This is a genomic window from Belliella baltica DSM 15883 (genome assembly GCF_000265405.1).
GTDB classification, from domain to species: domain Bacteria; phylum Bacteroidota; class Bacteroidia; order Cytophagales; family Cyclobacteriaceae; genus Belliella; species Belliella baltica.
This window is the reverse complement of sequence record NC_018010.1, coordinates 1,266,271-1,323,941: the sequence shown is the minus strand read 5'-3', so window position 1 is coordinate 1,323,941 and position 57,671 is coordinate 1,266,271. Positions and strand designations below refer to the sequence as shown.

Genomic DNA, 57,671 nt, shown 5'->3' with positions numbered 1-57,671 from the left:
TATCTTTAATGATCGGAAATGATGTATTCAAATCTGCTATTGCAGTCGCTCCCGTTACTACTTGGAGATATTATGACACGATCTATACTGAGCGATATTTACAAACTCCGCAACTTAATGCTGCCGGATATGATGATAACAGTCCTATAACGCATGTGAATAAACTGAAGGGCAACTTACTGCTGATCCACGGAACAGGTGATGATAATGTTCATTTTCAAAATGCAGTTGATTTAGTTGATGCGTTGATCAAGGCAGATAAGCAGTTTGATTCTTTTTACTACCCAAACAGAAATCATGGCATCTCAGGTGGAAATACGAGTTGGCACCTTTATAATATGATGACTGATTTTATCAAGAATAAATTATAAAAATGATTACCGCAATGACACTAACAAGTAAATCTAACGCTTGAAATTGTGCGGATAAAATTAATAGAATGGCTTTGATTGCATAATATAATTCCGCAATCAAGGCCATTGTTTTTTTAAAAATCTTATCAAATTGCATTTAAAGGATTAAATACCTATCTTTTTTGTTCAAACCCTAAACACCCCACTATGAAAGAAAGATTAAATACATCCATCCAATCTTTAAGTTTGATCCTTGTAGCTGCCGGTTTGGCTTGGGTGGTTTGGTCCGGTGATACGACCATGAAGCAAATGCTCACATATTTAATTATTGTGGTTGCATTTATTGAGATTTTAAGTTTGTATTTGGTCAATAAAATCTACCCTGAGAGTCATACTTCCTTTAAAATGGGGTCGATCGCTTCCCTATTTATTCTTTTGGGAATAAAATCTATGGCTCCTGGTTTTTTTATCCCATTGACGATCGCGGTTTTTGCAGTGAATTTTCTTTATAATTTTTATACAAACAACAAGAGAAGAACAGGCACTTTCAAGAGACGTGCTAGTAAAAAGATGAAGATGCGCTAAGTAGGGCGTGCTGAAAAATGCCATTTGTATAGTTAATTGTATTATTTTGAATGAATAGTCTGTTTATTATGCGTAAGGTTTATCAGCAAGTGCAAGCTTTTGAGTTGAAATAGGGTGTTTTTGATAATGCTAAAAATTTCAATATTAGAAATTTTTAGCCTAGTCTCAGGCATACCATCTTCTGTATTGGACTCATTCGAAGTATAAACATACATCTTCATTCGTCCGCTTTGAACCTGGCATACCTGAGACTTTTTCAGCAAGCCCTAAGTAAATTCTGATAGTGCTGTGATCGGCACATTATTTGATTTTAGGGTATTTAAGAATTTTATACCCATGAAAAAATTAGTACTTATAATTTTATTATCCCTCCCTTTCAATCTTTTTGCACAAGCCAAGCTTGATAAAATGTTGCAAGACCGACAGACCTTACATCAACAATGGCAAAATTCAGAGAGCAAAAAATCAGGTATTTTTGGCAATAGGACAAAGAAAGACATGATCGAAACCAATAATTGGATGGAAAGAATCATCCAAAAAGACAATCAAATCATGGAAGAATTGCGCATGCTCAATGACATTGAAAAGACAGAGATAACCTACGAGAAAAATGATTATAAGTTCATCTCACAAAAGCAGGAAAGAGAAATCGCAACATTGAAAAGAGCCTTGCAGGAAAAAGATTCTGAAATCGTAGAAAAGAATTCTGATAAAAGATCTTATGAATGGACCACGCTTATTTTCTTCCTATCGACACTTACATTTGGCTATCTGTATTGGAAAAAAGTGAAGGGAAATTTTAACAATTAAAAAAATTGCCCACGGTCGAAAATAAATCAACTGTGGGCAATTTGGATTTTGCTTGATTTTTTTTTTGTATTAATAAAATCAGCAGTTTATTTTAACCTGGCAATTGGCGTTTTTCCTCCTTTGGTTTTTTGATCCATACTAATCAATACTTCTGCATCTAAGGGCAAAAACACATCAACTCTCGATCCGAATTTGATAAATCCGAATTCTCCACATTGTTGCAAAGGGGAACCATCTGCGACATACCATTTTATTCTGCGAGCCAATGCTCCGGCAATTTGTCGGACGAGGATTTTTGTTCCCTCGGCATTTTTGATCACCATTGTCGTTCTTTCATTTTCAAAACTCGATTTTGGATGCCAAGCGACTAAATATTTCCCTGGATGATATTTGAAGTACTCTACTATTCCAGCCATTGGTGAGCGGTTTACATGCACATTGAAGGGAGACATAAATATCGAAATCTGCTTTCTTTTCTCCTTCAAATACTCATCTTCAACAGTTTCCTCAATCACAACAACCTTACCATCAGCGGGCGCATATATCATCCCATCATCTTGTCTTACAGGAACAAATGGATTTCTGAAGAATTGTAAAACTATCAGGTAAAATCCTAGGCTGATAATTAAAGCTAAGTTTAAAAGAACTTCCTGTCCTGGGAAATAATAATATAGTGCATAATTCCCTGCTGAAAGAATTATCAGCAACCAAAATAACAAAGACCTTCCCTCTCGATGTATTGACATAATATATGTATTTCTTAATGTAAAAAGGTGTGAAAGTTTGACTCTCACACCTCAAATATAATAAACTTTCTTTTGAAGGTTTTAGAAGCCTCCTCTGAAAGTATAAGTCTTCGCTACTTTATCGATTGCTACAATGTATGCAGCAATTCTCATAGGCACATCATATTTGATAGATGCTTCATAGACATGGTCAAAGGCATCCTTCATGATTCTGTCAGACCTTCGATTGACTCTTTCAGCTGTCCATTTGTAACCTAATCTATTTTGAACCCACTCAAAGTAAGAAACTGTCACACCACCTGCGTTTGCTAAAATATCAGGCACAGCCATAATTCCTTTTTCATTGATGATAGCATCTGCTTTTGCTGAGGTTGGTCCATTCGCACCTTCCACGATTAGCTTCGCTTTGATTCTGTCCACATTGTGTATAGTAATCACATCTTCTACAGCTGCTGGCACCAATACATCTACCTCAAGCTCCAAAAGATCCATCGCATTTGCTAATTTTTCAGCACCTTTGAAGCCTTCTAAAGTCCCGTTGTTTCCATCTCTGTAAGCAATAGCCTCTTGAATATTGATTCCATTTTCATTATGATAAGCTCCTGAGATATCAGAAATTGCTACGATCTTCAAACCCCTTTCTTCTAAAAGAAGGGAAGCCCAAGAACCCACATTTCCAAAACCTTGAACAGCGCAAGTTGCTTGAAAAGGATTGATTTTCAGTTTTTGCATCGCTGCCAAAGCTGAAACCATTACCCCTCTACCAGTCGCTTCAGTTCTTCCAAGAGAACCTCCCAAAACAAGCGGTTTTCCTGTTACTACTGCATTGACAGTCATGCCATGTGCTTTAGAATATTCATCCATCAGCCAAGCCATTTCTCTTGGCCCTGTTCCCATATCTGGGGCCGGGATATCTTTGTCCGGTCCGAATACGTCGATCATTGCGAGTGTGTATGCTCTCATCAATCTTTCGATCTCGCCTTTGGACATTTCTCGTGGATTACACTTTACGCCACCTTTACCACCACCATAAGGGATGTCAACTACCGCACATTTCCATGTCATCCATGCTGCAAGTGCTTTTACTTCATCCAAATGCACATCTGGAGCAAATCGGATTCCTCCTTTGGCAGGGCCAAGGATATTGGAATGAATCACACGAATCCCTTCAAAAACCTGGATTTTTCCATTGTCCATGGTGATTGGTAGGGATACGATAACTTGTTTTGCGGGGTTTTTCAGGACATTGTAAACTTCTTCTGAGAGTCCTAGTTTTTCAGCTGCAAGGTTAAACCTTTCCATCATTGACTCCAAAGGATTTTCTGCATCCTTAATTGGGGCCGGTTCAATGTAAGCCATATTTGGGTTTCTTTAGTTGAGCTTTGAATTATAATACAATATTAAGGAGTATTTTTAATATCAGATAGGCATTTTTAAAAGATTTTCAAAAATGCAGCTATAAATGGTGCCGATAATAACAAACCGTCAAAACGATCCATAAATCCACCATGTCCAGGAAGAATTTTTCCTGAATCTTTGATCTCAATACTTCGCTTAAAAAGTGACTCGATCAAGTCACCATAAGTACCTGCAATGATGATAATCGCAGCGATGCAAAACCATTGCCATTCTTCAAGAGAAACAAAGTATTTACTCAAAATATAGGCAACCGTAAAGGCTAAAAGCACTCCTCCAAGAAATCCTTCCCAAGATTTTTTGGGAGAGACTCTTTCAAAAAGCTTCGTCTTTCCAAACTTTGTTCCAGCAAAATAGGCCCCAGAATCTGAAGCCCAAAGAATAACTAAAGAACCTATGATGATTTCGTAATGAAATGTACCGTCAACAGAAAAGGCTGCCAAATTCAATAGAGAAAAGGGTACAGCAACATAAAAAATCCCTAAAAAGGTAAAAGCAACTCCAGTAAAAGGTTTTTTGTCTGATTTTCTATACAACTTGATGAAGAATACCAAAGCTACCAAAGGAAATATCAGGAAATAATATTTATCCTCAAGATGCTTTAGCTCTATCAGAAAGGTCAAGGTGAAAATGGCTACTCCAAGAAAAGTTCCAAAACTCTTCAGAGGAAGCATGCCGTCCAAGCCTGATAGTTTATAAAACTCCATTTGTGAAAATATAAGAATTGTACCAAAAATGATGAAATAAAGCCATTCGCTATAATAAGAGCCAGCTACAATTGCTGATGCACCAATAAGGCCCGTTATCACCCTTTGCCCAAGGTTACTGTAATTATTGATATTAAATCTTGATCTTAACTTAAAAGGTGACCTCATCTTGGATGATTTTTGTTGCTATTGAAGAATTCTCTTTTTGCACCATGACTTCACAATATCCGTGAATTTTATATGCAGACTCCTTTCTGTCGAGAATCACTGCCCCAATCCCATGAGACTCCAGGACTCCCTTCACAATCTCAGCACGGACGGGTGAAGCATCTTCAAATATCTTAATCCAATTCTCCATTCGTAATTTGAGTTTTATTTTTCTCTTTGAAAATTCTTAATCCTAACAACAATATCAACAAGCCAAGCAGAGCCAAGGGAATTGACACCTCATCCGCTTCTTCGATATCAAAGTTAACTTTACCCAATTTATTCAAATAAACCAAAATTACGGTCACTGTATTGTTGAGTATATGTGCCACAATGGGATAAATTAAGCTGCCTGAATATAGATATAAATATCCGAATATTGCTCCTAAGAGCATTCTTGGAAAGAATCCATAAAACTGAAAATGTATAGCAGAAAAAATAAATGCTGTCAGCCATATCCCGACATGAGCATTGCCTGTGTATGCATGAAGCTTAGGTTGTAGCACTCCTCGAAAGAAAAATTCTTCCCCCAATCCTGCACAAACTCCGATTACTAAAACGCCCATCAAGAATTCTGGAAATGAATCGAAATCTGTAATATATTTCGTCAAATCCATGGCAGCATCTTCCATAGCTCTCATTTTTACTTCTAGTCCAGACAAAAACTCAGGGAAATGGACATTAGAATTCCAATCGATCAATAAGCTATTGAATAACATTCCTCCGAGCATCACCATGATCATAATCATCAATGAAGTGAACCTAAATCTCTGCAATTGCTGTTTCCAACCTAAATTGGCTTTATCTATCAATTTGGCTATCAATAAAGCTGCAAAGAAAAAACCCAGACCAGCACCAAGTCCTTGAACAAATAGAAGTGCTATTCGAGCATTTGGATTTGTACTTTGACCGCTCAAAATAGCCATAAATTCATCTAAAGGAACTCCAAATAATGGAGGGACAAGCACGAGAGCAATGCCTTGAAGAACAGCCATTACTCCGAAAGTCACAAGAAGAATAATAATTAATGATAATAACCAGTTACTTTTGCTGGCAATTGAGGCTCGGGTTTTATAAATCTCCATAATTGCCGTAAATTTACAAGATTAAATAGATTTCAGAAGTGGTAAAGATAGGAAACTTAGAATTAGGGGAATTTCCCTTGCTTTTGGCTCCAATGGAAGATGTGAGTGATCCACCTTTCAGGGCTGTATGCAAGGAGAATGGTGCGGATTTGATGTACACAGAATTTATCAGCTCAGAAGGCTTGATTCGTGATGCGGCGAAGAGTGTTCAGAAGTTGGATATTTTTGATTATGAAAAACCAATCGGAATTCAAATTTTCGGAAATGACATTGAATCCATGCAGGAGGCAGCTGCAATTGCAGCAGAAGCGGGTCCTGATATTTTGGATATTAATTATGGTTGTCCTGTCAATAAAGTAGCTTGTAAAGGTGCTGGTGCTGGAATACTCTTGGATATCGATAAGATGGTCTCCATGACAGCTGAGATCGTAAAAGCTGTCAATATTCCAGTTACCGTGAAAACCCGATTGGGTTGGTCACAAGACACGATCAGAATTGTGGAAGTTGCTGAACGTCTTCAGGATGTAGGCATCCAAGCGATTAGTATCCACGCACGTACAAGACAACAAATGTATAAAGGTGAAGCAGACTGGTCTTATTTGAACTTGGTAAAAGCGAACCCGAGATTATATATTCCAGTATTTGGCAATGGTGATATTGATTCCCCACAAAAAGCGAAAGAATATAAAGAAAAATACAATGTAGATGGTATGATGATCGGCAGAGCTTCCATAGGCTACCCTTGGATTTTCAATGAAATTAAGCATTTTTTGGCTACAGGCGAAATGCTAGAAGCTCCTGCCTTAGAAGAAAGAATCAATGTCACTAAAAAGCATCTTGATTTTTCTGTTCAATGGAAAGGCGAAAAGCAAGGCATACTTGAAATGCGCAGGCATTATACCAATTACTTTAGAGGAATGCCTAACTTCAAACCATTCCGAACGGACATGGTCACAGCTGATACTTACGAACAAGTGTCAGCAATCTTAGATCAAGTGGCTGAGGTCTATGCAGATTATCAGTTTCAATAATTCACCTATTCTCATTTTCAATAATCACTTATGTCCCGAGATATACAAGCCGAAGGAGCCTTAAAAGCTTGGGGCTTTTTGATTTTACTTGCCTTAATTTGGGGAAGTTCATTTATATTGATCAAACGAGGTCTAGAAGTATTTTCCCCAGGTGAGGTTGGAGCTTTTCGAATCGTGGCGGCAGGAATGGTTCTTCTTCCACTTTCCCTTCCAAGGCTCAAAAGCTTGAATAAAAAGCAGGTCAAAAACCTGATTATTGTTGGTTTCGTTGGGAGTTTTATCCCAGCTTTTCTATTTGCAAAAGCTCAAACTCAACTCAGCAGTTCGCTTACAGGAGTCTTCAATGCCATGACACCACTATTTGTAGTCATTATTGGAGCGTTGTTTTTTGGTGCTAGAATTACGAGAAGGAATACCTTAGGCTTATTTATTGCATTTCTTGGGGTAGTCTTACTACTGATTGTAAAAGAAGGTTCTGGCATCGGGACATTTTCAGACATCAATTCTTATGCGTTTTTTGTTCTTCTTGCTTGTGCTTGTTATGGAGTGAATTTAAACATCATCAAATATAGATTCGTAGAGCTAAAACCTGTGGCTATCACAGCAATTTCGCTTTTGATGGTTTTGCCAATTGCATTGATTTATTTATTCGCCTTTACGGACTTTTCTTTTAAACTCACTCATGCAGAAGGAGCCATGGAAGCAGCTGGTTATATTACGCTTTTAGGCGTAGTGGGAACAGCACTAGCTTTAATCCTATTCAACATCATGGTTAAAGTAGCCACTCCCGTTTTTGCAAGTTCGGTCACTTATCTCATTCCGATTGTGGCAATTATGTGGGGTCTTTTTGACGGAGAGGTTTTACTCTTAGGTCATTATATTGGAATCGTAGCCGTGATTTTTGGTGTGTGGGTTGGGAATCGACGATAAATTAATCCTCAGACTTCAACCTTTTTCTCCATGCGTATGCTAGCATAGGAAGTTGCTGATAGCTCAATACGCCGGCTTTTACACCTTGGGTTTTAAGAAAAATGTCATTTGATTTCCTGCTCAATTCTAAATTGAAAGGCTTATACAAAGCGGCATTTTTACTAATTGAAGTCAAATCATTTCTAATTCCAGCAGGAATAGTTCTGTAAAAATGTGTATAAAGCTCTTGAGACATCCTATACAAATCATTCATTTGATAGCGAAGTAATTTCAATTGAGCAGAGTATTGTAAAAGTGCATCATCGCTATTAGAACCAATTACCCAAGCAATGAAATTCGCCTCCCCTTCGTCTGTCACCCCATAGCTATGCGCCATTTCGTGAGCAATAGTAAAAGGTTTTTCCAACGGATGTAATGTTGGATCAATGTAGCTCTCTCCTGTAAAAGGAAAATAAATCCCCAAAATCCCCATTTTTCGCATAAATCCAGCAGGATAAAACTGCTTCGTCCTTGGCTCTCCTGTGAAGTTCATTCCTAGCAGATACAAATGCTCTCGCATATTGGCTCTAACGAGTTTTTCTAGGTCATTATAATCCATGATCGATTCTATAGCCGCTGTATCTTCTTGTATATTTGATCTCAATTGATTGAGGATGTTTCGTGTGAGTTCTATTTCAGTAATCAGTTGCTCCTCATTGATGGCAGTAGGTTTCATTCCAATTTGCTCGAAAACAGGTATTCGTTGATAGTTGAAACCCCATAAAACCAAGAAAAAGAAAATTAAGGCTCCGAGATAATTGAAAAGAGACCTAATCGTAAATCCCAACTTGTTCTTCCATCCGATTTTCTTCTTAAAATAGAAAATAAAAATTCCAAGAAAGAGAAAAACAGAGGCGATGAATATGTAAACTGTCGCAAAAGGAAGCTTGGAAAGCGTCAAATCAATAACGTTTCTGACCCCAGGAAAAAATCTTCTAGAATAAAATTCTTCTGTCAACTCAGGGGACTTAAGCGCAAAATGCCTGATCAGAATACTGATCAGGCCTAAGATTGTCCAAGTCCAATTTCCTCGAAACATGGCGATTAAACGCCTTGCGCTTGTACTTCCTTCACTTCTGGAAGCATACGTGTCAATAGATTCTGAATGCCAGCTTTCAAAGTTACTGTACTTGATGGACATCCTGAGCAACTGCCTTGCAGCAATACTTTGACGATTCCATCTTGAAAACTATGGAACACAATAGCACCGCCATCTTGTTCTACCGCAGGTCTGATATACTCATCTAATATCCCTTTGATTTTCTTCACTACTTCAGAATCATTTTCATCAAAAAGTGGGTCTTTGTCAAAGTCAGCATTTACAGGAGCTTTGCCTGACTCCAAATAAGTTTTAATGTGATTTCTTACGATATCCTGAAGCTCAAGCCATTCTACCTCTTCTTTCTTCGTCACCGTCACAAAATTGGAGGCAATGAAGACACGGTCAACAGCAGCAAAATTGAATAATTCATGTGCCAAAGGAGAGTTTTCGGTACTTTCCTGATTTGGGTAATCAAAACTCACACCTTCATCTGCCAACATAAAATTCACGACAAATTTCAATGAATTTGGATTTGGATTGGCTTCCATATAGATGGTAGTCGGTCTCTTCTGCGTTTGTAACATAATCTGATTATTGATTTTGAAGTATGATTGGATAACAGCTGTCAGGCTATTTAGTTCCCATTATGGCTTTTTTTGCCATTTAGGTTTGATAATCTGAAAAAGATAACTCAGTGTAAATTCTAAATTAGTTGAAGTCATATCAAAAACCCGGTTTTGTGTTTCGGGTCTATTGAAATCGTAAGAAAAACGGACTTCGCCTGCTAGAGTGCTTTTTCCAAAAAGCTTGGACAATCCTGCCCCCGCAGAAAGACCGTAGAGAAATTTTCGTGGACGATCTTCTATCCCACCATAGGTCGGCAAAACTCCTGGAGTTTCGTACTCACGGATAGGGTCTGCGGCATTGAGCATGTAACCAAAGTGCGTTCCTATCTTGATATGAAACCTGCCCTTGTTGCCAAAATAGAAATTGGACATAAAAGGCACTTTAATAAATTCGAATGTAGTCTGATTCGTTTGATCGAGTGTATCCCTCTGTGTGTATCCTAATTGCAAATACTGAATTTCGATCTGTGCACCTGCATTTTTGGCTAAAAACTGTTCAATGACCAAACTATACGTCGGGGCAGTTATACCACCAGTACGTGTCACAGGAGATCCGGGCCTGAATCTGTAACTATAATTTGAAGAAGAATAGCCTCCACGGAAGCCTATACTTGTCTGTGCGAGAAGATTCTCACTCAGGGTCCCCAAAAATAGAAGTAAAAAAAGGGTGAAAGTTTTATGCATTTTCACCTATTTATTTCTTTTTACCCTTTTTGATATCGTCGATATCTTCTCTGTCTTTCAATTTCTTGTCTTCTACATTGTTATTCAAAAACTCGTTGAGTTTGTCAATGGGGAAGCTGCTAGAAATCTCTCCAAAAGAATCTATGTTCATGTGAAACCCTTCGAGGTCTTTATGGACTTTAGGGCTTTCTACTTTTTTTGATTTCTTTGCCATCCTATTTAGTATTTAAAATGAAAGTGGCTTTTTGAAAACCACTTTCAGTATTCTAATTAATCTTGAACTTGTAACGTTTCTAACGCAAAAGTTATTCTTTTAGCTAATTCTTCCTTACCAATGATTGCAAAAACCGCCATCAAATCTGGCCCAGCGCCTACTCCAGTCACTGCTAATCGAACTGCTTGCATCACTTTACCAAATTTAATTTCATTTTCTTCGGCAGAAGCTTCTAGTAAGGATTTTGCTCTTTCCGGCGTAAACTCTTCTCTGTCTTTTACCAGCTTTTCTTTATAAGCATTCAATACGATAACGACATCAGAATTCCATTTTTTGGAAGCAATGTTTTCATCAAAACTAGTCGGAGCGATCAGCATAAATTTACCTTCATTCCAAAGATCAGAAGGGAAGGTCGCTCTTTCTTTCATGATTGCTGCTATTTGAGCAGCTTTTTTGGAATCGATAGTCAATCCTTCTTTTTCAACATCTGCGATAAGGAAAGTTGCCAATTCTTCATCAGACTTATTTCTGAGGTATTGTTCATTGAACCATTTGGCCTTATTGATGTCAAATTTTGTTCCTGATTTTCCTATCCTTTCGATAGAAAAAGCTTCAACCAATTCCTCCAAAGAGAAAATTTCTCTATGGTCACCAGGATTCCAACCTAAGAATGCTAGAAAATTTAAGAATGCATCAGGAAGGTAACCTTCCTCCATAAATCCACTCGCTTTGTCTCCCGTATTTGGGTCTGTCCAATCCATGGGGAAAATTGGAAAACCATGTTTGTCAGCATCTCTTTTGGATAGCTTTCCGTTCCCGTCAGGCTTCAACAAAAGTGGTAAATGTGCAAACTGAGGCATGGTATCTTCCCAACCAAAATATTTGTAAAGTAATACATGAAGTGGTGCAGATGGCAACCATTCTTCTCCTCGAATTACATGAGTGATTCCCATCAAATGATCATCTACGATGTTTGCCAAGTGATACGTAGGCATTCCGTCTGACTTCATCAGCACTTTATCATCTAAAGTATTGGAATGAACCATTACCCATCCACGGATCATGTCGTTCAATCTCACCTCTTCTTTTCTAGGGATTTTGATACGAATCACATAAGGGTCGCCAGAGGCCAATCTTTCCTTTACTTCATCTTCTGGAAGTGTAAGGGAATTTTTCATTTGGGTTCTGGTGATTGAGTTATATTGAGGAGATACTACCCTAGCAGCTGTCAATCTTTCTCGCATCGCATCCAACTCTTCCGAGGTATCAAATGCATAATATGCATGTCCCTTTTCCACTAAGTCCAAAGCATATTGCATGTACATTGGCTTTCTCTCGGACTGTCTGTAAGGACCACAATCTCCAGGGTTCCAAGGGCTCTCTTCTGGAGAAATTCCTAGCCATTCCAAAGATTTTTGAATATATTCTTCGGCTCCGGGAACAAACCTTGTTTGGTCGGTATCTTCAATTCTCAAAAGAAACTTACCACCCATTTTCTTGGCAAAAAGGTAATTGTAAAGGGCAGTTCTTACTCCGCCAATATGTAAAGCTCCTGTTGGAGAGGGTGCAAATCTTACGCGTACTTCTCTATTCATTTGATGTGATTTTCTGATTTGTTGAAAATTTAGTGTCTTCAATTGAAAATACTCTAAATATCAATCCACAAAGATAAGGAAATCATACAGTCAAACCTTATTTTTTTCCAAAGGATAAAGGGAAATAGTGTGTATTACAATTCACTAGACAATTATATTGAAATCTACTATGAAGATGGGGTATTTAGCAAAATCATGGTTTTCAAGCCAGGAAGTGCAAAGGTAAAAGTTGGGGATACAGTATGTCCTGGCGATCCTATTGCAGAATCATCAGGAGAAAACTACGGAACTGATCCGCATGTACGAATGGTCCAAAGTAAATTGGTCAAAACAGATGACTTAGTGACTCGCTCCTATACCGAAGTGTCACTAAGAGGAACAGTTGGCCTACCAATTCAAGTCAAAGACAGAATAGAAATATTGGTTGAATATCCTGATGACTTCATCATGCTAGAACTGACTAAAAAAGAAAAGAAAAAGTATTTACTTAAGTAGCTAGCTATTGAAGTTAGCTTAAGAATAAAACCAAAAAAGGAAACCTGTTTGGGTTTCCTTTTTTTACCTAACGAGAAAAAGCGCTTATGCGTCTTAACTTGTTCTGATTTTCTTTCTGATTTTGGCAGCTTTACCTTGACGTCCTCTCAAGTAGAACAATCTAGCTCTTCTCACTCTACCTTCTCTTAACAATTCGATTTTCTCGATTGATGGAGAAAGGATTGGGAAGATTCTTTCTACTCCGATTCCATTAGAAATTTTTCTTACAGTGAAAGTTTCACCGTTAGTATTTACATTTTTTCTTTGGATTACAGTACCTTGAAACTGCTGAACACGCTCTTTGTTACCTTCTTTGATCTTTACGTGAACATTGATGGTATCACCTGCCTTGAAAGAAGGGAAAGAAGCTCTCAGCTCTTTATATTCCGCTTCTACAAATTTAATTAGTTCGCTCATAGCTGTATATTTTATGTGCTTGTAGCAACCACACCTCGGTGCAGCCGTCTGTTGAATTCATTTATTTAATGCTTGATGCTTTTATCGCCGATTAGAAATCTTTTCCTTCCATTAGGTCGGGTCTTCTTTCTTTAGTACGGCGAACCGATTGCTCAAACCTCCATTCGTCGATTTTTGCTTGATGACCTGACAATAGTAGCTCGGGCACTTCCATTCCATCATAAACTGCTGGTCTGGTGTACACTGGAGGGGCTAATAGTCCATCTTGAAATGAGTCTGTCAATGCTGAAGTTTCATCATTGAGTACTCCCGGGATCAAACGAATGATGGCGTCAGTCAATACTGCTGCTGCCAACTCTCCTCCTGAAAGGACAAAATCTCCAATACTAATTTCTTTAGTAATAAATCTTTGTCTTACCCTTTCATCCACACCTTTATAATGTCCACAGAGCATGATCATATTACCTTTTAGAGAAAGTTCATTCGCCATGTTTTGGTTGAATGTCTCTCCATCAGGAGTCAAATAAATGACTTCATCATATTCTCGTTCACTTTTAAGGGCTTCGATGATGTGCGCTATAGGTTCGATCATCATAACCATTCCAGCACCACCTCCAAAAGCATAGTCATCGACTTGCTTTTTTTTATTGTTGCTGTAGTCTCTCAGGTTGTGTACCCTGACTGAAGCTAAACCTTTGTCTTCGGCTCTTTTGAGAATCGAATGGGCAAATGGTCCATCTAACAATCCGGGAACTACTGTGATGATGTCTATGCGCATCTTTAGTCCTCTAAATATATGTCAAGTAAGCCATCGGGAAGCAAACAGAAAACTTTCTTCTCTGCTTTGTCAACTTTTTGAATAATTCCATCCTGAATTGGTATCAAGACTTCCTTTTCCTTGTAGTCAACCCCGATCAAATCTTGTGTTTGAAGGTCATAGATAATTTTGATCTCTCCGATTACTCCGAGATTTTCATCTATGACTTCATATCCTATCAATTCATGGAAGTAGTACTGATCCTCGTCCAATTCTGCTAATGCTGTCAATGGAAGGTATAATTCCGATCCAACAAGTTTTTCAGCATCGTCCATGGTATCATGATCTTCAAATTTTGCAAGCGCCTTATTGTTGGGTTGCAAATCAAAATACTCAAGAAAATAAGGAACAAGTCTGGATTTTTGATCAATAAAGACATGTTTTAAGTCTTCATATTCTTCTGGATAATCCACATCCAATACTACAGTAACACCACCATGGAGTCCATGAACTTTAGAAATATAGCCCAATTGAAAGCAATTGTCTTTGTTCATGGTAATGTAGGATATTAAGCTTGAGTTTCTTCACCTTCAGCAGAAGCTTCAGGAGATTCAGGTGCTACATCTTCTGTAGCAGCAGGTGCTTCAGCAGCAGCAGCCTCAGCGGCAGCAGCAGCTTTCGCTTCATCTTCTCTTGCCTTGATTGCATCAAGTCTAGCCTGATTTTTGGCTGTTTCAGCATCAAGCGCTTTTTGACGAGCATCAGCTTTCGCTTGTGTCAATATATCCACCTTACCAGTGATTGCCTGCTCTTTTGTAGCTTTCCAAGCTTCGAATTTGCTATCTGCATCTTCTTGTGAAATTGCACCTTTCAAAACACCAATTTGAAGGTGTTTTTGTAACAATACTCCTCTATAAGAAAGCATTGCTTTTACTGTGTCTGAAGGCTGTGCACCGTTCAACAACCATTTTAGAGCTCGCTCATTGTTGATGTTGATAGATGCAGGGTCAGTGTTTGGGTTATACGTACCCAATTTCTCGATAAAGCGTCCATCTCGTGGAGCTCTAGCATCAGCTACTACTACGTCATAGATGGCCATTCTTTTTCTACCTCTACGCGCTAATCTGATTTTAACTGCCATATTATATTGATATTTAGTGAATTGATGGATCTCGTCCATCGTAATTTTTGGACTGCAAAGATAGGGTTTTTAATTTGAAAGTCACAAGTAGCCAACAATATATTTGCTTGGATGCGAGATTTTGAGTTAAATTGGGACTTCGATGGTAATGTGATGGGAGAGACGAGATGTGAAACGCGAGAGATGAAATACGAGAGACAAGAAGCAAGAGTTAAGAATCAAGTAGTAAGCTTTGCAAGTTTGTATATTTCGTAACGATGTAACAAAGACTGAAAATATATGGCTGCGTAGTTCAATGGATAGAACAAGCGTTTCCTAAACGCTAGATCTAGGTTCGATCCCTAGCGCGGCTACTTTTATCTTCATTTAAAGCATTTAGAAGGGTTTTTTATAAAAAAGCACAATAGTATTACGAAAAAAGTACAACAACATCTTTACTACTAACGACTTAATTGATAAAGATCTTTTTACAATCATCCCTAATTTTTTCAAATTCTTTAATTCTTCACATGTGATAAGGTTGATATTCCAACAATAAATTCCTCCCATTCATTAAATCATTGAAATAAAACTCGTACCTTCCTTACAAATCTTAAGATCATGGCAAAAGAACACACCGCAAAAAAAGCCGAAAAGAAAAAACCTGAGAAGAACTTGAAGGAAAAGAGAGCTGAAAAAAAAGCTAAGCAAGAAGATAAGAAAAAAAGAGACTAACCATTTTATTTTTTCCTTATAGCTTAGGCCAAACAAAAAAAGAGGCTGTCTCAAAAGTAAATTTGAATAAATTTAAATTTTAAAAACAGCCTAATTTAGCAATAGAGGCCGATTTTCAACAAATCGGCTTCTTATTTTTTGAACTCTAGTCAAAAAGCATGGTTTATTACTCTATCTGATTTGGTGATGTTTCTCTTATATTTTTGATTTAAATCTTCCCGAAAATGATAATTATGCTGCTTTTGCTGCCTTTCTGGAAAGGTTGTGAGCGATTGCATGAAGACCTGTTTCAATTTCCACCTTTTCCAGTCCCCTGAGCACATACCTCTTCATCCCCTTGTTTTGCTTAAGGTGTCCGAATACAGGTTCGACGTCTGTGGCCCGCTGCTTTCTTTTTTGGATTCCCTCGGGAGAGGTCAGCTTTTGTTTTGCTTCTGATTTATACCGTTCCAATGCCCTGTTGACTTCAATGGTTTTGTTTCCCTTTCCCGGCCTGCAGGAAGCAGCCAAAGGACATCCCACACATTTTGATGCCGTATATCTTGCGTATTCTTGTTTGTATCCTGTCGCTGTTGTCCTGGTTCTGGTACCGTTCCTTTCCATTGGCTGTCCCATCGGGCAGATATACCTGTCCTTTTGGCTGTCGTAATACAGGTTTTCAAGTAGTCTGTATTCCCTGTTTTTCCTGTTTTCTTCTCTGAGTTCCTTATGGAAGTAATTATACTTTACATAAGCTGATGTACCGTTCTGCTCGAGGGCGGCATAGTTTTCCTCGCTTCCGTACCCCGCATCGGCAGTCAGTGTTTCGGGGTAAGCTCCGTACATCTGCCGATAGGCATTCATATGTGGGATAAGTGTGGTGGTATCGTTGGGTTTTTGGTGCAGGGTATAGTTGACCACAAAGTGTCCGTGGGTACTGAGCTGAAGGTTATAGCCGGGTTTAAGCTGCCCGTTTTTCATGTGATCTTCCTTCATCCGCATAAAAGTGGCATCTTCATCAGTTTTTGAATAGCTGTTGCGTTCCTGTAAGGTCTCCTCCTTCTGTTCATATTCGGCAAGCTTTCCTGGCCAGTTTTTCTCTGCATACCTGAGCTTCTGTCTCACTTTGGGATCAACTTCTTTGCCCTGTAGTGCCGTGTTGATCTTCTCTACGGTTTCAAGTACTTTTTGGGGACTGGGATTCTCAAACTTCTCTTCGGGCTGTCCGAGTTCTTCCTTTGCCGTTTCGGCAGCGTAATCCCAGAGCTCCTGAAGCTGCTTTGCAATCCTCTCCCTGCTCTTCTTGACAGCCTTTCCCCAGACAAAGGTGTACCTGTTGGCGTTGGCCTCTATTTTAGTCCCGTCTGTATAAACGTCTTTTATGTCCAGAAGCCCTTCGTCGTAAAGCATGAGCACTACCTGTGAAAAAATCTCCCGGATCACTTCACGGAGCTTTTCCCCCCGGAAACGGTTGATGGTATTATGGTCGGGTCGCTGCATGCCCGAGAGCCACATGAAACCGATATTTTCACGGACAGCTTTCTCAAGCTTACGGGAGGAATAGCAGTTTTCCAGATAACCGTATATTAGTACCTTCAACAGCATACGGGGATGGTAACTGCTCGCTCCCATATTGCTGTACTGCGAAAAGATCGGCTGGATGTTTATCTTGTCTACGACCGTGCTGACTACACGGACGGGATGCTCTGATGGAAGAAGGTCACCCAAATTGTGGGGAAGGAGCATCAACTGGTTGTGATCATAGTCTTTAAAGACTATATTTGAGTTTTGTTTTTGCACACCTCAAAATAACAATTTTGAGTTAAACAAGAAAAAGGCTACCCGAGAAATTTGGTAGCCTTTCATTTTTTTTAAAAAGAGACTTATGAGACAGCCTCTTTTTTGTTTTATAATTCCATTCATTAAAGCCCAAAAGCTTTCTTGATTTTTTCTACATAATCTAATTTTTCCCAAGTGAAAAGTTCAACATCCAAATTGATAGATTTCCCGTCAGGAGTGTAAAAGGTTTTGTTCACCACTTCATTGGTTCTACCCATATGACCATAGGCTGCTGTCTCTTCATAGATTGGGTTTCTTAATTTCAATCTTTGCTCAATGGCATAAGGCCTCATGTCAAATAACTCTTCAACTTTTTTGGCTATAGCTCCATCGGATAAACCAACTTTTGCAGTACCATAAGTATTGACATAGATCCCCATTGGTTTTGCAACGCCAATTGCATAAGAAACTTGAACAAGAATTTCATCAGCGACTTCAGCAGCTACCATATTTTTTGCGATATGCCTAGTCGCATACGCTGCAGACCTATCTACTTTAGAAGGATCTTTTCCAGAGAATGCACCACCTCCGTGTGCTCCTTTTCCTCCGTAAGTATCTACGATGATTTTTCTACCTGTCAAACCTGTATCTCCATGCGGTCCACCGATTACAAATTTCCCGGTTGGGTTGATATGGTAAGTGATTTGATCTGTGAAAAGCGCTTGAATTTCTGGTTTCAACTGTGCCTTCACTCTTGGAATCAAAATCTTAATCAAATCCTCTTTGATCTTCGCAAGCATGGTTGGTTCATCGGCGAAATCGTCATGCTGCGTAGAAATAACGATGGCGTCAATTCTCTGCGGCTGATTGTCATCAGAATACTCGATTGTTACTTGCGACTTGGAATCAGGTCTCAAGTATTTGATCACATCATTTTCTCTTCTCAGATTTGACAATTCCTTCAAAATTCTATGGGAAAGATCAAGTGCCAAAGGCATGAAGTTTTCAGTTTCTTTAGTTGCATAACCAAACATCATTCCCTGATCACCAGCACCTTGTTCTTCTGGACTTTGACGATCTACACCTTGATTGATGTCAGGAGACTGTTCGTGAATAGCAGACAAAACACCACAAGAACTCCCGTCAAACATGTATTCACTTTTAGTGTAACCAATCCTATTGATCACATCTCTAGCGATTTTTTGAACATCTAAGTAGGTATCTGACTTCACTTCTCCGGCAAGGATTACTTGTCCAGTGGTAACCAAAGTTTCGCAAGCAACCTTTGACCTTGGATCAAAAGCTAAAAAATTATCAATCAAGGCGTCAGAAATTTGATCCGAAATCTTGTCAGGGTGTCCCTCAGATACTGATTCTGAGGTAAATAAATATGGCATATTGTTATTTCTTTTTTACAAACTTTAAATAGTGCGTAAAAATAAGGTTTCAAAGGGAAATAAAAAACCTGAAATTACGAGATATAAGAAGTATCACATTAGAACAGAAGATACTTTATCTTTTCTGTTCGTTATTAATTCATAAATTTGATCTCAAATTCAAAATATAACTCTTGAATGAAAAAATTAACAGTATTCTTATTTGCCGGATTTCTACTTTTGAGTAGTATGAAAAGTGTAGAGCCGGATATGTGGGCTTTGTTTTCCAAAACAAAGTTTGTTGAAAAACTTAATGATGAATTTGGGATGTATTTTCTATATCCAAAATTTCCGGAAGAATTGATAGAATTTGAAGGAAAGATCGTGACTGTTTCTGGCTTTTACATTCCACTGGAAATGAACGCTTCTAATATTGCTGTTTTATCAAAATTCCCAATGGCCGAATGCTTCTTTTGCGGTGGGGCAGGTCCCGAAAGTATCGTGGTCGGTTATTTGAAAAATAAGCCAAATAGAACTATCAAAACTGACGAAATAGTAAAAGTTAGGGGGAAATTAAAGCTTAATGAAAAAGATATCGACGAGCTTAATTTTATCCTTCAAGATGCTGAGATTATCATGGACTAAAGTGCAGAGAAAATGAAAAAGGAAGATCAAAACAAGCCTAAGAAGGAAGATGAAGCTGAAGAGTGGGATTTTAGTGAAGGCTTTGGAGGGATTCCTGATGATGTGGATCTGACTAGAAATATTGGCTGTGCTTCTGACAGTAAAAAAGGAAAGAACAAGAAGAACTTGTCGCAGGACATGAAATCAGAAAATAAAGATTAGTGATTTTCCACAAAAACACCAGCGTAAAAATTTATCACAAATAAGCTTTCGGATAATCGTCAACAGCCAATGGTCCAATGCAACCCAAATATAGTATTTAAGATTATATGCAGTGGCAACCGTGTAAAATCCGATATCCAGATAAAGATTCATAAAAAAAGCTACTCGATTAATTTCGAGTAGCTTTTTTTATGAATTAAAATTCTAGGATCTATTCTTTTTTTCCTTCAGGGTAGAAATGATTCACATCTCTCTGAGGGAATGGAATTTCAATGTCATTTGCTTCGAAAGCTTCTTTGAGCGCTTCCATATTATCCCAATACACGGGCCAAAGGTCTCCCGTATCAGTCCAGCATCTAACTGTTAGATCCAAAGAACTATCTCCAAAATTTGTGAATTTCACAACAGGCTCGGGGTCAGCATGAATCCTTTCATCTCTTTTCAAAGTACTCAAAATCACTTGTCTTGTTTTTTTCAAGTCTGTCCCATACGCAACGCCTACAGAAATATCCACTCTTCGAGTTGGTTTTTCGGAGTGATTGGTGGTTAAATTGTTAGCCAAAGCTCCATTTGGAATGGTAACTAATTTGTTGTCGAAATTTCTGATTTTGGTGTAGAGTATATCAATGCTCTCAACCGAGCCCAAAGTCCCTTGTGCCTCTAAAGTATCTCCAACTTTGAATGGTTTGAAAATCAAAATCAAAACTCCACCCGCAAAATTTGCCAAAGAACCCTGCAAAGCCAAACCCACAGCCAAACCTGCTGCACCAAGAATTGCAATAAATGAGGTAAGCTCTATGCCTATTTGCGTAGCAATTGTAATAAATAAGAGCACATATAAGATTGCTTTGGAAAAGCTCTTCAAAAATGTAGCTAAAGATGCATCAATTTCATATTTGACGAAGATTTTGTCCACAGCCTTAAGCAAGAGGCTGATGATGTATTTACCAATAAAAAATACAATTAATGCTCCTAGAATATTTGGCCCAAAATCAAACAAAAATTCTACAGCTTTCTCTTTAATTGTTTGTATTGTTTCTAAATCTAATTCCATGTCTTAAGGTTTAAGTTTAAAATTATTTTATACAAAATTAAGAAATCATTACGATTACTTGCCATCTGAATGCCCAAAACCACTTGATTTGGGCGTTTTCTATTCCTGAACGATTTAAAATTGATGTCAAGTCCTTTTTTGAAAACCCTCTTAATACTGAGAGTGGACCGTCATTTTGAACCATCGGGGATTTTGAAAATAGACGGGTTAAGGCTTTGATACTAAAATATGCCAGTTGATGTCTATGCAGGTCATTGATAATGATTCCCAGTTTTGCCTTCTTTAAGAAAGAACCAAAAAGCCTTAAAAGTTCCTCATCTGTAAAGTGATGTGCGATGAAGTTTGAGTTTTTGATCAGAGCGACAGCGAATTCCGATATGCCTTTGGCTCCAAAAAGTCGCTGCACATTTCTTCCAATCCACAATCTATTTTGGAAATTAGTATTCCACGCTAGTTCGTAGTTTTTTTCTATATCCTCTCTTTTAGAAAACTTTAAGATGGATTCTGCGGCGAGCATTCCAGAATGTATCGCTATAGCCATCCCGTTTCCACAAAGCGGCGTAATCAAGCCAGCAGCATCTCCTGCCATCAAAACATGGTTCTCTACAGGTTTTTTGGGAGAAAAATTTACTTCATTGATTACTTCAGGCTTTTCAAATAAAAAATCACTTTCTTTCCATATTTTTTCAAGGATTGGATTTTTCCAAAGATACGTTCGCTCCATTTGTTCGATACTTCCCGAATCCCTCAATTGATCTCTCGAACCTAAGTAGCAGAGATTATATTTATCTCCCTCAATCTTGTTAAAACCGCAATAGCCTCCTTCAAAATTATGTAATGCGACTGTATTTGGGTCAAAATCTGTCTTGATGTGATATTTTACTCCAATGTAAGGGCTCCTTTGTTTTATAAAATCTCGATCTAGTGATTTATCCATTTTCGATCGTTTTCCAAAAGCACCAATTATGTGGACTGCCGATAGTTCCGCACCATAGTCAAGCTTTATTTTGAAAAGATCTTCTTTTTTGTCAAAAACAAGGTCTTCTACCTGAGTTTGAAGCATAAATTCTGCTCCATTAGATTTTGCTTTTTTAAAAAGAAAATCATCTAACACATACCTGCTTACTCCAAATCCCCCTAGGTCAAGTGGCATGGTCACGCTTTTCCCATTGACAGAGCTCAATTGAAAAGTATTGATATCGGACATTTCAATCGTATTTGGATAAAGATTTTCCTTCTTCAGAAAAGCCGTCACTTCATTAGAAATATACTCTCCACAAACACGCTGAAAAGGGTAAGTCTTTTTTTCGATCAACAAGACCTTTTTATATTGCTTTGCTAATAAATTAGCCGCAGTCAAACCAGCCAACCCTCCACCAATAATTATTATTTCAAAAGAAGACATAGAAAATATTACCTTTTATTTTGGTGAACAACCGCTTATCAAATTTAGTCTTAATGCACAAAGAATAACTGTCAATAACGGGTTAAATTCAAAACTTTAAAAGTCAACTATAATTAATATGAAGAAGTTTACCCAAATCAAAATCCGTCGTGGATTGATTGGTGTTCTTTTTTTAAGTTCAATGTTCTTTTCTGAGGATGCATTGTCACAAAGAAAAAAGAAACAAGACACCAAAGCTACAACACCCGCAGCTCCTGCTCCAAAACCAGCGGCCAAATCAGGCCCAAAGGCTTATTCTGAAGTCATCACTGCTAAAGCAAAGACAAAAGAAGGTCTATTCAATGTTCACGAAATTGAAGGGAAATATTTCTATGAGATCCCTGAAGATATGTTGGGGAGAGAGATGCTTATCGTGACTACCATCGCAAAGACTGCTGATGGAATAGGTTATGGTGGAGAACGAACCAACACCCTTTTGGTAAGATGGGACAGAGAAAATGACAACGTTTTGCTTAGAGTAGTATCTTACAGCAACACAGCTGCAGATTCATTGCCTATTTCAATTGCAGTAAAGGCTTCAAATTTAGAACCCATCCTTCAAAAATTTGATGTGAAAGCATCATCAAAGGATGAAAAAGGTGTGGTTATCGAAGTTACTGATCTATTTGCTAAGGATGTTCAGGCTATCGGACTCCCAAGAAATAGAAGAACTCAATTCAAAGTTCAGAGATTAGATAGTGATAGATCTTATATCGAAAGAATAAGTCCATATCCAATGAACATCGAGGCCAGATATGTGATGACTTATGCAGCATCTGAGCCACCATCAAATTCTAGTACTGGTTTGATCACGGTAGAAATGAACTCTTCTATGGTTCTTTTGCCAGAAGAGCCGATGATGCAAAGATTAGCTGACCAGAGAGTTGGTTGGTTTAGCAGATCTGTAGTAGATTTTGGTCTTGACGAGCAAAAAGCCACTTCAAGAAGATTCCTTGACAGATGGAGACTTGAAGTTAAGGAAGAAGATTACGATAAATTCAGAAGAGGTGAATTGGTAGAGCCAAAAGAGCCGATTGTATTTTACATTGATCCTGCTACACCAAAACAGTGGGTTCCATTCTTGAAGCAAGGTGTTGAAGATTGGCAAGCAGCTTTCGAAGAGGCTGGTTTCAAAAATGCAATCATTGCGAAAGATGCCCCAACTCCAGAAGAAGATCCTACTTGGAGTGCTGAAGATGCAAGATATTCTGTAATCAGATACTTCGCTTCAGATATTCAAAATGCATACGGTCCTCACGTATCTGATCCAAGATCAGGAGAGATCATTGAGTCAGATATCGGATGGTATCACAACGTAATGAACTTGTTGAGAAACTGGTTCTTCATTCAAACAGCTGCTGTGAATCCTGAAGCTAGAGGTGTGAAATTCAGAGAAGAAGTAATGGGTCGTTTGATTCAGTTTGTATCTTCTCACGAAGTAGGACACACGCTTGGCTTACCACACAACTTTGCATCTTCACATGCCTATCCAGTAGATTCTTTAAGATCGTCTACATTCACGGATAAGTTCAGTACTGCTCCATCTATCATGGATTATGCGCGATTCAACTATATCGCTCAGCCAGAAGATAAAAATGTAAGCCTAATGCCTAATGTAGGGCCATATGATAAGTATTCTGTGGCGTGGGGTTACCGTCCAATCTTGGATGCAAAAACTCCAGAAGAAGAGCAGCCAATACTTGACAAGTGGATTTTAGAAAAAGCTGGTGATCCAGTTTATAGATTTGGTCGTCAAGGCAATAGCTATGATCCAAGCACGCAAAGTGAGGATTTGGGGGATGATGCTATGAAAGCCTCTGATTATGGTATCAAAAACTTGAAAGTAATCCTTCCAAATCTAATGGATTGGACCGCTGAAGATGATAAGCCATATAAAGGTTATGCTGATTTGGAAGAAATGTACGGACAAGTCTTAGGTCAGTTCAATAGATATATGGGTCATGTAAGAACAAACGTGGGTGGTGTATATGAAATCTATAAATCAACTGGTCAAGATGGGGCTGTTTACGAGCATACTAGCAAATCAACTCAAAAAAGAGCTGTACAATTCTTAAATAAAGAATTGTTCGCAACTCCTACTTGGATGATGGATCAGGAAATCATCAGTAGAATTGGTGATTTTGGCGCACTAGAGAGAATCAGAGGGGTGCAAGTAGGTACGCTGAATGGTATTCTTGAATGGGGCAGACTTGGAAGAGTAATCGAAAACGAGGCATTGAATGGCAGTGATGCTTATTCTATGACTGAGTTATTTGATGACCTAAGAGCTGGTATTTGGACAGAGTTACCAAGCGGAAAAACAATTGATGTTCACCGCAGAAGTCTTCAGAGAGCCCATATCGAAAGATTGGAATATCTAATGACTAACGACGAACCATCTGGCGCTAGAAGAGGTGGTGCTGTAATCAACGCATCTCAATCTGACATCAGACCGATGGTTAGAGGTGAATTGAAAACACTTCAGAGACAAATCACTGCTGCTATTGGCAGAACTTCAGACAGAACATCTAAACTTCATTTAGAAGATGCTTTGGAAAGAGTAAAAGCTGTTTTGGATCCAAAATAAGGGTTTACTTATAAATTTATTAAAGGCTGCTAGTTGATTCTGGCAGCCTTTTTTTTATGGATGACAATTCACTTGATTTCAATTTAGCCATGAGTGTTGGAGATTTTTTTAGACTTGATAAAAATCAAATGAACAGGATTATCGATGAAATTTTAGATAAGGTCAAAAAATGGGAAAAAATAGCGTATAAAATAGGTATCTCCAGATCTGATAAGGAAATTATGCGAAATGCATTCAGATTCTAGATTATGCTGTAGTAGTAAAAATAATCTTTATTTTTACCGTTAGTTAAACAGTAAACCTTTTGGCATGACAGTGACCCCTTTAGATATCCTCCAAGAACACAAGCTTAGAATTACAAATTGCAGGAAAGAAGTACTTGCGGTCTTCTTGAAGAGAAAATCTGCCCTTTCACATGCGGATTTGGAAGAGATGCTTCAAAAAGATTTTGACAGGGTGACAATTTACAGGACACTTAAGACTTTTCTTGAGGGTGATTTGATTCATAAAGTCTTAGACGATAGTGGCGCCGCTAAGTATGCCTTGTGTGCACATTCCCATGAAGCAGATCACAATCATGACCATGAACACGTGCATTTCAAATGTGAAAAATGTGGGAAAACAAAGTGCATCGAAGAAGCTACTTTGCCAAAAATCAATCTTCCAGCTGGGTTTATCAACAAAGAAGTAAGTTTATTAGTACAGGGAATCTGTGATCAGTGTAGTTAATAGTTTACAGGATTTTTTTCTCTCCTTTTAGTTGGACTACTTGTCGGCCAAACCACACCTGGAGGTAAGTCTATTTTAGGCTCTGTGATATTTTCTATTCCTCCATCATCTTCACCATCATTTCTTTTTCTTATTTGTCGTGCTTTTGTCAAAGTCGCTACAAAATAAATCAACACCACATAAGTGAACCCTAAGAGAATCAGATCAACTACCAAGCTACTCATAATCAGAAAATATTTTTAAAATTTATCATAAAGTAATTAGAAACTAGGTATTTAACAAATAGAAATTGAAATTGATTTGAGATAATTTTAAAAACTTCAAAGTTTTACTAGAAGCTTGCTAAATAGGGGATATCGTCGGATATTTGCGGTCTGAAATTTTAGATCTAATGATAGTAAAAACAAAAAAATACAAACTCGAATCTGGTACTTACATAAAAATGGGGCTTGTCAATGTTTTGAAAGAACAGTGGTGGGTCATCTTAATCGCTATAGCTATAGCTTGTGGATATTTTTGGATAGCCTCGTGGTGGTGGATAAGCATGGCAATTCTAGCTTATGTCCTTTATCTTTTATTTTGGGTCATTCAATTTGCAGGAGTTACGCAAATGGAACAAAATAAAGTAATGTTCGAAAAAATGTCTTATGAAATTGATAGCAGGCAAATTTTAATGAAGTTGAATGCCAAGCAAGGCATGCCAATAAATTGGAGTATGATTAAAAAAGTAGAAAGTACCAAGGATGCATTTGTACTTACGATGTCCAAGGCACAATTTATTCACTTGCCTTTCAAAATTTTCAATTCTGAAAACGACAAAAAGTTCGTTGAGACCATATTGAAAAGAAAAGGATATCTCGCAGAAAAATAAAATGATTGTCTGCAATAACTTTAAAAAGTGAATTTATAGCAAAAATCCTTAATTACACCTTAATACTCTAGGATCCTTACTCAAGAGCATCAAGCGCAATAAAAACACCATTTTTATTGACTATTGTTGTTAATACTGATATACATAAAGATAATTTGAAACAAAAAAACCTCACTGACTTTCTTCAGTGAGGTTTTTTTAGCTTCAATGGGAAATTACATTGGAGGAAGGATCACAGTATCAATAACGTGAACAACACCATTTGTAGCTTCAATGTCAGCAGTGGTAACTGTTGCATTATTAACCATAGCTTTTCCACCTTTCAATGAAATTTTTACTTCAGCACCTTGTACAGTTTTAGCAGCCATTCCATCAGACAAGTCTTTGGAATATACTTTTCCTGCTACAACATGATAAGTCAATACAGCTACTAATTGAGCCTTATTCTCTGGCTTCAATAAATTATCAACAGTTCCTGCTGGTAATTTTGCGAATGCATCATTGGTTGGAGCGAAAACGGTAAAAGGTCCATCTCCTTTCAATACATCTACCAAGTCACCTGCTTTAACAGCAACTACCAAAGTTGATAAAAATTCAGTTTGAATTGCTAAATCAACGATGTCCGCATCTGGATTAATTGTGTTAGCATTGTTGTTAAGCGTAAAAGATGAAGTTGCAAAAAAAGCAAACATCATCGCAATTGACAGTAATTTTTTCATAATAGTATAGTTTTGGTTCATGGGTATATAAGAGGAAATCTTATGGAAATGTTTTTTCTCACATTTTATATTTTTTCTTTAAAAAATTATATTTACAAAAAAGCTCAGTTTACACTTATAATTCATCACTTCATCCCCTTTTAATAATTTGATTTTACATAAGCGGTATCAATAGTTTTCTTTTTCAATATTCATTTTCTAAAAAACCCTTAAAGTTTTTTTTGAAGGAAAAGCCGTCTTAACTTTGATTATGCAAATAAAATTATTGGCAGTTGGTAAAACTGATCATAGTGCCATTCAATCCTTGATTGAGGAGTATTCCAAAAGAGTCAATTTTTATATCAAATTTGATTTGGAAATAATCCCTGATCTAAAAAATACAAAGAACATTTCCGAAGCCATGCAAAAGGAGAAAGAAGGAGAATTCATCCTAAAAAAGATTTCAAATTCTGATGACCTGATTCTTCTTGATGAAAATGGAAAACAATTTAGTTCTATAGATTTTTCCGATTTTATTCAAAAAAAGATGAATTCAGGTCTCAAACAGCTTGTTTTTGTTATTGGTGGCCCCTATGGATTTTCTGATTCAGTGTATCAGCGCGCCAATGGCAAGCTTTCCCTTTCCAAAATGACTTTTTCTCATCAGATGGTTCGTGTATTTTTCATTGAACAGATTTACAGAGCTTTTACAATCCTTCGTAATGAACCCTATCATCATCAATAAGAACTATACAAATTCAATATTTATTTACAATTTTTTAGGAAATTACTTTTCCTAACTAATTTAATTTTATTAACTTACACCGCAATTTTAAAAATTATAAAGTATGAAAAATACAAAGCTTATTATTTTAATGGTTCTTTGGATTGGAAGCAGCTTTTCGGCGTTTGCTCAATCCGGCGAAAAAGTGCCTTTAGACCCTAGAGTAAGGACTGGTAAGTTGGCCAATGGCCTGACCTACTATGTACAACAAAATCCAAAACCTGAAAAAAAGGTGGAATTGAGACTTGCGGTGAATGCAGGTTCGATTTTAGAGGATGATGATCAGGCAGGATTAGCGCATTTCACTGAGCACATGGCCTTCAATGGAAGTAAAAACTTCGAAAAAAATGAGCTTGTGAGCTATTTGCAATCCATTGGTGTTTCATTTGGCAGTGATCTAAATGCTTACACAGGATTTGATGAAACTGTTTATATTTTGCCAATACCTTCTGAGGACGAAGAAATCTTAAGAAAAGGCTTCTTGGTCTTGGCTGATTGGGCAAATGGAGTTTTGATGGAAGATGAAGATATCGATGGTGAGCGTGGGATTATCGTGGAAGAATGGAGAACAGGTCAAGGCTACAGCCAAAGAATCCGTGATCAATTTTTGCCTGTCTTATTACATGACAGCAAATATGCAGACCGTCTTCCAATTGGAGAAATGGAAGTTGTGGAGAATTTTGAATACGAAACAATCAGAAGATTTTATAAAGATTGGTATAGACCAGATTTGATGGCGGTGATTGCTGTAGGTGATGAAGACCCTGACAAATTAGAAGCCATGATCAAAGAGTATTTTGGTGAGATGGAAAATCCTGCCAATGCAAAGCCTAGAGAAAGCTTCCCAGTACCACAACATAAAGAAACATTTGTAACTATCGCGACAGATGCGGAAGCCCCTGGCATCCAACTTCAACTTTATTACAAGCATCCTGCGCTACCTTCTGAGACAAAAGAAGATTATAAAGCTTCATTGAAGCGTACACTTTACAGTGGCATGCTCAATCAAAGATTGGACGAAATCAGACAAAAACCTGATGCTCCATTTATCTATGCCGGTACTGGGTATGGGAATTTTGTTAGAGAAATGGATTATTTCTCTGCTTCTGCTGCGGTAACTCCTGGTAAAGTGGATGCAGGCTTGACAGCCTTAATTTTAGAAAATGAAAGAGTTGCTCAGTACGGCTTTACCGAGGGTGAACTTGAACGTGTCAAGAAAATCATCTTGAACAGTGCAGAAAGAGCTTCCAAAGAAATGGACAAAGCAGAGTCTGGTTCAATTGTGGGAAGATATGTTCAGCATTATCTGAGTGGCAGCTTTGCAGAAAGTCAAATGTGGAAATATGAATTCTACAAAGAAATTCTACCACAGATTACTGTTGCTGAAATCAATGCACTTGCAAAAGAATTGGTAAGAGATGAAAACCGTGTTGTTGTAATTATTGCTCCCGAAAAAGAAAAGGCTAATCTTCCAACTGAAGATGGGGTTTTAGCTTTGATCAACGCAGTAGATAAAATGCCAATTACAGCTTATGAAGAGAAGCTTTTGGCTGAAGAGCTGATTTCAGATCTTCCAGCTGCTGGTAAAGTATTGTCTCAAAATACGATTGATGAAGTGGGAGTTCAAGAATTGACTTTATCAAATGGCGCAAAGGTTTTTGTAAAAGTGACTGACTTCAAAAATGACGAGATACTAATTTCAGCTTCAGGAAAAGGTGGCACTTCGGTTTATTCAGAAGAAGATCATCTTACAGCAAGCAATGCAGGCGTAATGGTCAATGTAATGGGTGTTGGGGAATTTTCTCCTACCGACTTAAGAAAAGTGCTTTCTGGTAAAACTGTTTCCATTACTCCAAATATCAGTACATATAGTCAAAGTATATCTGGCATTGCTTCTCCAAAAGATTTAGAAACGGCTTTCCAGTTGATGCATTTATACTTCACAAAGCCAAGAAAAGATACAGAATTGTATCAAGTTTATGTGTCTAATCAAAAATCGCAATTAGAAAGTGCTCAAGCGAACCCAGATTATCAATTTTCTAAGCAGTTGAATAAAATCATTGCGAACGGTAATCCAAGGGCTCTTGGAATTTTCAATCCTGAAGATTATGATAAAGTGAACGTAGATAGAGGACTTGAAATTTTCAAAGACAGGTTCTCCAATGCCGCCAATTTTGAATTCTTCTTTACTGGAAATATTGATATGGACACTTTCGTACCTCTATTAGAGCAATATATCGGAAGTTTACCGGGTGATGCTAGCAAGAAAGACAACTATGTAGATCTTGGCATCAGAGCACCTAGAGGTCAAGAAGAAAAAATTGAAGTTGGAACTGACGAAAAAAGTCAAGTAATCATGTACTTCTCAGGTGAAACAGAGTATGACCGTAAAAAAGCAGCAGATATCGGTTATTTAGGAGAAATTTTGACCATCAAATTGATAGAAAATCTTAGAGAAGAAATCGGAGGCGTCTATGGTGTAGGTGCTGGAGGAAGTATGGGGATTCAGCCTGTTGGCAATTTCAGCTTCTCCATCCAATTCCCATGCAGCCCAGATATGGTAGATAGACTTTCGGAAGCTGCTCTAGCTGAGGTGAAAAAAATCCAAGAAAATGGTCCAACCGAAGATGACTTGAATAAAGTAAAAGAGAAAAGAAGAATCGCTTACGAAGAAAATTTAAAACGTAATAATTTCTGGAATTCTCAAATGTCAACAGTTAGGAACTATGAACTCCCTTGGGAGGTGATTTTGGAAGGAAAGGCATCGATTGATGCGGTAACTCCAGAAAGAATTCAAGCTGCGGCTAATGCTTATTTGCAAAAAGAAAATCTACTCGTGGTAGAAAGATATCCTGCTAAATAGGAGATTTGCAAGTTTATGATAACGATATCTTAAAATTAGTTGCATAAATTCAAAAAACTCGTCAAAAGTCGACGGTCCACCGACAACTGATGATGAAAATATAATGATATCATCATTTTAAGTGGCTAATAGTAGGTATTCGGGTTGATAAAAAAGGTCTCCAAGATTTTTCACATCTTGGAGACCTTTTTTTGTATTTTTTATTTTTGAAATATATTGAATGAAAAATATGACACTCCGTTCTCATACTGAAATGTGATACCTAGAAAAGTATTTAAAATTTTAGACCCAAAAAAACCGATGAATCTAATCCATCGGTTTTTCAATTATACATATTTCTGTTTTTCCAATACTTTCAAATGAAAGAAATTTATATGTTAACATAGATCAGAAGTTGACCGTCGACTGTCAAACTGTTGACCGCAATCAATTACATCTTTGCAGAGTAATTTGGAGCTTCTCTCGTAATACTGATATCGTGTGGATGAGATTCCTTCACTCCTGCGGCAGTTATTTTTACAAATTTTCCATTTTTCTGAAGGTCTTCAATGGATTTTGTTCCACAATACCCCATGCCTGCTTGTAGTCCACCGACTAATTGATACAGTACTTCCTGAACCAAGCCTTTGTAGGCTACTCGACCTACTATTCCTTCAGGAACCAATTTCTTAATATTGTCTTCTGCATCTTGAAAATACCTGTCTTTAGAGCCAGACTCCATCGCTTCTAAAGAACCCATACCTCTATAAGATTTGAACTTTCTACCCTCAAAAATGATCATTTCTCCAGGTGCTTCTTCTGTTCCGGCTAATAGTGAACCAATCATAATCGAGCTTCCACCCGCTGCTATCGCTTTCACCAAATCACCAGAATATCTGATTCCACCATCTGCAATCACCGGGACATTTCTTCCTTTCAAAGCTTCTGCACATTCAAAAACCGCAGAAAGTTGTGGAACACCAACACCTGCAATAACTCGAGTCGTACAAATACTGCCTGGTCCAACACCAACTTTTACAGCGTCAGCACCTGCATCTGCTAGAGCTATTGCCGCTTCAGGAGTTGCAATATTCCCGACAATTACATCCAAATCAGGAAATGCATCTTTTATTCTTCTGCAAGTATCAATCACACCTTTGGAATGTCCGTGTGCAGTATCTATAGAAACTACATCTACACCTGCATTTTTCAAAGCTTCAACACGTTCTACAATATCAGCTGTCACACCTACTGCAGCACCAACTCTCAATCGACCATATTGATCTTTACAAGCATGTGGCTTATCCCTTCTTTTCAAGATATCCTTATAAGTAATCAATCCAGTCAACTTATTTTCATCATCAATGATGGGAAGTTTCTCGATTTTGAATTCTTGTAAAATCTCTTCTGCTTCCTCCAAAGTAATTCCAGCCTTTGCTGTAATCAATTTATCTTTGGTCATAATTTCTTTGATGTCTCGATTTGGGTCTTTTATAAATCTCAAATCTCTGTTGGTGATGATTCCCATCAAGGTTCTGTTTTCATCTACGACAGGAATTCCACCAATGTGAAATTCAGTCATGATTTTTTCAGCATCACGAACTTTGGAATCAATATGAAGGGTAATTGGATCTAAAATCATCCCAGATTGAGATCGCTTTACTTTCCTTACTTGGGCAGCTTGCTTCTCAATGGACATATTTTTGTGAATGAAACCTAAGCCTCCTTCAAGCGCAATGGCAATAGCCAATTCTGCTTCTGTGACAGTATCCATCGCAGCAGAAACCAAAGGAATATTCAGCCTGATGTTCTTTGTAAGTTGAGTGGAAGTATTGGTGTCGCGCGGGAGGACCTCGGAGTATCCTGGGACAAGAAGCACGTCATCATAAGTGAGTGCCTCAAAAAGGAATTTATCGGAATTTCTGTTCATAGCAAATTTGGTTAGGTAACCCTATTTGCCCGTCAAAGATACAAACAATTCTGAATGTCAATCAACTCTGATGTAAAATAAATTTTTATTCAACTGAAAGTCTCTACTAAAAAAGAAAGATTCTTTGGGGGAGAAAGGATTGGAGGAATTTGTCCGTTGAGGCGGATTGAAGGATTGGAAAGTTGGAAGGTTATAAATTTGATAAGCTAAAAGTTTGAATTAGTGTTTCAGGATTTTAAAATTCTCAACAATTCGTTTTTTATTTTGATATTCAGAAGACGATGAAATGGTCAAACATCTCAAAATCTTGTCCTCCATGGCGGAACTACGGATGAAACTCTTGGAAGGCAATAACTGCAGGATCTCCACATCCCTTCAGTATCGAACTAATTCAGAATTGTAAAAAATCAAACCTGATCAATCAAGCAGGACTTGATGAAGCATACTTCATACATTGTTCTTTGCAAATGGCACATCTAACACTACAATTGCTTCAATTTTTCAACTCCTTTCTCAATAAGTTTCTTTAATTTTGCGGCTATGGCAAAAAATGAACAAACTGCGGAAAATGCGCAACTGAAAGATATAATTGCACATGCCAAAGAGTATGGTTTTGTGTACCCTTCGTCAGAAATCTATGATGGATTACAGGCTGTCTATGACTATGGCGCTTATGGTGTAGAGTTAAAAAACAATTTGAAAAGATTGTGGTGGGAAACCATGACCCGTCTCAATGACAATATTGTTGGAATCGATGCATCGATTTTTATGCATCCAACGACATGGAAAGCTTCCGGTCATGTGGATAGCTTCAACGATCCAATGATCGACAACAAAGACTCCAAAAAAAGGTACCGTGCAGATGTTTTGATAGAAGATAAAGCTGCAGCTTATGAAAATGCCGGAGATAAAGAAAGGGCACAAGAATTACTCAACGCCATGGGTAGACTCTTGGAAGCAGAAGACTTAGCTGGAGTCAGAGATTTGATCATCAATGAAGGCATTAAATGCCCTATTTCTGGAACATCCAACTGGACTGATGTCCGACAGTTTAACTTGATGTTCTCCACCCAAGTAGGTTCTGTGGCGGAAGATTCCTCCACAATCTACCTCAGACCAGAGACGGCGCAAGGAATTTTTGTAAACTTTCTCAATGTGCAGAAAACAGCAAGAATGAAGGTTCCTTTTGGAATTGCGCAGATAGGAAAAGCCTTCAGAAATGAAATCGTAGCCCGTCAATTCATCTTTAGAATGCGTGAATTTGAACAAATGGAGATGCAATTTTTCGTTAGACCAGGCTCTGAGTTAGAATGGTATAAGCAATGGGCAGAAACACGAATGAAGTGGCATTTGGCATTAGGAATTCCAAAAGAAAAACTTAGAAGACACGACCACGAGAAATTGGCGCACTATGCAAATGCTGCCATGGATATTGAATACCAATTCCCATTTGGTTTCAAAGAAGTAGAAGGAATTCACTCAAGGACAGACTTTGACCTGAAGAGTCATCAGGAGTTCTCAAAGAAGAAGCAACAGTATTTTGATCCTGAAATCAATCAAAATTACATTCCATTTGTTGTGGAAACATCAATTGGTGCAGACAGACTATTTTTAATGACCTTGTGCAATGCATATGTGGATGAAGAAGTAGATGGAAAGCAAAGAACTTATCTCAAGTTCCACCCGGCTATCGCTCCAGTAAAAGCAGCAATTCTTCCATTGACTAAAAAAGATGGCCTTCCTGAAAAAGGTAAAGAGATCTTCGATGCCTTGAAGTATGATTTCAACATTATTTATGAAGATGCTGCATCTATAGGTAAGCGCTATGCTCGTCAGGATTTGATTGGAACACCATATTGTATTGCGGTAGATCATCAAACTTTAGAGGATAACACTGTCACCATCCGTCATCGAGATACCACAGAACAGGAAAGAGTTCATATCTCCGAACTTCATGGAAGGCTAGCTGAGGCTTGTAGCTTTAGGAGGATTTTTGAGAAGGTTTGAAAAGGTTGAAAAGTTGCAAGTTTTGGTAAACCTAAAATTAGAAAATCAAACAGCCATATCTATTGGGCAAGTTTGATGTTTATAAAACAACAGCAAGTCAGTTTGACTTGCTGTTGTTTTTTTAAGAATGTACACTTTTAGAATCACTTTACAGAGTATTAGTTGAAGATCAAAATGTTGATTCTATGCTTTTTTGCTAGCGGTAATTTTTCCAAAGTTTAGATTTGTAACCCATGTTCATTTTAAGTTTTTATCCAAATTTGGGAAAATTTAAATATCCAGGAGATAAAAAGGTTTAGATGATAATCAGTCACAAGTCCCAAAAAGCTTATAGGATGTATTGATTAACAAAGCTTGACCAGCACCTCGACTTATCGTAAATCTTTCTTCAATAATCTCACAGGGGTTCCAAGAAGATTCTTTCGAGACCTTCATTTCATAAGCAGGCATATTGATGGCTTGACCATTAAGACTTGCTATGACAGGTCTACTGTTATTTCTCGACATGATTTGAAAAGCATAGACTATTTCTGTGGGGGTATTATATATTTTAAGATCAATCCAAAATTGAGCATTAAAAGCATGGGTACTTTCTTGTAATACCCAAGAAGAAGGTGTGTCATTCACGCAGGAAGATTCGCAATCCTCTGTTTGATATTTTTTCATATTACCAAAAAACTCTGCATGTGTAAATGCCTCCATCATGATTCTTTCTGATTCAGAAATAATTTCATCACCCTGATCTATTTCTAGTTCTTCTGACTTCGAACAAGAAAATAAAAACAAAAGAAATAATGCATTCAAAATAAAAAGACAAGCATTTTTCATACGTAGGTAAAGATTAAAGAAATTTGAAATAAAATATTTTATTTATAAAAGTCAAATTTTTATAAATAAAAATCAAATTTCTTTCATGCCAAAAAATCCCTAGCAAACCACACTGCGTCTGCTAGGGGTTTAACTTTTTGTTTGATAGATTCCTAAAAAAACCTGCCAGGTTTTTAAAAGTATTCTTAAAATTTAAAAATACCGATTAAAACCTGGCAGGTTTGATTTGCTTAAGCGCTATTCAATTCAATGACAAGCCGCAGTGATGTTGTTTTTCAACTTATTCCCACCAAACTCACCACCTTGAACCACGAAGTTGGTCATCAGGCTAACACTGCTTGGTGTAGTATTTTTATTTCCTTTGCTATTAGAATTAGAAACTTCACATGCTGGCTTAAACTGCAATTCAAACGTGATACCATCACCACAAGCAGCCAAGTCACCTGTCCATCTGATTCCTCCATTGGCACCGTTACCAAATTCCTCATATGACTTACCGTCCAATGCTTTCCAATCTGCAATTTGAGGTAAAGTCATTTGGATGGTTACATCTTCCAAAGCTTCGTTAGAAATGTAAGTGAATCTATACGCGTTCTCCATTCCCTCTATGGCTTCTACCATGAATTCTTCACAGGAAACCACCTCACAAACTTCAAATAAGTCATAGGAAGAGTTGATGGTAATGGTATTTGCATTATCATTATTTCCTTGACCTTGTCCACCTCCAGATCTAATGATCACAAATTCCTCTTCAATGGTATTACATTTCTCCCATCCTTCTTCTAAAGATTTTCTGATCTCAAAAGTAGCAGCATTGACTTCCTGTCCATTGATAAAAGCAATTGTTGGATTGCTGTTATTTCCAGCTTTGATTTCAAAATTATAGACAATCTCTTCCGGAGTGTTATACACATTCATGTCAATCCAGAATTGATTATTGAATTCATATATGGTGTTTTTGACTACCCATGAACTTGCATCTTCTGTAATGCAATAATCATTACAATCGACATCTTCATAAACTCTTAGATTGGCATGCATACCGCCTAGTGGGGTGAGTTTGAAGCCATCAGTGGCGGCTTCGATTTGATTGTCTTGCATCGCATCGGGATGAATATCCTCAAGCTGATTACAAGAAAAAAGCAACATAGCAGATATCACAGCAACTACTGAATATCTACCTACTAACATAGTAGATCTTTTCATTTTATTTTGGTTTTGTTTGTTAATAATGACTCAAAGAAAAAAGAATAAAATTTAAAAAGCAATTTTTTGTGTATGAAATGCGTTTTATAGAATTTAAAAGAAATTATTATTAAAATTTTATTTATAAAATTTAGTAAAGTTTGTAATTAAAAAATTGATTTAAACTAAGAAGATACATTCTGTTTCTTATTCAAGATTGCTTATCAAAAAAATATAAATATTTTATTTTTTACATAAACGGTTGCTTTTCCCCCTTAAAATAGGTGATCACTTTATCAATCCTCCAAAATCTTTAATCCCCTTTTTTTCGGCAAGCTTGAGGAGTTTCATTAATAACTGTGCAGTCAAGAAAGCATCTCCGGCGGCAGTATGCCTATCGTCTAAAGCTATTCCATAGCGCTCACAAAGGGCATCTAGTGAGTATTCTCCTCTTTTGCCCATTCTTGGATCGTAATGTGGCCCATTTTCTAATCGAATTGCTAAATCATGTGTATCAATTACAGGGTTGAGCATCTGCTTTAATCCAAAATTGGACAAAATTTTCTCCAACATCCCAAGATCAAAACCAATATGATGACCGACAATAATGTCATTCCCTACAAACTTTAATAGCTCTTCCGCAAAATCTTTGAGTGGAGTTACACCTACAGGATAGAGTATTTCGTGAACTTTCAAAGAGGCTTCTCTTTGCATGGGCGCATCTAAGTAGGCCTCAATACTTTGATTGACTAGCATGCGGTAATCTTTGACTGCTATTGCGCCAAATGAAACCACATAGTCCTTCCTGGTATCCAAGCCTGTCGTTTCGGTATCCAACACTGCAAATCTCAGCTGGGATATCGGCCGTAATTTGGGGATGTTTTTTTCAAACAAGGCCTCGTATTCCAGCACAAAATCAAGTTTAGAAACTTTCTTTTTAGATAAAAATTCAAACCAAGCCATATCAACCGTTGAAATAATCTAATTGAAATCTTACCCGCATGATTTTTTGTAATTCATCGATCGGAGCAAATGTGTTTTTTAATAACTGCCTTTGCAATTTACCCAAACTCTCAGGTTGAATATATCGACCTGCACTTTCTGAACGCATTCCCTCTATTGCTCGCATTCGCATTAGAATTTCATAAGCTTTTCCGGCTTCCAGCATCAACTCTTGATTATTTGGCTCCAACTCCGCCATTTTTTCGAATCGTTTAAAAGTATTGTTGATTCCTACCACTCTGTGACTTAAAACCAAAATCCTCGCAATATCTGCCAAAGGCATCATCGCTCTCAACTTGATATCAAATTTATCTCGGTGTTCGCCTGTTTTCTCTACAATGAAATTCCTAAAGAATCCCAATGGTGCAGGATTAAGCAGTGCATTTTTTGCGAGGAAATTTAAAAATATTGTCTTCCCTGCAATTTCATTGTAAATATGATTCGTCATTTCTTCTGAAAGTGCCTTATGTCCAAATATTGGTCTAAAATCAAAAAAGATAGTTGCATGCAATAGCGCTTTTTGATTTGGAGAAATGATCCAATCTGTGAAATACTGCTTCCACACAGAAATAGGCTGACACCATTTGGGATTATTCGCCATCATATCTGCAGGGCATGGATGAAACCCACAAATAAGCAAAGTTTCGATCACATCTTCAGCTATCAAAAGCATGTATTTTTGAACATTCTCTTCTTGATCTTTAGAAACATCTTCATAGACGAGGGCATTATCCAAGTCAGTGCGGAGCAATTGCTCTTCCCTTCCCTCACTGCCTAAGGAAAGAAAGCAAAATTTTACTTTTGAAGCTTCTGGAAAATCTTCGTCAATTTTATTTTTGGCCATTTGAATAGCCCTCTGAATGATGATATCATTGATTTCGGAAATGATATTTGCAACAAAATCCATGGCCACTTCATTTTCCAAATAGTATTTCAGAAGCAGCTCCGCACGATTTCTGACTTTCGCCATTTCGCTAACATCCCAAGTGTTCATCAGCGCATTGATCAATACCGCTGGGCTATTTCCTTGTGAAAGCAAAATATCATGATCTGACAAAATTCCAGTGACAGGACTTAAGGTTGTACCATCTTTAGTAAAAATCAAATGGTGCAACCTGTTTTTGATCATGGTCAGATAAAGGCTAGAAAATCCTGCATCTTTGATTTTAGTAATTACAGGTGTGGTCATGATTTCCTCAACAGGAGTTGTATAAGGTTTCCCGCTCGCTACAACTTTATTTCGAAGATCTTTGTCCGTTATAATCCCCAAAGGGAATTTATTTTCATCAATTATAATCACAGAACCCACACCTTTTTCGGACATCATCGCTGCGGCTTCACCGATAGATTTACCTTTTGGACAGCAAAGTACATCTGTGGAGAAATTCAAGTCAGATTGACCTGTGAAGATCATCAAGCCATTGTCTTTGGACAATTCTTTGAATTCGCTTCTTGCTTTCTGGGATTGAGAAAGATCAGACCGAACAACTACTTGTCCAGAAGCAAAACCTGCAGCAAAGTACAAGCTCACCCGGCTATTTTCTGCCAATATTTTCTCAAAAATCTCTACCGGTATAGCATATACTAGACTATCCTCTTGAGCTTGTGCGTTTAGAAGGTAGGGTCTCCTTCCCAAAAGCGCCAACACTCCAAATACATCTCCTTCATCACAGACTTCTACAATTCTTTCTCCTTCATCTTTCTGTTCAGCCAACTGTACAATTCCCTCTTTCAAAATAAAGAAGGCATTTTGAGCTGCATCACCTTTTCGGAAAAGGTATTCACCTTTCGCGTAATACTTCACCTCCACTTCTTTAGCAACCAAGCTTAAGGTCGCATCACTAAGAAATGTAAAAGGTGGAAATCGCTTCAGAAATTCCTTTACCCGATTGACAATAACGTTTGACATAATCTTTTTAAATACAGAAGGAGACTCGTATGTAGATTGATTTTGGATTTAGACTTGAAATAAATAGAAATAATTTGAAATTAGAGTAGAAATAATTGCAGCTATCAGATACCATTTGTTCTTATCAAGATTTCCATTTTTATTAAAACAGAAATATTTCGCTAATCTTGTCTGCTTTATGAAAGAGGTTTATATCAACTATATTTCAGCAAAGCTATAACTTGTCCGCCGCGGCGGATTTCTATCTATTTCATACCAGTATTTTTTGGTAAAAGCTTAAATCTATTATTTACCACAAAACTTATACCTATATTCCTATTGCCTCCCCTCAATAATTTCCTTCACTACTTCTGGATCAAGGAGTGTGGAAGTATCCCCGAGATTATCTACTGTACCTTCTGCTACTTTTCTTAAAATTCTACGCATGATTTTTCCTGATCTTGTTTTAGGAAGACCGGTTACAATCTGGATTTTATCTGGCTTAGCGATAGGGCCGATGATTTTGGATACAGTATCTTTGATTTCGTTGGTCAGATTTTCTGCTGTCCTATTTTTCATATCACAGATGACATAAGCATATATTCCTTGTCCTTTGACTTCATGAGGATAGCCGACTACAGCAGATTCGATTACCAATGGATGCTCGTTGATTGCATTTTCTACTTCTGCAGTACCCATTCTATGCCCGGACACATTGATCACATCATCTACCCTTCCAAGGATTCTATAATAGCCATCATGATCTCTTTTGACACCATCTCCTGTGAAGTACATGCCTTTATAAGTAGAAAAATACGTTTGCTTGCAGCGCTCATGATCACCATAAGTAGTTCTGATCATTCCCGGCCAAGGGAATTTGATACAAAGATTTCCTTCGACAGAATTCCCCGTCAATTCTTTTCCTTCAGGGTCCACGATACACAACTGAATTCCTGGCAAAGGAAGCGTTGCAAATGCTGGTTTTGTTGGAGTGATTCCTGCGATTGGGGAAATCAAAATTCCTCCAGTCTCTGTTTGCCACCAAGTATCTACAATAGGACATCTGGATTTTCCTACATGTGTATGATACCAGTGCCAAGCTTCTTCGTTGATTGGCTCTCCAACTGAGCCGAGTACTTTCAGCGAACTCAAATCATAGGGTTCTATAGGGTCAGTTCCGAAAGCTTGTAATGCACGAATTGCTGTTGGAGCGGTATAAAATTGATTTACCTTGTGCTTTTCAACTACAGCCCAAAATCTTCCTGGGTCTGGAAAAGTTGGAACTCCTTCAAACATCAAAGATGTCCCACCTGCTAACAATGGGCCATACACAATGTAAGAATGTCCAGTAACCCAACCTATATCAGCGGTACACCAGTACACGTCGCCTGGAGAGTATTGGAAGACATTTTCAAAAGTATATTTGGTGTAAACCATGTAGCCTCCAGTAGTATGAACTACTCCTTTTGGCTTTCCTGTAGATCCTGAAGTATAGAGAATAAAAAGCATATCCTCACTGTCCATTTCTTCAGCAGTATTGGTATCAGACTCTCCTTCTATGACTTCATGCCACCAATAATCTCTGCCTGACTTCATAGTCACATCTTGCTCAGTTCTTTTGTAAACAATTACTGTTTCTACAGTAGATGTCTCCAAAGCTTCATCAACAAGCGCTTTGACTGGGATTTTCTTATTTCCTCTATAATTTCCATCTGAAGTCAAGACAGCTTTTGCTCCACAGTCATTGATTCTATCCGCAAGTGCAGAAGAACTAAACCCTGCAAATACGATCGAATGAACTGCTCCAATTCTTGCACATGCCAACATGGCTACAGCTGCCTCAGGAACCATAGGCATATAAATAATTACCTTGTCACCTTTTCCAATTCCTTTGGCTTTAAGCGCATTTGAAAATCGGCAAACATCATGATAAAGTTCTCGATAGGTGATAGTTCGACCCACTTCATTTGGGTCGTTTGGTTCCCAAATGATTGCTGGCCTATCCCCCAAAGTATATAAATGTCTCTCAAGGATATTTTCAGTAATGTTCAATTTCCCATTTACAAACCAGTTGACATCCGGTCCATCAAAATCCCATTCCAAGACTTTGTCCCATCTTTTTCTCCAATGAAATGAATCCGCAATTCGTGCCCAGAACTCCTCAGGCTGTGCTACAGATTTTTGATATTCATGGAAATACCCGCTTAGGGTATGAATTCTATCACTCATAATATAGTTATTTTAGGTTTTTTAATTAATTCAATAAGTTCTTCACCTTGGACACCAAGTCCTTATTGCCAAAAGGCTTGGTCAAATACAAATCTGCTCCAAGATTAAGTCCCTTTTCCACATCCTGCTGTTTACTTTTTGCAGTTAGAAAGACTACCTTGATATCATCATGCTTATCTTTGATAAATTTACAGACTTCATAGCCATCCACTTTAGGCATCATGATATCCAAAAGGACGAGTTCGGGTTGGTCTTCGGAAATTATCTCCAAAGCTTCCTCACCATCTCTAGCAATAAAGACCTTGAAGCCCTCCTTTTTGAAAAGGTATTCTAAAGACAAAAGAATATTGGGTTCATCGTCCACAATTAGAATCTTATACATCGTTTTACTATTTAATTAAATTCAATTTTCCTTGTGAAATAGGAAGTGACAACTCGAAACATGTCCTCCCATTTATCCGCTGTACATCTATTTTACCTTGATGATATTCTACAATTTTTTTAGAAATAGCTAGTCCTAGCCCACTTCCAAGTGGCTTTTTGCTTGTCTGATTCTTTGCCTGAAAGAACTTATCAAAGATAAAAGGTACTTCTTCTTCTGGAATCCCCTTACCATCATCACAGACGCTTATCAATAGATTTTCATCCAGAAGTTGGGCTTTGAGTACCACTTTTGACTTAGCAAATTTGGAAGCGTTGGACAGGAGATTGAGAATAACCTGCTTGATTCTATCTTGATCTAAAGAAATTAATACTTCGGATTCCATCAAATTCTTTTCAAACACCAAGTTCTTTTCCTTGAAAACCTGCTCCATTGACTCAATCACTTCCAATATAAGTTTTTTTGGATTGGTAGCCTCAAGATTAAGCTTTTGCCTTCCAGAGTCAAAGCGCTCCAAATCCAGAACTTGATCAATCAACCTACTCATCCTTTTGGTTTCTTGAATAATAATTTCCAAAAACCTTGCTCTATCTGTCTCAGGAAGGTCTTGATCCATCAAAATCTCTGAAAAAGCCCTGATCGATGTGATTGGCGTCCGCATCTCATGTGTCACCGTGGAGATAAATTCATCTTTCAGCATGTCATTGAGTTGTAAAGATTCATTGAGTGATTGAAGTTTTTCAGAAGCAATCTTCAATTCTTCTGAATTCATTTTCAGCTGTTGATTCAAAGACTTTAGTTCTTGAGTTTCTTGCAAAATTCCTAATACTTCCTCCATACTGATTTCTTCTTCTTTCACTACCGAAGCCACCATAATCCTTGCTGAAGCAGAACCAATAATCCCAGACAATAAGCGTTCGGAATAATTTACTAATTCTGGATCTGCATAAATTTCATCATTGAGCTTTTTTCCAGAATTTCGCGTAAATTCCCTCAAAGCCTCTTCCATTTTTTGCTCTCCTAAAAAATTAACAAGCAAAGCTTTCAAGTCAGGCAGATAAGCTTGCCCCTTCCAAATCACAGCTGCATCAAGTGAAGTGCTGTATTTGAAAATATCAACGAAAATAACTGCTTGATTATGTTCCTTGGATGTTTGCTGACTAAAAACAGAAATGATAACATAGAGGATGGAATTCAAAGTCAAACTGTAGAAAAGCCCATGGCTTATATAACTCATTTCTGAAAAGCCTAACAGCGCTTGAGGTTTCAAGTAACTTAAGCCAAGTAGTCCTTCAGAAAGTAAACTCTCAGACAAAAAACCTGCTGTCACCATGGTGGGGACAACCAAGGTATAAAACCAAAGTACAAACCCTGCCAAAATCCCAACTAGTGCAGCAACTCTTGCACCTTTTTTCCAGAAAATTCCTCCGATGATTGCCGGAGCAAATTGGGCAATTGCAACAAAAGAAATCAACCCGATAGAAACTAGGGTAAATTGCCCTGCAATCTGTTTGTAATACAAGTAAGCTGCAAGAATAATCAACAAAATAGTAGCACGCCGCGACCAAATCAAGATCTGACTGAGTCTATGTTGATATCGTTTTTGAAACTGATCATTGATCAAAAGTAAGGGCATGACCAAATTATTACTCACCATTGTGCTCAATGCAATTGTGGAGACGATAATCATCCCAGTAGCTGCAGAAAACCCTCCCAAATAAACTAAGATTGCAAGCCATTTTTGATCAAAAGAAATAGGAAATGCCAATACAAATGTATCAGCAATAAAACCTCCATCTGAAAAATGAACAAGCCCTCCAAAAGCTATCGGAAGTACAAATACATTAATAAGAAGCAAATACAATGGAAAAAGCCACATCGCTGTATCCAAATGTTTTTCATTTGTATTTTCAATCACTCCCATTTGAAATTGTCGAGGCAAAAACAAAATGGCTATCATTGATAGAACACTCATCCAAAACCATTCTGATGCACTGCTCTCCCCTTGCATAACAAAAAGATGATCCAAGCCTTGAGCTGCTGCTTTACTGAAAATATCTGTAAATCCATCAAAAACGAAATAACTAACAAATACACCGACTACCAGAAATGCGATTAACTTGAAAATAGATTCAAAAGCCACAGCCATAACCATTCCTTCATGTTGTGCCGTCGCTTCTATATTTCTAGTCCCAAATAATATCGTAAACAAAGCCAATCCCATTGCCAAATAGAAAGCTGTGTCTTGGTAAAAAGGCAAATTCGCCAGAGAATCCGCCATCCCACTTCCCTGCAAAATCTGAAAGGATGTAGCGACACCTTTGATCTGAATCGAGGTATAAGGCAAAATCCCCAAAAGACAAACAACTGTCACTACTCCTCCTAAAGTCACATTTTTTCCATAGCGACTAGAAATAAAGTCAGCTATGGAAGATATCCTTTGGACTTTTGAAATTCTGATAATCTTACGCATCACAATCCACCAAAGTGGGGCGACTAAACTTGGCCCAATGTAGATGGTCAAAAACTCCAAACCATTTGTCGCAGCTCGGCCCACAGAACCATAATACGTCCACGCTGTACAATATACTGCTAGAGTCAATGCATAAATCGCAGGATGATTGGAGAGTCTTCGTCCCTTTTTAGCTGATCGCTCAGAAAACCAAGCAATCGCAAAAAGCAAAGCCAAATACCCAAAAGTAAACGATATGATTACAGCATTGCTAAACATCCTTTTTCTTGAGTTTTTGGATGATCAGAAAAGTGGCAAGAATCAGTAAAAACCAAAATAGAAATACGAAGAAATACAAAACCGGTATTCCAAACCAGACTTCAGGAATATTATAAATAGCTAAGATGGGATAATTCAAAAGAATTATACCCAAGAAAAAAACTATCCACAAATACTGATTTTTCAATCCCTCTTTCATCTTTTCTGACTTCTTTCAAACGGAATTTTAATTTACGTTATTTCAATTTTGAATAAAAGGAAACCCCAACATAGACTTGTTGGAGTTTCACTTTTTCTAGATTAATGATCATGTGCTTTTCCAGCACCTCTTGGAATTCGGATTTCCTGAATCATATCCTGAACATCCTGCGGTGGAGCAGGAGTTGCCTTGGATACTGTGTAACAAACGATAAAGTTGATTAGCATCCCGATAGAACCAATTCCTTCCGGAGAAATTCCAAAGAGCCAATTGTCTACATTATTCAGCTCAGGACTTATAAATTTGAAATAAGAAATGTATCCAATTGTAAAAATCAATCCTGAGAGCATTCCTGCAATTGAGCCTTCTTTGTTCATCCTTGTGGAGAAAATACCCATGATGATCACAGGGAAGAATGATGCTGCTGCCAAACCGAAGGCAAATGCCACAACTTCGGCTACAAATCCCGGAGGATTTACTCCAAAATATCCTGCCAAGACTACTGCACCTGCAGCTGAAATTCTTGCTATCAAAAGCTCTCTTTTCTCTGTCATATTCGGTTTAAAGGTCCTAAACAAATCCCGAGAAACGGAAGTGGAAATCACTAAAAGAAGCCCAGCAGCTGTAGAAAGTGCAGCAGCCATCCCTCCGGCAGCTACCAATCCAATTACCCAGTTTGGTAGGTTTGCGATTTCTGGACTCGCCAAAACCATGATATCTTTATCAATATTCAATTCATTTGTTTCTGAGTTAGCAGAATATTGAACAAAACCATCACTATTCTTGTCATCGACTGTGATCAAATTGGTTTTCTCCCAGTTTTCCACCCAAACAGGTAAATCATCCACTGGCTTATCGGCTACGGTTTCGATAGCATTATAAATCCCAAATACCGCGACAGCAGGAGCTGTAGTATATAAGATTGCTATGAAAACCAAGGCATATCCAGCAGAAAGCCTGGCATCTTTTACCCTTGGAACAGTGAAAAAACGAACAATCACATGAGGTAAACCTGCTGTACCTACCATTAGCGCCAAAGTGATTGCAAAAATATCAGCTATTCCCTTTCTTCCTGAAGTATATTCAGCGAAACCTAAGTCTCCCAATACTCCATCCAATTTATCTAATAAATAGCTCCCATCTGCAACTGTGCCACCCATACCTAACTGTGGAATTGGGTTTCCAGTCAATTGCATGGAGACAAAGATCGCAGGAACCATAAAGGCAAAAATCAATACGCAATATTGTGCCACTTGTGTATAAGTAATGCCTTTCATTCCACCTAAAACCGCATAAAAGAAGACAATACACATCCCTATAATTACACCAGTATTGATGTCAACTTCAAGGTATCGGGAAAATACAATCCCAACACCTCTCATCTGACCTGCCACGTAAGTAAATGAAATAAAGAGTGCACAAATCACAGCTACAACGCGAGCCTTATTAGAATAATACCGATCCCCAACAAAATCCGGAACTGTAAATTTCCCGAATTTCCTCAAGTAAGGAGCCAAAAGCAAGGCTAAAAGCACATAGCCACCTGTCCAACCCATCAGATAGACTGACCCATCATATCCCGAAAAAGCGATGATTCCAGCCATCGAAATAAATGAAGCTGCTGACATCCAGTCAGCGGCAGTTGCCATGCCATTGGCAAGTGGGGAAACTCCGCCGCCTGCGGTATAGAATTCTTTAGTAGATCCAGCTCTGGTGTAAATCGCAATGCCAATGTAGAGGGCAAATGATGCTCCTACAAGTATGTATGTCCAAGTTAAAATATCCATTTTTATGATTTCTTTTTGAGATTATTCTTCGTTTACATCAAATTCTTTATCAAGCTGATTCATGCGCACAACGTACACAAAAATCAAAATCACAAAAGAATAAATGGAGCCTTGCTGGGCAAACCAGAATCCCAATTTGAATCCACCCATTCTGATGGCATTCAGTTGCTCCACGAATAATATCCCGCATCCAAAGGACACAGCAAACCAGATGAACAGGAGAACTCCCAATATTTTGAGGTTCTTTTTCCAATAGGCTTCTTTACTAAATTTATTTTCTGACATGGTTATTGGGTTTTATAAGAATATTTGTGTTTGAAAGATAAATTCTGCAGCCGAGCCTGTTTTCCTGAAATTTTCGAAAATCGGCCGCTGACTGTATTGCAATGTGAGTTTTGCATGATGCGCATTGATGTAATAATTCATTCCCGCATCATATTGCCAAGTTCCATTTTGATAATAGTCAAAGTTTTTGTGTGTCAGAGCAGCAAAAGGTTGAAGTTTCCCTTTTTCTCCAAGCCATCTTTCAGGAAGTAATAATCCCGATTGCGTGTAGAAAATTTTTCCTGTTCCGATCATGGGCTGTGCATTTCCAGGTCCGTTTTGAGTAGATCCTGATCCAAAGCCTACATTCATTATTCCAACATTTCGAATATAATTGGGACCAAAATCATAATGATAATAAACTGCATAAGTGGTAAGCGCTGTGCCTGCGGCTTTATTGAGCGGTAAATCCAAAAAAGTATCAAAGCCTAATAAAGTAATGTCGTGGTTTTGAATAGTTCCTGTAGATGATTTTGAATTGGTCGCTTTCGGGTGATAGTACCAGCCTCCACCGATATTGAACACCCTTTTTGTGCCCAAATAAGACCCAACAAAATAGGGTAGTTTGTTATTTTCTTTATCGAGAAACTGATAAGCAATATAGCCTTGATTTGCCCAATTGTCATTGACTACATTTCCTGCGATGGGTCTTTTTGTCACATCATCATATCGGCCACCTGTTCCTACAGAAAAGGGCTTATTCAATGCCACTCTGTAATCCCATTTTCCGATTTGTCCTTTTGCATAAAAACCAAATTGTCTAGCAAACTGATCGGTCAATTCAATAAGCGGCCAATTAAAAATCGGAGCATCAATTGCCATAAAATTAAGTGTGCTGTGACTGGTCATTCTGGAAATTCCATTCCAATAATGTAAACCCATACCTGCGTAAAGTTCATCTGTAACTTTGAATTCTGTCCAAATATCATGGAAAAATAGCTGAGGCTTCTTTGCTGACATTCCAGACGCTGAACCTACACCCATCTCAGGATCGACTACAACAGGTAAGTTTCCTGGATTACCCATCGTTCCTCCACCAGGAACGCCTCCATTCGTAAAAGTCTGATTGTTGATCCCCCAATGTGAAAGAATTAAAAATCGTGGTGAAACTTCTGCATAAGCCAAAACTCTGGCTCTTCTAATTCCAATATCTGTTGAAGTGGTTTGAGGATTTCCTGCGACGTCTAATGTGCCAGGATTATTTTCCGTAACGCGAGCCCACATCTGATTCCAGACAAGGAATCTAATGTACTTGCGACCATCATCGCTCAACTTGAGCGTAAGAGGCTTATAAGTATGGTCAACAAAATCACCGGTTATGTTCACAGATTTTACTTTATAAGGTATTGAACCTTGTGCTTTGGTTTCGTTCGTGATCCATACCATGGCTAATATGCCAAAAAGCATAGTCCATTGGTTTTTCATGAATATAGGGTTTATTGTTCATTCACTTGTCAGCAACAAGTGAGGCTAAGTTGAAAAGTTAGTTTAGAAAAGAAAAAAAAACGAATAGCTATTTGGTAAGTAATTATAGAAATAAAAATATTATTTGGATCATCTGTTTTTAAACCGTTCCCATTTGATGATCATAAATTTATCTCCGAGCTCAGTAATTAACATCCCTGTATCTGTCAAATTCTCTTTGATTGCCATAAATTTCACTAATTCTGTATGATTCAGCACTCTGTAGGTTGGTCTGTAATCATTACTTTCAGGAGCTTTGATTCTGTATTGCTTGACCCAATTCATCACTGATACGTGGCTCACACCCAATATTCTTTCAATTTCCCGGTAAGAGATCCCTTCAATATAAAGCTGCAAAGCCTTAATGACATAGTATTTATCAATGGCCTTCCCTAGCTTATTAACCGTAAAATGATACCCGCACTTTTTGCACTTGAACCGCTGTCTTCCTCCTACAACGCCACTTTTGACAACTTTGACATGATCACATTTTGGACAGACTGGCTTTTCCATACAAGATATTGAATACTTGATATATTAATTTAGCGAAAGTATAATATATTAGCAATATATCAGATTTTGTTGTCAATCAAAAGCAAAAAACCAAATTATATATTGATATATCGAATAGATTCCATCTTTACTTTCTACGAAAGCAACTCAAACGAAATCGCTAAAGCGAAAGCGATAATGCTAATGATGACTTTGTTTAAATGAAACCTATGATCAGGACTACTTTCAAAGAAAATGGTGGTAGAAATATGTAAAAAGCCACCTGCAACCATTCCATAGAAGACATTTAGAGCACCTCTTCCTATAAATCCCTGATCGAATAGTACCGAACTCAACATCATCCCAAGTGGAGAAGCCAAAGCAAAAATTACCAGAAGGACAAATACCCAACGTTTTTTTAAAGCACTCATCAACACAGCTACGAGAGCGAAGGCTTCAGGTCCTTTATGAAGCATAATACCAAACAGGAGGTTATTACTACCATGATGATGATGATGTCCTTCATGTGCAGTATGATTATGAGCTACCAAAACCCCATCTTGAGAAAGTAGAGTTCCCTCCAAAAATGCATGCAAAAATAAACCTATCATCAAAGTCCAAACTCCTGATTCTATGCCATGATGATGTCCATGATGATGAATATGCCCATGTTCGACTCCAGAGGAGAACAACTCCAAAACCTGCTGTAATAAAAACCCTAAAAGTATATATAGCCCCATCTTGGTAGCGTCTTCTGATCCTACAAACAATTCTGGGAGTATATGGAGTACTGTAATAGCAAATAGATATGATCCGGCAAAAACCAAGATCAATTTGAAATAGCGCTCTTGCCAACTTGGAATAAAGTAAGCAAGACTACCAGCTATCAAAGCTGTAAAAAACAATAAAAGAAAATTTAAAAGCATGCTGAGTAAAGCTTAAAGACTTGGATATTAATTTTCAACAGTAAAAGACAAAAACGGCTTCAATCTTTCACTTGCATAGGACTTCAGACTTCCATTTTCACCACTATAAATCAGAAAAATCTCAAAGTCAGAATTTTTCTGTAATTCAATTGCCTTTTCTGTTCCCATCACCATCAATGACGTAGCTATTGCATCTGCTCTCATGCAATTCTCAGCAAGAACAGTTGCGCTTAACAAACCATGATTCACGGGTCTCCCGGTTTTCGGATCGATAGTATGGGAGATTTTCAATCCATCTACTTCATAGTAGTTTCTATAATTTCCTGAGGTTGCCATTCCTTGATTTTCTAGTGCAACAATGCTATAGAGTTCATTGGCACTTGCATCTTCTTCCGGTCTATTGATTCCAACTTTCCAGAGCTCCCCTTCTTCATTGACCCCTTTTGCAACGAGTTCACCTCCAATTTCTACCAGCATATTTTGAATGCCTTTCTCAGAAAGAAAAGTTGTTATCACATCCACTCCATACCCTTTGGCTATTGCCGAAAAATCGAGATTCACATCTTTCTTTAGTTTCCAGACTTTCTCTTCGTCAAACTGAATAGATGAATAATCCACCAACCTCAGCATTGCGTCTATATTCACACTATCTTTCAATTGAGGCCCACTTGGACCAAATCCCCAAAGATTCACAAGTGGTGCTACCGTTGGGTCGAATGCTCCTGATGTTTGTTCAAATACAGCTTTTCCTGTTTCCAATACTGGTAAAAAATAAGGTAATTCAAAAAATAAAGTATCTGCTCGATTAAATCTACTGATCTCTGAATTTGGAATATATGTAGAAAGGGATTCATTGAAAACGACCAAGATTGAATCTACTTCATTTTTAAAATCTCTTTCTTCTTGATCCAAATAGACAATCCTATAGGAAGTACCCATGGTATTTCCTGAAAAAGTCACTTTACCAGTAGAAACCTCAACGACTTGCTCAACAGGCTTTTGCTGATTTTGTCTATATAAATAAACAATCGCTACCAAAAGAAGGAGAATAATCGAATAAATTATATTCTTATTCGCATTGCTACGCATAACAGTTGATTTTTTTCGAAAGTTAAGGCTATTTTTTCAATTAATTGGTTGATTTTGATTCCTTATGCAATATTATTGCAAAGTGGGTTTGAAGGAATCATTTCTCTTTTTGCCTTGGCTGATTTTTCTATCTTTGTCTTATAGAATGAAATAACATGAGAGAGGATTATTTGAGTGGAGATAGTGAACACTTGAGTTCTACGGACAAAGAAATTGAAAAGGCGCTTCGCCCCTTGAGTTTCGATGACTTTACAGGACAATATAAGATAGTTGAGAATTTGAAGATCTTCGTTTTGGCAGCAAAAAGAAGACAAGAACCACTCGACCACGTGCTTCTCCATGGCCCTCCAGGACTTGGAAAGACTACTTTGAGTAATATCATTGCCAATGAACTGAATGCAGGGATCAAAATCACATCAGGACCAGTATTGGATAAGCCTTCTGATTTGGCAGGTTTGTTGACTAATTTAGAAGAAGGTGATGTACTTTTTATAGATGAGATACATAGGCTCAACCCCATTGTAGAAGAGTATCTCTATTCTGCCATGGAAGATTTTCGGATTGATATTATGCTTGATTCAGGTCCCAATGCAAGGTCTGTTCAGATTTCACTCAGCCCATTTACACTCATAGGGGCTACGACAAGATCAGGTTTATTGACGTCTCCTCTTCGCGCTCGCTTTGGAATCAACTCACGATTAGAATATTATGATGCAAAACTGCTCACCACGATTGTCATTCGGTCAGCAAGCATATTACAAACTCCAATAGATGAAGTTGCTGCATATGAAATTGCAAGAAGGAGCCGTGGAACACCAAGGATTGCAAATATGCTTCTTCGAAGGACTCGAGATTTTGCAGAAATCAAAGGTAATGGAACCATAACATTGGACATTGCTAAGTTTGCACTCAACGCATTAGATGTGGATGAAAATGGTTTGGACGAAATGGACAACAGAATATTGATGACAATTATCGAAAAATTCAAAGGAGGTCCTGTTGGATTGAGCACCATTGCTACAGCATGTGGGGAAGAAGCTGAAACCATTGAGGAAGTTTACGAGCCATTCTTGATACAAGAAGGCTATCTCAAGAGAACAGCTAGAGGAAGAATGGCTACAGAACTTGCCTACAAGCACCTCAAGGTCAAGCCAAATTTTGGAGGAGAGACAGGTAGCTTATTTTCATAAACCTTGTTTTAATTGATCAATTCAAAAGAAAAATATGCCCAAATGATTAAGACCCAGGCCAAAAACCTGGGCTTTGACTTTTGTGGAATCGCCAAGGCCGAATTTTTAGAAGATGAGGCGCCAAAGCTTGAAGCTTGGCTCAACCAAAACTATCATGGTCAGATGGCTTATCTAGCCAATCATTTTGATAAAAGACTAGACCCAACCAAACTCGTGGATGGAGCAAAAACAGTGGTCAGCCTTATTTACAATTACTTCCCCGAATCAACACTTCCTGAAAGCCCTTCAGATCTGAAAATTGCCAAATATGCTTATGGGAAAGATTATCACTTTGTCATCAAAGACAAATTGAACACCCTCCTTCAAAATCTACAAGAGGAAATTGGAGAGATTGGTGGTAGAGCCTTCGTAGATTCAGCTCCTGTGATGGAGCGACAATGGGCACAAAAAGCGGGGTTAGGTTGGACAGGAAAAAACAGTCTGCTATTGAATAAGAAAATGGGTAGTTTTTTCTTTTTGGCAGAGCTGATCATAGACCTTGAAGTAGCTCCTGACTTGCCAATGACAATCGACTACTGCGGTACCTGTACCAAGTGCGTTGATGCTTGTCCTACGGATGCCATTGTAGGATCAGGGGTAGTGGATGGATCTAGATGTATTTCTTACTTTACGATCGAACTCAAAGAACAAATTCCATATGAAGTGAAAGGAAAGTTTGAGAATTGGATTTTTGGATGTGACATCTGTCAGGATGTATGCCCTTGGAATAGGTTTTCAAAACCACATCAGGAGGCGGAATTTTTGCCACACCCAGATTTACAACAAATGAAAAGAAAAGACTGGGAAGAAATCACAGCTGAAACATTTAATCGAGTTTTTCAAAAATCAGCAGTAAAAAGAACAAAATTGGAAGGATTGATCAGAAATATAGATTTCGTCAAAAAATAACATTAAAAAAGGCTCCTTTCGAAGCCTTGAAATTTTAACCAGCAAGTTCGATAAAATATTTATTCAAAACGGGTTCATACAAACTTGAAAATGTCCTGTAGCACCAAGCCTTAAATTCATTTATCTCCGTTGGGAGTATCAAGTTAAGGCTTTTTCTCAGCTCCTTTTCAAAGAGCGCTTTATCAAAACTCACTTTTACTAAGACTGTCTTAACGTATTCAAGCATGGTTCAAAATATATTTAGTTAAACAGAAACAATTTTAATACATCATACGATACTACATATCGTTTGTTGCGTTTAAAATATAAAGTTAATTTGCGATCAGAATTGAATCAAACAACTATGAATAGAACGACTGCCACTTGGATTCTGGTATTTATTTTCTGCTTAATTTCCCCAATAATTATTGCACAAGAAGTGAATATTGAACTAGGGCCAGATGAAATCGCTCTCAATGAAACTTTCACTATTAAGGTAACAATTTCTAACGATAAGATAAAATCTTACGATCAATTTCCAGACATTCCTGGTTTCCAAAAACAAGGAATCTCACAATCTTCTTCAATGAATATTGTCAATGGACAAATGAGCAGCAGCAGCAGCATAATTCAGTACTATAAACCCAGTAGAAAAGGAGAGTATAGGTTGAATAATTTCAGCATCAAAATCAATGGAAATGATTTTTCTTCAAGTGGAAAGACAATTGCCGTAGTTGATGCCCGTGCTGCTCAGAGACAGACCAATGCTTTTGATCCTTTTGATGAAATGTTTGGCAATTCAAGAGAAGAGCCAGAATTTATAGAAATTGATGATGAAGCATTTTTTGCTACCTCTGTGGACAAGGGTGAGGTTTTCGTAGGAGAAGCTATTAATGTGAGTCTTGCATTTTATATGGCTGAATCAAATCAGGCACCATTTCAATTTTATGAGCCTGGAAGACAGCTTGATGGTATTCTTAAAAAACTCAAACCTAGCAATGCTTGGGAAGAAAATTTCAATATTACCAATATTCAGCCAGAACGTGTCAGCATCAATGGTAAAAACTGGGTGAAGTATAAAGTTTACGAAGCAACATTTTTCCCATTTTCAGAAGGAGAAATAACCATCCCACCCATCTCTTGGGAAATGATCAAATATAAGGTAGCAAAGAACCCTACATTTTTTGGTAACAATAGACTAGAGGACTACAAGACCTTCTATTCTGCTGCCAAATCCATCAAAGTCAAACCACTTCCTCCACACCCTTTAAGAAACGAGGTCAGTGTAGGTGTTTTTCAATTGAGGGAAAATATCAAAACACTCAATGCTGAGACTGGAGAGGGGATAACCTACAATTTTGGCATCAGTGGTGAAGGTAATATCAACTCTATTTCCAAACCAAAAACAAATCAAATCCAAAAATTAAATACCTATGACCCAAATGTAAGACAGCAAGTGAATCGAGGCATGGGAAAAGTGACAGGTATCAAAGAATTTAGCTACTATTTAACCGTAAATGAGCCAGGTAAAGTCAATCTGTCAGATCACTTTGAGTGGATTTATTTTAACCCTAATTTGGCTAAATATGATACGCTTCGTCCCCAGGCAATTTTAAGTATCACGGGAGAATCTAAGGTAAATCAAGCCATTTCCAACCAACGCTTAGGTGGAATTTATGATTTGATTGAAGTAGAGAACAATAAACTTTCAAACCAACGATATAAATACTATTTTTCGATCTTTATCAATCTATTGTTGGCAGTATCAGTAATACTAATTGCTGTCTTGATCATGAAAAAGAGATAATGGGTAATTCATTTGGGAAACTATTTAAAATAAGTACTTTCGGTGAGTCTCACGGAAAGGGCTTGGGTGTAATTATAGATGGCTGTCCGGCAGGATTGGAAATTGATGAAGCATTTATCAGGAATGAAATGCAACGCAGAAAACCGGGACAGTCAAAGATTACAACCCAAAGAAAGGAAGAAGACGAGTTTCAGATTCTATCTGGGGTATTTGAAGGAAAGAGCACCGGCACGCCCATTGGTATGGTTATCATGAATACTGACCAAAAAAGTAAAGATTATGGTCATATCGCAGATAAATACAGACCTTCACATGCTGACTTCACCTATCAAGAAAAATATGGAATTCGAGATTATAGAGGTGGCGGAAGGAGTAGTGCTAGGGAAACATCCGCTAGAGTAGCAGCTGGAGCTATAGCCAAAATGTTATTGAAGCATTTCGGAATCAGCATCCAAGCTTACGTCAGCCAAGTTGGTGATTTGAAACTCGATAAATCATATCAGGAACTGAATCTTGACCAAACTGAAGAAAATATTATCAGATGTCCTGATCCAGAGATGGCAGAAAAGATGATCGACTTCATCGATGATGTTCGAAAATCAAGAGATACAGTTGGTGGTATAGTTTCATGCGTCATCAAAGGTGTTCCTGCAGGGCTTGGAGAGCCTGTATTCGACAGGCTAAATGCAGAACTTGGAAAAGCGATGCTAAGTATCAATGCTGTAAAGGGCTTTGAATATGGAAGTGGATTTGAAGGAGTGAAAATGCGAGGTTCGGAACATAATGACGCGTTTTACACAGAAGGCGACAAAGTAAGAACACGTACCAATCACAGTGGCGGAATCCAAGGTGGAATCTCCAATGGAGAGGACATTTATTTCAATGTCGCCTTCAAACCTGTAGCTACCATCATGATTGATCAAGAATCAGTAAACGAAGCTGGTGATTCTGTGACTGTTTCCGGAAAGGGAAGACATGACCCATGCGTTGTACCAAGAGCAGTTCCAATTGTAGAAGCCATGGGAGCTTTGGTTTTGGCAGATTACCTCCTCATTAGCAGGGCAAATAAATTGTAATTAATTAACCCAAATACTATGTTCAAAAAAATACCATTACATACCCAGATCATCGCTGGATTGGTTTTAGGTCTAATTTTCGGTTTGGTGATTGTCCAATTCGGTATTTCTCCGGATTTCACGGTTGATTACATCAAGCCAATTGGGACGATTTTTATCAATGCTTTGAAAATGATTGCTGTCCCACTAGTTTTGGCATCACTGATTGTGGGTGTTTCTAATTTGGGTGATATTTCCAAACTGTCAAGAATTGGCGGTAAAACTATTTTTGCCTATTTGATCACTACAGTAATTGCCATTACTTTAGGTTTGCTTTTAGTTAATTTTTTCGAACCAGGAGAACAATTACCTCAAGAAACTAGAGATAAATTAATGACTCAATTTGATGCAGCTGCTGGCTCAAAAGCCAGTGATGCAGCCGCTATAAGAGACGCTGGACCATTACAACCCATTATTGATATCGTTCCAGAAAACCTAATTGCTGCTGCAGCGGATAATGGAAGTATGCTTCAGGTTGTTTTCTTTGCTATTATTGCGGGAATTGCTTTGCTACAAATACCAAAAGACAAAGCAAAAACATTCACAGATTTTTTTGATGCCTTAAATGATGTTATTATAAAGATTGTAGAATACATCATGATGATTGCACCATACGGTGTCTTTGCTTTAATGGCCTCCTTAATAGTAGATATTGCTGGAGAAAATCCAGAGTCTGCCGTTGAGTTGCTTTTAGCTCTTTTGAAATATACCCTTGTAGTGATGGGAGGATTATTTTTAATCATTGTGGGTGTTTATTCATTGATGCTTAAGGCATTTACTAAAATCCCTTTCAAAGACTTTATATTGGCGCTAAGACCTGCCATGCTGTTAGGATTTTCTACTTCATCAAGTTCCGCTACCCTTCCAGTAACCATGAAATTGGTAGAAGAAGAATTAGGTGTATCAGAAGAAGTCAGCAGTTTTGTCCTGCCTCTAGGTGCTACGATCAATATGAATGGTACAAGTTTGTATCAAGCAGTGGCGGCAGTTTTTATTGCACAGGCCCTGGGAATGGATCTTACCCTTTCACAGCAATTGACAATAGTCTTGACAGCAACTTTGGCTGCCATTGGATCTGCTGGAGTGCCTGGCGCTGGATTGATCATGCTAATAATCGTATTGGAAGCCATCGGTGTTCCAGGTGCAGGTGTCGCCTTAATTATTGCACCAGATAGAATTCTAGATATGTTCAGAACAGTAGTCAACATTACTGGGGATGCGGCTGTATGTGTGACGGTAGCTTCTACGGAAGGTGAGATGCCAGCAAGACTTATTAGAGATGCTAATCCATTCACTGCGAATGTTGAAGAAATGGAAGATAAATAACCCTATAATAACCAAACCGAAAAAGCTACCTCAGAATTGGGGTAGCTTTTTTATTGTTTGAAATTGATGAAATGAAATGTCTATAGCTGTGAAGTTTGTTTACAAAATTGCAGCTTGAACATGCATCCAGTCAAAATTTCTTTGCCTTCCCAAGCTTACCCAGCCTTCTTCTTCCCAAATTTTCCACCAAGCTTCATATTCAGGTTTAGCGAAGCTTGCTT

The 57,671-nt window shown here is 37.9% G+C and carries 57 protein-coding genes and 1 tRNA gene (2 of these 58 only partly in view); 22 read left to right on the top strand and 36 right to left on the bottom strand.

What is annotated here, in order from left to right:
- The 3 genes from BELBA_RS06165 to BELBA_RS06155 form a co-directional block, all read left to right on the top strand.
- Nucleotides 1-371, top strand: partial view of a S9 family peptidase gene (locus BELBA_RS06165; protein ID WP_014771882.1) — the 3' end only. It extends 1,810 nt beyond the left edge of the window; the window shows 371 of its 2,181 coding nt (coding positions 1,811-2,181); its start codon lies off the left edge, out of view; its stop codon occupies nucleotides 369-371.
- Nucleotides 372-560: 189 nt separating this feature from the next.
- Nucleotides 561-938 (top strand): hypothetical protein, encoded by a 378-nt coding sequence (locus tag BELBA_RS06160; RefSeq protein WP_014771880.1) that lies wholly within the window; start codon nucleotides 561-563, stop codon nucleotides 936-938.
- A 336-nt stretch (nucleotides 939-1,274) separates the two neighbouring features.
- Nucleotides 1,275-1,748: a hypothetical protein gene (locus BELBA_RS06155; protein ID WP_014771879.1), complete on the top strand. Its 474-nt coding sequence runs from the start codon at nucleotides 1,275-1,277 to the stop codon at nucleotides 1,746-1,748.
- Between the two features lie 86 nt (nucleotides 1,749-1,834).
- On the opposite strand, the gene BELBA_RS06150 is transcribed toward BELBA_RS06155, so the two are convergent.
- The 5 genes from BELBA_RS06150 to BELBA_RS06130 all read right to left on the bottom strand — a co-directional run bounded on the left by BELBA_RS06150 (nucleotide 1,835) and on the right by BELBA_RS06130 (nucleotide 5,909).
- Nucleotides 1,835-2,494, bottom strand: coding sequence for a phosphatidylserine decarboxylase family protein (locus BELBA_RS06150; protein ID WP_014771878.1), 660 nt, complete (start codon nucleotides 2,492-2,494; stop codon nucleotides 1,835-1,837).
- Nucleotides 2,495-2,575: 81 nt separating this feature from the next.
- The gene (locus tag BELBA_RS06145) at nucleotides 2,576-3,853 is read right to left on the bottom strand and encodes a Glu/Leu/Phe/Val family dehydrogenase (RefSeq protein ID WP_014771877.1); all 1,278 of its coding nucleotides are present in this window, start codon (nucleotides 3,851-3,853) and stop codon (nucleotides 2,576-2,578) included.
- 74 nt (nucleotides 3,854-3,927) lie between these two features.
- Complete coding sequence (locus BELBA_RS06140) at nucleotides 3,928-4,785, bottom strand: phosphatidate cytidylyltransferase (RefSeq protein ID WP_014771876.1); 858 nt, start codon at nucleotides 4,783-4,785, stop codon at nucleotides 3,928-3,930.
- Nucleotides 4,769-4,975 carry a putative signal transducing protein gene (locus BELBA_RS06135; protein WP_014771875.1) on the bottom strand — a complete coding sequence of 69 codons (207 nt, stop codon included), beginning with the start codon at nucleotides 4,973-4,975 and terminating at the stop codon, nucleotides 4,769-4,771. The genes BELBA_RS06140 and BELBA_RS06135 overlap by 17 nt, the downstream gene beginning before the upstream one ends.
- Complete coding sequence (locus tag BELBA_RS06130; RefSeq protein ID WP_014771874.1) at nucleotides 4,959-5,909, bottom strand: CPBP family intramembrane glutamic endopeptidase; 951 nt, start codon at nucleotides 5,907-5,909, stop codon at nucleotides 4,959-4,961. The genes BELBA_RS06135 and BELBA_RS06130 overlap by 17 nt, the downstream gene beginning before the upstream one ends.
- A 38-nt stretch (nucleotides 5,910-5,947) precedes the next feature.
- On the opposite strand from BELBA_RS06130, the gene dusB reads away from it, so the two are divergent.
- On the top strand, nucleotides 5,948-6,940 hold the full coding sequence (gene dusB / locus BELBA_RS06125; RefSeq protein WP_014771873.1) for a tRNA dihydrouridine synthase DusB: 993 nt from the start codon (nucleotides 5,948-5,950) through the stop codon (nucleotides 6,938-6,940).
- Between the two features lie 30 nt (nucleotides 6,941-6,970).
- Nucleotides 6,971-7,870, top strand: coding sequence for a DMT family transporter (locus tag BELBA_RS06120; RefSeq protein ID WP_014771872.1), 900 nt, complete (start codon nucleotides 6,971-6,973; stop codon nucleotides 7,868-7,870).
- Between the two features lies 1 nt (nucleotide 7,871).
- Here BELBA_RS06120 and BELBA_RS06115 read toward each other — a convergent pair whose 3' ends face one another.
- The 5 genes from BELBA_RS06115 to gltX are packed head-to-tail and all read right to left on the bottom strand — an operon-like array spanning nucleotide 7,872 to nucleotide 12,070.
- Nucleotides 7,872-8,948 (bottom strand): DUF3810 domain-containing protein, encoded by a 1,077-nt coding sequence (locus BELBA_RS06115; RefSeq protein ID WP_014771871.1) that lies wholly within the window; start codon nucleotides 8,946-8,948, stop codon nucleotides 7,872-7,874.
- Between the two features lie 5 nt (nucleotides 8,949-8,953).
- Nucleotides 8,954-9,535, bottom strand: coding sequence for a NifU family protein (locus tag BELBA_RS06110; RefSeq protein ID WP_014771870.1), 582 nt, complete (start codon nucleotides 9,533-9,535; stop codon nucleotides 8,954-8,956).
- A gap of 60 nt (nucleotides 9,536-9,595) precedes the next feature.
- Nucleotides 9,596-10,261, bottom strand: a complete 666-nt coding sequence (locus tag BELBA_RS06105) for a porin family protein (protein WP_014771869.1) — start codon at nucleotides 10,259-10,261, stop codon at nucleotides 9,596-9,598.
- 10 nt (nucleotides 10,262-10,271) lie between these two features.
- Complete coding sequence (locus tag BELBA_RS06100) at nucleotides 10,272-10,475, bottom strand: hypothetical protein (RefSeq protein ID WP_014771868.1); 204 nt, start codon at nucleotides 10,473-10,475, stop codon at nucleotides 10,272-10,274.
- Nucleotides 10,476-10,531: 56 nt separating this feature from the next.
- Nucleotides 10,532-12,070 carry a glutamate--tRNA ligase gene (gene gltX / locus BELBA_RS06095; RefSeq protein ID WP_014771867.1) on the bottom strand — a complete coding sequence of 513 codons (1,539 nt, stop codon included), beginning with the start codon at nucleotides 12,068-12,070 and terminating at the stop codon, nucleotides 10,532-10,534.
- A 129-nt stretch (nucleotides 12,071-12,199) separates the two neighbouring features.
- Between gltX and BELBA_RS06090 the strand changes: the two genes are divergently transcribed.
- Complete coding sequence (locus BELBA_RS06090) at nucleotides 12,200-12,565, top strand: M23 family metallopeptidase (protein WP_041779257.1); 366 nt, start codon at nucleotides 12,200-12,202, stop codon at nucleotides 12,563-12,565.
- Nucleotides 12,566-12,658: 93 nt separating this feature from the next.
- On the opposite strand, the gene rplS is transcribed toward BELBA_RS06090, so the two are convergent.
- The 4 genes from rplS to BELBA_RS06070 form a co-directional block, all read right to left on the bottom strand.
- Complete coding sequence (gene rplS / locus BELBA_RS06085) at nucleotides 12,659-13,021, bottom strand: 50S ribosomal protein L19 (RefSeq protein ID WP_014771866.1); 363 nt, start codon at nucleotides 13,019-13,021, stop codon at nucleotides 12,659-12,661.
- A gap of 91 nt (nucleotides 13,022-13,112) precedes the next feature.
- Nucleotides 13,113-13,799 (bottom strand): tRNA (guanosine(37)-N1)-methyltransferase TrmD, encoded by a 687-nt coding sequence (gene trmD / locus BELBA_RS06080; RefSeq protein ID WP_014771865.1) that lies wholly within the window; start codon nucleotides 13,797-13,799, stop codon nucleotides 13,113-13,115.
- A 2-nt stretch (nucleotides 13,800-13,801) separates the two neighbouring features.
- Entirely contained in the window at nucleotides 13,802-14,332 is a 531-nt protein-coding gene (rimM, locus tag BELBA_RS06075; protein ID WP_014771864.1) for a ribosome maturation factor RimM, read from the bottom strand.
- 14 nt (nucleotides 14,333-14,346) lie between these two features.
- Nucleotides 14,347-14,919: a 30S ribosomal protein S16 gene (locus BELBA_RS06070; protein WP_041779543.1), complete on the bottom strand. Its 573-nt coding sequence runs from the start codon at nucleotides 14,917-14,919 to the stop codon at nucleotides 14,347-14,349.
- Nucleotides 14,920-15,030: 111 nt separating this feature from the next.
- On the opposite strand from BELBA_RS06070, the gene BELBA_RS19620 reads away from it, so the two are divergent.
- Nucleotides 15,031-15,174, top strand: a complete 144-nt coding sequence (locus BELBA_RS19620; protein WP_157466059.1) for a hypothetical protein — start codon at nucleotides 15,031-15,033, stop codon at nucleotides 15,172-15,174.
- A 26-nt stretch (nucleotides 15,175-15,200) separates the two neighbouring features.
- Nucleotides 15,201-15,272: transfer RNA gene (locus BELBA_RS06065), tRNA-Arg, on the top strand.
- A 592-nt stretch (nucleotides 15,273-15,864) separates the two neighbouring features.
- Here the strand turns inward: BELBA_RS06065 and BELBA_RS06060 are convergent.
- Together BELBA_RS06060 and metK are read right to left on the bottom strand one after the other, a co-directional pair.
- Complete coding sequence (locus tag BELBA_RS06060; RefSeq protein WP_014771756.1) at nucleotides 15,865-17,412, bottom strand: IS1182 family transposase; 1,548 nt, start codon at nucleotides 17,410-17,412, stop codon at nucleotides 15,865-15,867.
- Nucleotides 17,413-17,534: 122 nt separating this feature from the next.
- Nucleotides 17,535-18,788, bottom strand: a complete 1,254-nt coding sequence (metK, locus tag BELBA_RS06055) for a methionine adenosyltransferase (protein WP_014771861.1) — start codon at nucleotides 18,786-18,788, stop codon at nucleotides 17,535-17,537.
- Nucleotides 18,789-18,965: 177 nt separating this feature from the next.
- On the opposite strand from metK, the gene BELBA_RS06050 reads away from it, so the two are divergent.
- Both BELBA_RS06050 and BELBA_RS06045 read left to right on the top strand, forming a co-directional pair.
- Nucleotides 18,966-19,412 (top strand): hypothetical protein, encoded by a 447-nt coding sequence (locus tag BELBA_RS06050; RefSeq protein ID WP_014771860.1) that lies wholly within the window; start codon nucleotides 18,966-18,968, stop codon nucleotides 19,410-19,412.
- Between the two features lie 12 nt (nucleotides 19,413-19,424).
- On the top strand, nucleotides 19,425-19,613 hold the full coding sequence (locus tag BELBA_RS06045; protein WP_014771859.1) for a hypothetical protein: 189 nt from the start codon (nucleotides 19,425-19,427) through the stop codon (nucleotides 19,611-19,613).
- 211 nt (nucleotides 19,614-19,824) lie between these two features.
- Here the strand turns inward: BELBA_RS06045 and BELBA_RS06040 are convergent, their stop codons facing one another.
- Together BELBA_RS06040 and BELBA_RS06035 are read right to left on the bottom strand one after the other, a co-directional pair.
- Entirely contained in the window at nucleotides 19,825-20,667 is an 843-nt protein-coding gene (locus BELBA_RS06040) for a mechanosensitive ion channel family protein (protein ID WP_014771858.1), read from the bottom strand.
- 37 nt (nucleotides 20,668-20,704) lie between these two features.
- Nucleotides 20,705-22,072 (bottom strand): NAD(P)/FAD-dependent oxidoreductase, encoded by a 1,368-nt coding sequence (locus BELBA_RS06035; RefSeq protein ID WP_014771857.1) that lies wholly within the window; start codon nucleotides 22,070-22,072, stop codon nucleotides 20,705-20,707.
- Between the two features lie 118 nt (nucleotides 22,073-22,190).
- Here BELBA_RS06035 and BELBA_RS06030 point away from each other — a divergent pair, with 118 nt between their 5' ends.
- The 3 genes from BELBA_RS06030 (at nucleotide 22,191) to BELBA_RS06020 (ending at nucleotide 25,427) form a co-directional block, all read left to right on the top strand.
- Nucleotides 22,191-24,698, top strand: coding sequence for a zinc-dependent metalloprotease (locus BELBA_RS06030; protein ID WP_014771856.1), 2,508 nt, complete (start codon nucleotides 22,191-22,193; stop codon nucleotides 24,696-24,698).
- A 56-nt stretch (nucleotides 24,699-24,754) separates the two neighbouring features.
- A complete protein-coding gene (locus BELBA_RS06025; RefSeq protein WP_041779256.1) occupies nucleotides 24,755-24,943 on the top strand; it encodes a hypothetical protein in 189 nt (62 codons plus the stop codon).
- 64 nt (nucleotides 24,944-25,007) lie between these two features.
- Entirely contained in the window at nucleotides 25,008-25,427 is a 420-nt protein-coding gene (locus BELBA_RS06020) for a Fur family transcriptional regulator (protein WP_014771855.1), read from the top strand.
- On the opposite strand, the gene BELBA_RS06015 is transcribed toward BELBA_RS06020, so the two are convergent.
- Nucleotides 25,424-25,651 carry a hypothetical protein gene (locus BELBA_RS06015; protein ID WP_014771854.1) on the bottom strand — a complete coding sequence of 76 codons (228 nt, stop codon included), beginning with the start codon at nucleotides 25,649-25,651 and terminating at the stop codon, nucleotides 25,424-25,426. The genes BELBA_RS06020 and BELBA_RS06015 overlap by 4 nt on opposite strands.
- Nucleotides 25,652-25,818: 167 nt before the next feature.
- Between BELBA_RS06015 and BELBA_RS06010 the strand changes: the two genes are divergently transcribed.
- Nucleotides 25,819-26,298: a YcxB family protein gene (locus tag BELBA_RS06010; protein WP_014771853.1), complete on the top strand. Its 480-nt coding sequence runs from the start codon at nucleotides 25,819-25,821 to the stop codon at nucleotides 26,296-26,298.
- 215 nt (nucleotides 26,299-26,513) lie between these two features.
- Here the strand turns inward: BELBA_RS06010 and BELBA_RS06005 are convergent, their stop codons facing one another.
- Nucleotides 26,514-27,017, bottom strand: a complete 504-nt coding sequence (locus BELBA_RS06005) for a fasciclin domain-containing protein (RefSeq protein WP_014771852.1) — start codon at nucleotides 27,015-27,017, stop codon at nucleotides 26,514-26,516.
- A 250-nt stretch (nucleotides 27,018-27,267) separates the two neighbouring features.
- Here BELBA_RS06005 and rlmH point away from each other — a divergent pair, with 250 nt between their 5' ends.
- Together rlmH and BELBA_RS05995 are read left to right on the top strand one after the other, a co-directional pair.
- Nucleotides 27,268-27,741, top strand: coding sequence for a 23S rRNA (pseudouridine(1915)-N(3))-methyltransferase RlmH (gene rlmH / locus BELBA_RS06000; protein WP_014771851.1), 474 nt, complete (start codon nucleotides 27,268-27,270; stop codon nucleotides 27,739-27,741).
- A gap of 103 nt (nucleotides 27,742-27,844) precedes the next feature.
- Nucleotides 27,845-30,643 (top strand): M16 family metallopeptidase, encoded by a 2,799-nt coding sequence (locus tag BELBA_RS05995; RefSeq protein WP_014771850.1) that lies wholly within the window; start codon nucleotides 27,845-27,847, stop codon nucleotides 30,641-30,643.
- A gap of 430 nt (nucleotides 30,644-31,073) precedes the next feature.
- On the opposite strand, the gene guaB is transcribed toward BELBA_RS05995, so the two are convergent.
- Nucleotides 31,074-32,552 (bottom strand): IMP dehydrogenase, encoded by a 1,479-nt coding sequence (guaB, locus tag BELBA_RS05990; protein WP_014771849.1) that lies wholly within the window; start codon nucleotides 32,550-32,552, stop codon nucleotides 31,074-31,076.
- Between the two features lie 540 nt (nucleotides 32,553-33,092).
- On the opposite strand from guaB, the gene BELBA_RS05985 reads away from it, so the two are divergent.
- The gene (locus BELBA_RS05985) at nucleotides 33,093-34,559 is read left to right on the top strand and encodes a glycine--tRNA ligase (RefSeq protein WP_014771848.1); all 1,467 of its coding nucleotides are present in this window, start codon (nucleotides 33,093-33,095) and stop codon (nucleotides 34,557-34,559) included.
- 306 nt (nucleotides 34,560-34,865) lie between these two features.
- On the opposite strand, the gene BELBA_RS05980 is transcribed toward BELBA_RS05985, so the two are convergent.
- The 13 genes from BELBA_RS05980 to BELBA_RS05915 form a co-directional block, all read right to left on the bottom strand.
- A complete protein-coding gene (locus BELBA_RS05980; protein WP_014771847.1) occupies nucleotides 34,866-35,387 on the bottom strand; it encodes a hypothetical protein in 522 nt (173 codons plus the stop codon).
- 246 nt (nucleotides 35,388-35,633) lie between these two features.
- The gene (locus tag BELBA_RS05975) at nucleotides 35,634-36,593 is read right to left on the bottom strand and encodes a hypothetical protein (RefSeq protein ID WP_014771846.1); all 960 of its coding nucleotides are present in this window, start codon (nucleotides 36,591-36,593) and stop codon (nucleotides 35,634-35,636) included.
- A gap of 267 nt (nucleotides 36,594-36,860) precedes the next feature.
- Nucleotides 36,861-37,535 (bottom strand): 3'-5' exonuclease, encoded by a 675-nt coding sequence (locus BELBA_RS05970; protein WP_014771845.1) that lies wholly within the window; start codon nucleotides 37,533-37,535, stop codon nucleotides 36,861-36,863.
- Nucleotide 37,536: 1 nt separating this feature from the next.
- Complete coding sequence (locus BELBA_RS05965) at nucleotides 37,537-39,483, bottom strand: DUF294 nucleotidyltransferase-like domain-containing protein (protein ID WP_014771844.1); 1,947 nt, start codon at nucleotides 39,481-39,483, stop codon at nucleotides 37,537-37,539.
- Nucleotides 39,484-39,798: 315 nt separating this feature from the next.
- Nucleotides 39,799-41,691: an acetate--CoA ligase gene (acs, locus tag BELBA_RS05960; protein WP_014771843.1), complete on the bottom strand. Its 1,893-nt coding sequence runs from the start codon at nucleotides 41,689-41,691 to the stop codon at nucleotides 39,799-39,801.
- 25 nt (nucleotides 41,692-41,716) lie between these two features.
- Entirely contained in the window at nucleotides 41,717-42,073 is a 357-nt protein-coding gene (locus BELBA_RS05955; RefSeq protein ID WP_014771842.1) for a response regulator transcription factor, read from the bottom strand.
- A 7-nt stretch (nucleotides 42,074-42,080) separates the two neighbouring features.
- Entirely contained in the window at nucleotides 42,081-44,804 is a 2,724-nt protein-coding gene (locus BELBA_RS05950; RefSeq protein ID WP_014771841.1) for an ATP-binding protein, read from the bottom strand.
- 300 nt (nucleotides 44,805-45,104) lie between these two features.
- Nucleotides 45,105-46,790 carry a sodium:solute symporter family protein gene (locus BELBA_RS05940; protein ID WP_014771840.1) on the bottom strand — a complete coding sequence of 562 codons (1,686 nt, stop codon included), beginning with the start codon at nucleotides 46,788-46,790 and terminating at the stop codon, nucleotides 45,105-45,107.
- A 21-nt stretch (nucleotides 46,791-46,811) separates the two neighbouring features.
- Complete coding sequence (locus BELBA_RS05935) at nucleotides 46,812-47,075, bottom strand: DUF4212 domain-containing protein (protein ID WP_014771839.1); 264 nt, start codon at nucleotides 47,073-47,075, stop codon at nucleotides 46,812-46,814.
- A 12-nt stretch (nucleotides 47,076-47,087) separates the two neighbouring features.
- Nucleotides 47,088-48,539, bottom strand: a complete 1,452-nt coding sequence (locus tag BELBA_RS05930; protein ID WP_014771838.1) for a hypothetical protein — start codon at nucleotides 48,537-48,539, stop codon at nucleotides 47,088-47,090.
- Nucleotides 48,540-48,668: 129 nt separating this feature from the next.
- The gene (locus BELBA_RS05925) at nucleotides 48,669-49,091 is read right to left on the bottom strand and encodes an IS1/IS1595 family N-terminal zinc-binding domain-containing protein (RefSeq protein WP_014771837.1); all 423 of its coding nucleotides are present in this window, start codon (nucleotides 49,089-49,091) and stop codon (nucleotides 48,669-48,671) included.
- 134 nt (nucleotides 49,092-49,225) lie between these two features.
- The gene (locus tag BELBA_RS05920; RefSeq protein ID WP_014771836.1) at nucleotides 49,226-49,996 is read right to left on the bottom strand and encodes a ZIP family metal transporter; all 771 of its coding nucleotides are present in this window, start codon (nucleotides 49,994-49,996) and stop codon (nucleotides 49,226-49,228) included.
- Nucleotides 49,997-50,023: 27 nt separating this feature from the next.
- A complete protein-coding gene (locus BELBA_RS05915) occupies nucleotides 50,024-51,085 on the bottom strand; it encodes an FAD:protein FMN transferase (RefSeq protein ID WP_014771835.1) in 1,062 nt (353 codons plus the stop codon).
- A 155-nt stretch (nucleotides 51,086-51,240) separates the two neighbouring features.
- Between BELBA_RS05915 and ruvB the strand changes: the two genes are divergently transcribed.
- Nucleotides 51,241-52,275 (top strand): Holliday junction branch migration DNA helicase RuvB, encoded by a 1,035-nt coding sequence (gene ruvB / locus BELBA_RS05910; RefSeq protein ID WP_014771834.1) that lies wholly within the window; start codon nucleotides 51,241-51,243, stop codon nucleotides 52,273-52,275.
- A gap of 42 nt (nucleotides 52,276-52,317) precedes the next feature.
- Entirely contained in the window at nucleotides 52,318-53,223 is a 906-nt protein-coding gene (queG, locus tag BELBA_RS05905) for a tRNA epoxyqueuosine(34) reductase QueG (protein WP_052307659.1), read from the top strand.
- A gap of 34 nt (nucleotides 53,224-53,257) precedes the next feature.
- On the opposite strand, the gene BELBA_RS05900 is transcribed toward queG, so the two are convergent.
- Nucleotides 53,258-53,449, bottom strand: a complete 192-nt coding sequence (locus BELBA_RS05900) for a hypothetical protein (protein ID WP_014771832.1) — start codon at nucleotides 53,447-53,449, stop codon at nucleotides 53,258-53,260.
- Nucleotides 53,450-53,566: 117 nt separating this feature from the next.
- On the opposite strand from BELBA_RS05900, the gene BELBA_RS05895 reads away from it, so the two are divergent.
- Genes BELBA_RS05895 through BELBA_RS05885 form a run of 3 tightly spaced genes read left to right on the top strand, consistent with a single transcriptional unit; the run spans nucleotide 53,567 to nucleotide 57,450 of the window.
- Entirely contained in the window at nucleotides 53,567-55,009 is a 1,443-nt protein-coding gene (locus BELBA_RS05895; protein WP_014771831.1) for a BatD family protein, read from the top strand.
- Entirely contained in the window at nucleotides 55,009-56,085 is a 1,077-nt protein-coding gene (gene aroC / locus BELBA_RS05890) for a chorismate synthase (RefSeq protein WP_014771830.1), read from the top strand. Before BELBA_RS05895 ends, aroC begins: the two co-directional genes overlap by 1 nt.
- Nucleotides 56,086-56,103: 18 nt before the next feature.
- A complete protein-coding gene (locus BELBA_RS05885; RefSeq protein ID WP_014771829.1) occupies nucleotides 56,104-57,450 on the top strand; it encodes a dicarboxylate/amino acid:cation symporter in 1,347 nt (448 codons plus the stop codon).
- A 99-nt stretch (nucleotides 57,451-57,549) separates the two neighbouring features.
- Here BELBA_RS05885 and BELBA_RS05880 read toward each other — a convergent pair whose 3' ends face one another.
- Nucleotides 57,550-57,671, bottom strand: the 3' portion of a protein-coding gene (locus BELBA_RS05880) for a M15 family metallopeptidase (RefSeq protein WP_014771828.1). It continues 670 nt past the right edge of the window; the window shows 122 of its 792 coding nt (coding positions 671-792); its start codon lies beyond the right edge, outside the window — the gene reads right to left on this strand; it ends in the stop codon at nucleotides 57,550-57,552.

Bases quoted from the DNA above. Each gene is read 5' to 3' on its own strand.
- BELBA_RS06160 (WP_014771880.1), top strand. From the start codon at position 561: ATGAAAGAAAGATTAAATACATCCATCCAATCTTTAAGTTTGATCCTT.
- BELBA_RS06155 (WP_014771879.1), top strand. From the start codon at position 1,275: ATGAAAAAATTAGTACTTATAATTTTATTATCCCTCCCTTTCAATCTT.
- BELBA_RS06150 (WP_014771878.1), bottom strand. From the start codon at position 2,494: ATGTCAATACATCGAGAGGGAAGGTCTTTGTTATTTTGGTTGCTGATA.
- BELBA_RS06145 (WP_014771877.1), bottom strand. From the start codon at position 3,853: ATGGCTTACATTGAACCGGCCCCAATTAAGGATGCAGAAAATCCTTTG.
- BELBA_RS06140 (WP_014771876.1), bottom strand. From the start codon at position 4,785: ATGAGGTCACCTTTTAAGTTAAGATCAAGATTTAATATCAATAATTAC.
- BELBA_RS06135 (WP_014771875.1), bottom strand. From the start codon at position 4,975: ATGGAGAATTGGATTAAGATATTTGAAGATGCTTCACCCGTCCGTGCT.
- BELBA_RS06130 (WP_014771874.1), bottom strand. From the start codon at position 5,909: ATGGAGATTTATAAAACCCGAGCCTCAATTGCCAGCAAAAGTAACTGG.
- BELBA_RS06120 (WP_014771872.1), top strand. From the start codon at position 6,971: ATGTCCCGAGATATACAAGCCGAAGGAGCCTTAAAAGCTTGGGGCTTT.
- BELBA_RS06115 (WP_014771871.1), bottom strand. From the start codon at position 8,948: ATGTTTCGAGGAAATTGGACTTGGACAATCTTAGGCCTGATCAGTATT.
- BELBA_RS06110 (WP_014771870.1), bottom strand. From the start codon at position 9,535: ATGTTACAAACGCAGAAGAGACCGACTACCATCTATATGGAAGCCAAT.
- BELBA_RS06105 (WP_014771869.1), bottom strand. From the start codon at position 10,261: ATGCATAAAACTTTCACCCTTTTTTTACTTCTATTTTTGGGGACCCTG.
- BELBA_RS06100 (WP_014771868.1), bottom strand. From the start codon at position 10,475: ATGGCAAAGAAATCAAAAAAAGTAGAAAGCCCTAAAGTCCATAAAGAC.
- gltX (WP_014771867.1), bottom strand. From the start codon at position 12,070: ATGAATAGAGAAGTACGCGTAAGATTTGCACCCTCTCCAACAGGAGCT.
- rplS (WP_014771866.1), bottom strand. From the start codon at position 13,021: ATGAGCGAACTAATTAAATTTGTAGAAGCGGAATATAAAGAGCTGAGA.
- trmD (WP_014771865.1), bottom strand. From the start codon at position 13,799: ATGCGCATAGACATCATCACAGTAGTTCCCGGATTGTTAGATGGACCA.
- rimM (WP_014771864.1), bottom strand. From the start codon at position 14,332: ATGAACAAAGACAATTGCTTTCAATTGGGCTATATTTCTAAAGTTCAT.
- BELBA_RS06070 (WP_041779543.1), bottom strand. From the start codon at position 14,919: ATGGCAGTTAAAATCAGATTAGCGCGTAGAGGTAGAAAAAGAATGGCC.
- BELBA_RS19620 (WP_157466059.1), top strand. From the start codon at position 15,031: ATGCGAGATTTTGAGTTAAATTGGGACTTCGATGGTAATGTGATGGGA.
- metK (WP_014771861.1), bottom strand. From the start codon at position 18,788: ATGCCATATTTATTTACCTCAGAATCAGTATCTGAGGGACACCCTGAC.
- BELBA_RS06050 (WP_014771860.1), top strand. From the start codon at position 18,966: ATGAAAAAATTAACAGTATTCTTATTTGCCGGATTTCTACTTTTGAGT.
- BELBA_RS06045 (WP_014771859.1), top strand. From the start codon at position 19,425: ATGAAAAAGGAAGATCAAAACAAGCCTAAGAAGGAAGATGAAGCTGAA.
- BELBA_RS06040 (WP_014771858.1), bottom strand. From the start codon at position 20,667: ATGGAATTAGATTTAGAAACAATACAAACAATTAAAGAGAAAGCTGTA.
- BELBA_RS06035 (WP_014771857.1), bottom strand. From the start codon at position 22,072: ATGTCTTCTTTTGAAATAATAATTATTGGTGGAGGGTTGGCTGGTTTG.
- BELBA_RS06030 (WP_014771856.1), top strand. From the start codon at position 22,191: ATGAAGAAGTTTACCCAAATCAAAATCCGTCGTGGATTGATTGGTGTT.
- BELBA_RS06025 (WP_041779256.1), top strand. From the start codon at position 24,755: ATGGATGACAATTCACTTGATTTCAATTTAGCCATGAGTGTTGGAGAT.
- BELBA_RS06020 (WP_014771855.1), top strand. From the start codon at position 25,008: ATGACAGTGACCCCTTTAGATATCCTCCAAGAACACAAGCTTAGAATT.
- BELBA_RS06015 (WP_014771854.1), bottom strand. From the start codon at position 25,651: ATGAGTAGCTTGGTAGTTGATCTGATTCTCTTAGGGTTCACTTATGTG.
- BELBA_RS06010 (WP_014771853.1), top strand. From the start codon at position 25,819: ATGATAGTAAAAACAAAAAAATACAAACTCGAATCTGGTACTTACATA.
- BELBA_RS06005 (WP_014771852.1), bottom strand. From the start codon at position 27,017: ATGAAAAAATTACTGTCAATTGCGATGATGTTTGCTTTTTTTGCAACT.
- rlmH (WP_014771851.1), top strand. From the start codon at position 27,268: ATGCAAATAAAATTATTGGCAGTTGGTAAAACTGATCATAGTGCCATT.
- BELBA_RS05995 (WP_014771850.1), top strand. From the start codon at position 27,845: ATGAAAAATACAAAGCTTATTATTTTAATGGTTCTTTGGATTGGAAGC.
- guaB (WP_014771849.1), bottom strand. From the start codon at position 32,552: ATGAACAGAAATTCCGATAAATTCCTTTTTGAGGCACTCACTTATGAT.
- BELBA_RS05985 (WP_014771848.1), top strand. From the start codon at position 33,093: ATGGCAAAAAATGAACAAACTGCGGAAAATGCGCAACTGAAAGATATA.
- BELBA_RS05980 (WP_014771847.1), bottom strand. From the start codon at position 35,387: ATGAAAAATGCTTGTCTTTTTATTTTGAATGCATTATTTCTTTTGTTT.
- BELBA_RS05975 (WP_014771846.1), bottom strand. From the start codon at position 36,593: ATGAAAAGATCTACTATGTTAGTAGGTAGATATTCAGTAGTTGCTGTG.
- BELBA_RS05970 (WP_014771845.1), bottom strand. From the start codon at position 37,535: ATGGCTTGGTTTGAATTTTTATCTAAAAAGAAAGTTTCTAAACTTGAT.
- BELBA_RS05965 (WP_014771844.1), bottom strand. From the start codon at position 39,483: ATGTCAAACGTTATTGTCAATCGGGTAAAGGAATTTCTGAAGCGATTT.
- acs (WP_014771843.1), bottom strand. From the start codon at position 41,691: ATGAGTGATAGAATTCATACCCTAAGCGGGTATTTCCATGAATATCAA.
- BELBA_RS05955 (WP_014771842.1), bottom strand. From the start codon at position 42,073: ATGTATAAGATTCTAATTGTGGACGATGAACCCAATATTCTTTTGTCT.
- BELBA_RS05950 (WP_014771841.1), bottom strand. From the start codon at position 44,804: ATGTTTAGCAATGCTGTAATCATATCGTTTACTTTTGGGTATTTGGCT.
- BELBA_RS05940 (WP_014771840.1), bottom strand. From the start codon at position 46,790: ATGGATATTTTAACTTGGACATACATACTTGTAGGAGCATCATTTGCC.
- BELBA_RS05935 (WP_014771839.1), bottom strand. From the start codon at position 47,075: ATGTCAGAAAATAAATTTAGTAAAGAAGCCTATTGGAAAAAGAACCTC.
- BELBA_RS05930 (WP_014771838.1), bottom strand. From the start codon at position 48,539: ATGAAAAACCAATGGACTATGCTTTTTGGCATATTAGCCATGGTATGG.
- BELBA_RS05925 (WP_014771837.1), bottom strand. From the start codon at position 49,091: ATGGAAAAGCCAGTCTGTCCAAAATGTGATCATGTCAAAGTTGTCAAA.
- BELBA_RS05920 (WP_014771836.1), bottom strand. From the start codon at position 49,996: ATGCTTTTAAATTTTCTTTTATTGTTTTTTACAGCTTTGATAGCTGGT.
- BELBA_RS05915 (WP_014771835.1), bottom strand. From the start codon at position 51,085: ATGCGTAGCAATGCGAATAAGAATATAATTTATTCGATTATTCTCCTT.
- ruvB (WP_014771834.1), top strand. From the start codon at position 51,241: ATGAGAGAGGATTATTTGAGTGGAGATAGTGAACACTTGAGTTCTACG.
- queG (WP_052307659.1), top strand. From the start codon at position 52,318: ATGATTAAGACCCAGGCCAAAAACCTGGGCTTTGACTTTTGTGGAATC.
- BELBA_RS05900 (WP_014771832.1), bottom strand. From the start codon at position 53,449: ATGCTTGAATACGTTAAGACAGTCTTAGTAAAAGTGAGTTTTGATAAA.
- BELBA_RS05895 (WP_014771831.1), top strand. From the start codon at position 53,567: ATGAATAGAACGACTGCCACTTGGATTCTGGTATTTATTTTCTGCTTA.
- aroC (WP_014771830.1), top strand. From the start codon at position 55,009: ATGGGTAATTCATTTGGGAAACTATTTAAAATAAGTACTTTCGGTGAG.
- BELBA_RS05885 (WP_014771829.1), top strand. From the start codon at position 56,104: ATGTTCAAAAAAATACCATTACATACCCAGATCATCGCTGGATTGGTT.